The sequence below is a fragment of the uncultured Phascolarctobacterium sp. genome, assembly GCF_902463975.1.
In the GTDB taxonomy this organism is placed as follows: Bacteria; Bacillota; Negativicutes; order Acidaminococcales; family Acidaminococcaceae; genus Phascolarctobacterium_A.
The window spans coordinates 1-47,986 of sequence record NZ_CABQHJ010000021.1; the positions used below are offsets into that span (position 1 = coordinate 1).

The 47,986-nt window shown below is 47.8% G+C and carries 46 protein-coding genes and 1 riboswitch; of the genes, 28 read left to right on the forward strand and 18 right to left on the reverse strand.

Going from position 1 to position 47,986, the window contains the following annotated elements; translation table 11 throughout:
* Positions 1 to 256: 256 nt before the first annotated feature.
* On the forward strand, positions 257 to 1,138 hold the full coding sequence (locus RDW05_RS07145) for a LysR family transcriptional regulator (protein WP_021720402.1): 882 nt from the start codon (positions 257 to 259) through the stop codon (positions 1,136 to 1,138).
* Positions 1,139 to 1,185: 47 nt separating this feature from the next.
* On the opposite strand, the gene RDW05_RS07150 is transcribed toward RDW05_RS07145, so the two are convergent.
* The 3 genes from RDW05_RS07150 to RDW05_RS07160 form a co-directional block, all read right to left on the reverse strand.
* Positions 1,186 to 2,076, reverse strand: a complete 891-nt coding sequence (locus tag RDW05_RS07150) for a DMT family transporter (protein ID WP_307978427.1) — start codon at positions 2,074 to 2,076, stop codon at positions 1,186 to 1,188.
* A 127-nt stretch (positions 2,077 to 2,203) separates the two neighbouring features.
* Positions 2,204 to 3,661, reverse strand: coding sequence for a monomeric [FeFe] hydrogenase (locus RDW05_RS07155; RefSeq protein ID WP_304223945.1), 1,458 nt, complete (start codon positions 3,659 to 3,661; stop codon positions 2,204 to 2,206).
* A 143-nt stretch (positions 3,662 to 3,804) separates the two neighbouring features.
* Positions 3,805 to 5,016, reverse strand: coding sequence for an ATP-binding protein (locus RDW05_RS07160; RefSeq protein ID WP_307978428.1), 1,212 nt, complete (start codon positions 5,014 to 5,016; stop codon positions 3,805 to 3,807).
* A gap of 511 nt (positions 5,017 to 5,527) precedes the next feature.
* Here RDW05_RS07160 and RDW05_RS07165 point away from each other — a divergent pair.
* From RDW05_RS07165 to RDW05_RS07200, 7 genes are all read left to right on the forward strand, one after another.
* A complete protein-coding gene (locus tag RDW05_RS07165) occupies positions 5,528 to 7,615 on the forward strand; it encodes a glutamine synthetase III (RefSeq protein WP_307978429.1) in 2,088 nt (695 codons plus the stop codon).
* A 180-nt stretch (positions 7,616 to 7,795) separates the two neighbouring features.
* Positions 7,796 to 9,472, forward strand: a complete 1,677-nt coding sequence (locus RDW05_RS07170; protein ID WP_368487334.1) for an ammonium transporter — start codon at positions 7,796 to 7,798, stop codon at positions 9,470 to 9,472.
* Positions 9,473 to 9,669: 197 nt separating this feature from the next.
* Positions 9,670 to 10,167, forward strand: a complete 498-nt coding sequence (locus RDW05_RS07180) for an HD domain-containing protein (RefSeq protein WP_210685371.1) — start codon at positions 9,670 to 9,672, stop codon at positions 10,165 to 10,167.
* Positions 10,168 to 10,268: 101 nt separating this feature from the next.
* Complete coding sequence (locus RDW05_RS07185) at positions 10,269 to 10,697, forward strand: C-GCAxxG-C-C family (seleno)protein (RefSeq protein ID WP_210685372.1); 429 nt, start codon at positions 10,269 to 10,271, stop codon at positions 10,695 to 10,697.
* Between the two features lie 30 nt (positions 10,698 to 10,727).
* Positions 10,728 to 11,744 (forward strand): asparaginase, encoded by a 1,017-nt coding sequence (locus RDW05_RS07190; protein WP_307978457.1) that lies wholly within the window; start codon positions 10,728 to 10,730, stop codon positions 11,742 to 11,744.
* Between the two features lie 218 nt (positions 11,745 to 11,962).
* Entirely contained in the window at positions 11,963 to 12,694 is a 732-nt protein-coding gene (locus RDW05_RS07195) for a gamma-glutamyl-gamma-aminobutyrate hydrolase family protein (protein ID WP_307978431.1), read from the forward strand.
* Positions 12,695 to 12,718: 24 nt separating this feature from the next.
* Positions 12,719 to 13,996: an APC family permease gene (locus RDW05_RS07200; RefSeq protein WP_210685375.1), complete on the forward strand. Its 1,278-nt coding sequence runs from the start codon at positions 12,719 to 12,721 to the stop codon at positions 13,994 to 13,996.
* Positions 13,997 to 14,054: 58 nt separating this feature from the next.
* Here the strand turns inward: RDW05_RS07200 and RDW05_RS07205 are convergent, their stop codons facing one another.
* The 13 genes from RDW05_RS07205 to RDW05_RS07265 form a co-directional block, all read right to left on the reverse strand.
* A complete protein-coding gene (locus RDW05_RS07205; RefSeq protein WP_210685376.1) occupies positions 14,055 to 14,705 on the reverse strand; it encodes an exonuclease domain-containing protein in 651 nt (216 codons plus the stop codon).
* 34 nt (positions 14,706 to 14,739) lie between these two features.
* On the reverse strand, positions 14,740 to 15,870 hold the full coding sequence (locus RDW05_RS07210) for an SEC-C metal-binding domain-containing protein (RefSeq protein WP_307978434.1): 1,131 nt from the start codon (positions 15,868 to 15,870) through the stop codon (positions 14,740 to 14,742).
* 121 nt (positions 15,871 to 15,991) lie between these two features.
* Positions 15,992 to 17,182, reverse strand: a complete 1,191-nt coding sequence (locus RDW05_RS07215) for an MFS transporter (protein WP_307978435.1) — start codon at positions 17,180 to 17,182, stop codon at positions 15,992 to 15,994.
* Between the two features lie 210 nt (positions 17,183 to 17,392).
* Positions 17,393 to 18,637, reverse strand: a complete 1,245-nt coding sequence (locus RDW05_RS07220; protein ID WP_307978436.1) for a 2-hydroxyacyl-CoA dehydratase — start codon at positions 18,635 to 18,637, stop codon at positions 17,393 to 17,395.
* A 13-nt stretch (positions 18,638 to 18,650) separates the two neighbouring features.
* Positions 18,651 to 21,590: an acyl-CoA dehydratase activase-related protein gene (locus tag RDW05_RS07225; RefSeq protein ID WP_307978438.1), complete on the reverse strand. Its 2,940-nt coding sequence runs from the start codon at positions 21,588 to 21,590 to the stop codon at positions 18,651 to 18,653.
* Positions 21,591 to 22,226: 636 nt separating this feature from the next.
* Positions 22,227 to 23,834, reverse strand: coding sequence for a Na/Pi cotransporter family protein (locus tag RDW05_RS07230; RefSeq protein WP_307978439.1), 1,608 nt, complete (start codon positions 23,832 to 23,834; stop codon positions 22,227 to 22,229).
* 220 nt (positions 23,835 to 24,054) lie between these two features.
* On the reverse strand, positions 24,055 to 24,294 hold the full coding sequence (locus RDW05_RS07235) for a thioredoxin family protein (protein WP_009146386.1): 240 nt from the start codon (positions 24,292 to 24,294) through the stop codon (positions 24,055 to 24,057).
* 123 nt (positions 24,295 to 24,417) lie between these two features.
* A complete protein-coding gene (locus tag RDW05_RS07240) occupies positions 24,418 to 25,179 on the reverse strand; it encodes an amino acid ABC transporter ATP-binding protein (protein WP_021719155.1) in 762 nt (253 codons plus the stop codon).
* A 14-nt stretch (positions 25,180 to 25,193) separates the two neighbouring features.
* On the reverse strand, positions 25,194 to 25,838 hold the full coding sequence (locus tag RDW05_RS07245; protein WP_009146388.1) for an amino acid ABC transporter permease: 645 nt from the start codon (positions 25,836 to 25,838) through the stop codon (positions 25,194 to 25,196).
* Positions 25,839 to 25,908: 70 nt separating this feature from the next.
* Entirely contained in the window at positions 25,909 to 26,685 is a 777-nt protein-coding gene (locus RDW05_RS07250) for an amino acid ABC transporter substrate-binding protein (protein ID WP_293813333.1), read from the reverse strand.
* Positions 26,686 to 26,848: 163 nt separating this feature from the next.
* The gene (locus RDW05_RS07255; RefSeq protein ID WP_293389844.1) at positions 26,849 to 27,679 is read right to left on the reverse strand and encodes a MetQ/NlpA family ABC transporter substrate-binding protein; all 831 of its coding nucleotides are present in this window, start codon (positions 27,677 to 27,679) and stop codon (positions 26,849 to 26,851) included.
* 113 nt (positions 27,680 to 27,792) lie between these two features.
* Positions 27,793 to 28,452: a methionine ABC transporter permease gene (locus RDW05_RS07260; RefSeq protein ID WP_009146391.1), complete on the reverse strand. Its 660-nt coding sequence runs from the start codon at positions 28,450 to 28,452 to the stop codon at positions 27,793 to 27,795.
* Positions 28,442 to 29,479 carry a methionine ABC transporter ATP-binding protein gene (locus RDW05_RS07265; RefSeq protein ID WP_293823441.1) on the reverse strand — a complete coding sequence of 346 codons (1,038 nt, stop codon included), beginning with the start codon at positions 29,477 to 29,479 and terminating at the stop codon, positions 28,442 to 28,444. Before RDW05_RS07265 ends, RDW05_RS07260 begins: the two co-directional genes overlap by 11 nt.
* Positions 29,480 to 29,670: 191 nt before the next feature.
* A riboswitch (SAM riboswitch) is annotated at positions 29,671 to 29,770 on the reverse strand.
* A 310-nt stretch (positions 29,771 to 30,080) separates the two neighbouring features.
* On the opposite strand from RDW05_RS07265, the gene RDW05_RS07270 reads away from it, so the two are divergent.
* The 16 genes from RDW05_RS07270 (at position 30,081) to RDW05_RS07345 (ending at position 42,099) form a co-directional block, all read left to right on the forward strand.
* On the forward strand, positions 30,081 to 30,386 hold the full coding sequence (locus RDW05_RS07270; RefSeq protein ID WP_307978440.1) for a YerC/YecD family TrpR-related protein: 306 nt from the start codon (positions 30,081 to 30,083) through the stop codon (positions 30,384 to 30,386).
* Positions 30,379 to 31,548: an ATP phosphoribosyltransferase regulatory subunit gene (hisZ, locus tag RDW05_RS07275; RefSeq protein WP_307978441.1), complete on the forward strand. Its 1,170-nt coding sequence runs from the start codon at positions 30,379 to 30,381 to the stop codon at positions 31,546 to 31,548. The genes RDW05_RS07270 and hisZ overlap by 8 nt, the downstream gene beginning before the upstream one ends.
* 61 nt (positions 31,549 to 31,609) lie before the next feature.
* A complete protein-coding gene (hisG, locus tag RDW05_RS07280; protein ID WP_009146395.1) occupies positions 31,610 to 32,260 on the forward strand; it encodes an ATP phosphoribosyltransferase in 651 nt (216 codons plus the stop codon).
* A 1-nt stretch (position 32,261) separates the two neighbouring features.
* Positions 32,262 to 33,605: a histidinol dehydrogenase gene (gene hisD, locus RDW05_RS07285; RefSeq protein WP_307978443.1), complete on the forward strand. Its 1,344-nt coding sequence runs from the start codon at positions 32,262 to 32,264 to the stop codon at positions 33,603 to 33,605.
* Between the two features lie 11 nt (positions 33,606 to 33,616).
* Positions 33,617 to 34,813, forward strand: a complete 1,197-nt coding sequence (locus tag RDW05_RS07290) for a histidinol-phosphate transaminase (protein WP_304161063.1) — start codon at positions 33,617 to 33,619, stop codon at positions 34,811 to 34,813.
* Complete coding sequence (gene hisB / locus RDW05_RS07295; RefSeq protein ID WP_304242425.1) at positions 34,810 to 35,394, forward strand: imidazoleglycerol-phosphate dehydratase HisB; 585 nt, start codon at positions 34,810 to 34,812, stop codon at positions 35,392 to 35,394. Before RDW05_RS07290 ends, hisB begins: the two co-directional genes overlap by 4 nt.
* Before the next feature lie 60 nt (positions 35,395 to 35,454).
* Entirely contained in the window at positions 35,455 to 36,060 is a 606-nt protein-coding gene (hisH, locus tag RDW05_RS07300; RefSeq protein WP_307978445.1) for an imidazole glycerol phosphate synthase subunit HisH, read from the forward strand.
* A gap of 10 nt (positions 36,061 to 36,070) precedes the next feature.
* Entirely contained in the window at positions 36,071 to 36,805 is a 735-nt protein-coding gene (gene hisA / locus RDW05_RS07305; protein ID WP_307978446.1) for a 1-(5-phosphoribosyl)-5-[(5-phosphoribosylamino)methylideneamino]imidazole-4-carboxamide isomerase, read from the forward strand.
* 1 nt (position 36,806) lies between these two features.
* Positions 36,807 to 37,565, forward strand: coding sequence for an imidazole glycerol phosphate synthase subunit HisF (gene hisF, locus RDW05_RS07310; RefSeq protein ID WP_307978448.1), 759 nt, complete (start codon positions 36,807 to 36,809; stop codon positions 37,563 to 37,565).
* Positions 37,565 to 38,197: a bifunctional phosphoribosyl-AMP cyclohydrolase/phosphoribosyl-ATP diphosphatase HisIE gene (hisIE, locus tag RDW05_RS07315; protein WP_021719141.1), complete on the forward strand. Its 633-nt coding sequence runs from the start codon at positions 37,565 to 37,567 to the stop codon at positions 38,195 to 38,197. The genes hisF and hisIE overlap by 1 nt, the downstream gene beginning before the upstream one ends.
* 179 nt (positions 38,198 to 38,376) lie before the next feature.
* Positions 38,377 to 38,619 (forward strand): type II toxin-antitoxin system HicA family toxin, encoded by a 243-nt coding sequence (locus tag RDW05_RS07320; RefSeq protein ID WP_293807376.1) that lies wholly within the window; start codon positions 38,377 to 38,379, stop codon positions 38,617 to 38,619.
* Positions 38,616 to 38,978, forward strand: a complete 363-nt coding sequence (locus RDW05_RS07325) for a type II toxin-antitoxin system HicB family antitoxin (RefSeq protein WP_307978450.1) — start codon at positions 38,616 to 38,618, stop codon at positions 38,976 to 38,978. Before RDW05_RS07320 ends, RDW05_RS07325 begins: the two co-directional genes overlap by 4 nt.
* A 205-nt stretch (positions 38,979 to 39,183) precedes the next feature.
* Entirely contained in the window at positions 39,184 to 39,759 is a 576-nt protein-coding gene (locus RDW05_RS07330) for a tryptophan transporter (protein WP_021719140.1), read from the forward strand.
* A complete protein-coding gene (locus RDW05_RS07335; RefSeq protein WP_304079690.1) occupies positions 39,759 to 40,628 on the forward strand; it encodes an energy-coupling factor ABC transporter ATP-binding protein in 870 nt (289 codons plus the stop codon). The genes RDW05_RS07330 and RDW05_RS07335 overlap by 1 nt, the downstream gene beginning before the upstream one ends.
* The gene (locus tag RDW05_RS07340; protein WP_210685395.1) at positions 40,628 to 41,434 is read left to right on the forward strand and encodes an energy-coupling factor ABC transporter ATP-binding protein; all 807 of its coding nucleotides are present in this window, start codon (positions 40,628 to 40,630) and stop codon (positions 41,432 to 41,434) included. Before RDW05_RS07335 ends, RDW05_RS07340 begins: the two co-directional genes overlap by 1 nt.
* Positions 41,431 to 42,099 (forward strand): energy-coupling factor transporter transmembrane component T, encoded by a 669-nt coding sequence (locus tag RDW05_RS07345; protein WP_303712507.1) that lies wholly within the window; start codon positions 41,431 to 41,433, stop codon positions 42,097 to 42,099. Before RDW05_RS07340 ends, RDW05_RS07345 begins: the two co-directional genes overlap by 4 nt.
* A gap of 83 nt (positions 42,100 to 42,182) precedes the next feature.
* Here the strand turns inward: RDW05_RS07345 and RDW05_RS07350 are convergent, their stop codons facing one another.
* Complete coding sequence (locus tag RDW05_RS07350) at positions 42,183 to 42,770, reverse strand: TetR/AcrR family transcriptional regulator (protein ID WP_304075367.1); 588 nt, start codon at positions 42,768 to 42,770, stop codon at positions 42,183 to 42,185.
* Positions 42,771 to 43,187: 417 nt separating this feature from the next.
* Complete coding sequence (locus RDW05_RS07355) at positions 43,188 to 43,766, reverse strand: hypothetical protein (RefSeq protein WP_307978451.1); 579 nt, start codon at positions 43,764 to 43,766, stop codon at positions 43,188 to 43,190.
* A gap of 228 nt (positions 43,767 to 43,994) precedes the next feature.
* On the opposite strand from RDW05_RS07355, the gene RDW05_RS07360 reads away from it, so the two are divergent.
* The 4 genes from RDW05_RS07360 to murI all read left to right on the forward strand — a co-directional run bounded on the left by RDW05_RS07360 (position 43,995) and on the right by murI (position 47,944).
* The gene (locus RDW05_RS07360) at positions 43,995 to 44,693 is read left to right on the forward strand and encodes a response regulator transcription factor (protein ID WP_293807365.1); all 699 of its coding nucleotides are present in this window, start codon (positions 43,995 to 43,997) and stop codon (positions 44,691 to 44,693) included.
* Positions 44,686 to 46,248: an ATP-binding protein gene (locus RDW05_RS07365; RefSeq protein WP_307978453.1), complete on the forward strand. Its 1,563-nt coding sequence runs from the start codon at positions 44,686 to 44,688 to the stop codon at positions 46,246 to 46,248. The genes RDW05_RS07360 and RDW05_RS07365 overlap by 8 nt, the downstream gene beginning before the upstream one ends.
* Positions 46,241 to 47,020 carry an SDR family oxidoreductase gene (locus tag RDW05_RS07370; protein WP_307978454.1) on the forward strand — a complete coding sequence of 260 codons (780 nt, stop codon included), beginning with the start codon at positions 46,241 to 46,243 and terminating at the stop codon, positions 47,018 to 47,020. Before RDW05_RS07365 ends, RDW05_RS07370 begins: the two co-directional genes overlap by 8 nt.
* Before the next feature lie 120 nt (positions 47,021 to 47,140).
* Positions 47,141 to 47,944 carry a glutamate racemase gene (murI, locus tag RDW05_RS07375; RefSeq protein ID WP_307978455.1) on the forward strand — a complete coding sequence of 268 codons (804 nt, stop codon included), beginning with the start codon at positions 47,141 to 47,143 and terminating at the stop codon, positions 47,942 to 47,944.
* Positions 47,945 to 47,986: the final 42 nt, after the last annotated feature.

Here is a 47,986-nt window from a genome sequence, read left to right on the forward strand (position 1 = left end):
AAATACATATACGTTAACTCGTTCTTTGATGCGGGAACAGGATAATTCATGGTATATAGTTTTCTGTTTTTAGAAAAAACGAAAAACTTATGCGTTTATTCCTAATCACTTATAAAAATAATCTATTGGAGTTATATGCGTTTTGCATATGCTGTTATTGGTTTTATGAAAAATTTAATTTTAAAAACTAAAAATGTACTCAGAAATATTGCTGTATAGTATAATAAAGGCAGAGAGAAGTAAAGGAGAACTATATATGGACATAGAATATTACCGCAATTTTATTGCCATAGTTGAGGCCGGCAGTATTTCTGCCGCAGCTAAGCAGATAGCGATTGCCCAGCCGGCGCTGAGTAATCAGCTTAAGGTGCTGCAGAAGCGTTTTGGTACGCAGCTGCTGCATGTGCGCCGTGGCGGTCACAGCATTGAGCTTACGGATGCAGGCTGTATTTTATATAACAAGGCTAAGTATATCTGCTCGGCAGAAAACAGCGCTCTGAAGGAGATAGTTGACTGTCAGGCAGGCTTTAGCGGTACGCTGCGCATCAGTCTGTCACCTTCGATGTCAATAAACTTTATTAAAAACTTTTTGAGTGATTTTTACAGAGAGTTTCCGCATATTAATTATGAACTGTATGAGGTGCCGATTGACGAACAAACCCAGCAGCTTTTGGATGGGAAAACGGAAATAGGCATTGCCAATGCACCCCTAAAGCAGTCTAAACGCTTTGAAACGCTGTTCAGCCGTAAAGAGCGTCTGGTTGCGCTTTTTCATAAGGATAGCCCGTATCTGAAAAATGATAAGCCTAATATCCTGCTGGATGATTTGGAGGACATTCCGTTATGTCTTTCGCGTGGCTGTTCTGAGCTGTTTTTTTCTGTGTGCTCGGATTCACACATTTTCCCGCAGGTTATGAGTATTAATACTACTAAGCTTTCGGCCATAGCCTGGGCAGAAAAAAATACCGGTGTGGCAATTGTACCGGCACCGGCTGTAGAATTGTTCCCAGCGAATCTGGTCCGCAAGGAAATCAAGGATGAGCGCTTGTTTCTGGAGATGACGCTGTCTATAGTTAAGGGCAGAGAGCTGTCGCAGGTTGCGCAGACCTTTATTAATTATTATATGCAGAATAAATAAAAATACGCCTTAGGCTGTTGATGCCTAGGGCGTATTTGTTTGCCTACTTACTGTATTTTTTTCTTCGGCCTGTATTCCGAAATAAACAGGCCGCTCATCGTCAGGATGGTGCCGAGTGCTACCAGCAGGGTGATTTTTTCCTGCAGGACAATCGCCGAGGTAATGACGGTGATGACGGGAACCATATAAATATAAACGCTGGCCTTTACTGCACCCAACTCCTTTACTGCCAGATTCCAGGTGACAAAGCAGAGGGCGGAAGCGCCCAGTCCCAGAAAGACAATGTTGAAAAGATAGGTAGTATTGGCGAAGCGCGCCAGGTTCAGTTCAAAATCCAGAAAGCCCAGCGCCGGTAGCATAAAGAGAATGCCGTAGAAAAAGGTTCTGCGTGTAGCGAGGATAACAGGATAGCCGTAGCTGCTGATTTTTTTCGTCAGCAGGGCATAAAACGACCACACGACAGCGGCGGAAATCGCCAGCAAATCACCCAGCGGATTGAGCTGCATGGCTGCACCGTTGAAGCTGATGCAGGCGATGCCGCTCATCACGATAAAAAAGCCGATGATGAACTGCTTGCTTAAGCTGCCGGCAGAACGCATAAAATAATGCGCCAGCAGCGCAGTAAAGAAAGGCGCTGTGCTGCCGATTACGCTAACGTTGGAGGCCTGTGTATAGGTCAGGGCGATGTTTTCCAAAAGGTAGTAGAGGCAGATGCCGCAGAGGCCTGCTGCCATAAAAACAGGCTCCTGCTTTTTATCTGTTTTCAGCATTTTAGGATAAGCAAACCAAAGGGCGAAAAAGGCCATAATAAAGCGGAAAAAAAGGATTTCCAGCGGCTGAAAGCCGGTAAGTAAAACCTTGGTAGAAATAAAGGTCGTGCCCCAGGTAGCAATTGTAATGAGGGCAGCAATGTGACCGATGTAGCGAGTGTTTTGCATTTGCTTGGGAATCTCCGTTCTTTTTAGTGCGCAGTAAAACGCACTCTATGATTTTAGCAGACTAAAATCCTGCTATGAACAAACTATCCCCTCTGCCAATGCGGCAGAAGGGATAGTTTGTAAAATTTTATTTTGTGTGCTTATCTTCGGCAGCCTGCTTATTTGGCGCCGCAGCAGCATATTTTGTCAGGGCGACCTTCGTAATGTGGAAGTCGCCTACGGTAGCAGGACCGTCGATACAGCCGTTGGAGCAGGCCATACCTTCGATGTAGCTGCAGTCGAGCTTGCCTGCGGCAGCAGCCTTGACGATGTCGCGGCATTTGTCCAGTCCGGAGCAGTATTGCGCGTTACGCACCTCACCGCCCATAGCGGCAACCGTATCCTGCACGGCAGCGCTTACGCCGGCCGTCAGCGGGAAGCTCAGGCCAAGCTTGGAGGCATCGCGTTCATAAGCGGTATCACCGCTCATTTCCGCAAATTTGATATCCTTGCCCTCCAGCATGCACATAATCTCTTCAAAGGTCAGCACATAGTTTATGGTTTCGCGGTGCTCGCGTGCTTCCACCTTTTTGGCGATGCAGGGACCGATGAACACAGTAACTGCATAAGGATATTTTTGCTTAATCAGCTCAGCGCAGGTGAGCATGGGAGAAGGTGTATCCGAAATCTTGTCGGCTGCCTCCGGTACCTGTGTTTTAATCAGCTTAACAAAGGCAGGACAGCAGGAGCTGGTCATAAAGCCCTGCTTAGCAGGAACCTTCTCCAGATATTCCTCTGCTTCCTTAACGCTGGTGATATCGGCGCCGATGCCAACCTCTACAACTTCAGCGAAGCCTGCTTTTTGCAGTGCCTCGTAAATTTGCGCCATGGTAATCTTCAAACCGTATTGGCCTACGATAGACGGTGCCACAAGGGCGATAACCTGCTTGCCCTGTTGGATTTCGCGGATAACGCGGATGATGTTGCTGCGCTCGTCGATAGCGCCGAAGGGGCAGGCGTTGCGGCAGGCACCGCAGGAAACACATTTTTCGTGGTCAATGACAGCCTTGCGGTTTTCACCGATGCTGATGGCACCGATGGCGCAGGCGCGCACGCAGGGACGATGGATTTCGATAATCGCACCGTAGGGGCACATCTGCTTGCAGCGACCGCATTCAATGCATTTGGTCTTATCGATAAAGGCGCGGTCCTGAATAATGCTGATAGCCTTTTTCGGGCAGTTATTCATGCATTTGTGGGTGATGCAGTGACGGCACATATCGGTAACGTAATAAGCATCAATCGGGCATTGGTCGCAGGCTGCGGGGAGCACGTCGATAATCGGTAAATCGGTGCGCTCAGGCTCGTTCAGCGTCAGCTTGGCAGCCTCGATGATATTGCTGGAGCACTCCTGCCCCAGCGCCATATCAATACGGTTTTTCAGTACGGCTCTTTCTTTATAAACACAGCAGCGGTAGCGCGGAGTGTCCTCGCGTACCTCCTGCAGAATATCGTAGACGTGGTCAGGCAACTCGTTATTCCAGGTGTAGCGGGATAAATGCTCCAGCACCATGCGGCGCAGCTGCGCAACAGCGGTTAATTCCATAAGGGTTCCTCCTTGGCAATTAGTTATATTGCGGTTTGTATTGCATACTCTATACTGTACAATTCTTTACAGAACGCAAAAATCCTGCTGAGGAGCATGCGTAATGGTTTTAATAATGTTAAATTTGGTATTTTTCTAAACAGTTATATAGATGAATCTGTCAAAAAATCTCTGATATTTTTATGGATAATACCATTACGGCTCATATCGAATTCGTCGAGTGAAAGCACATATTTCGGATAATTATCGGTAATTTCATAGTAAACACCGAACTCACGTTGAATAGTTTCTTCTGCAGCCAATAAGTACGTAACTTGAATATAAATTTTTTTATCCTGTTTTTCACAGATAAAATCAATTTCTTTGGTATCTACCTTGCCGATGCTCACCTTATAACCACGGCGTAAAAGCTCCAGATAAACAATATTTTCCAGAATGAGATTGATATCCTTCATGTTGCCGCCGAAGACTGCTTCGCGGATGCCATGGTCAGCCACATAATATTTTTCGTTGATAGCAAGCAGCTTTTTACCTTGTATATCCTGACGTTTTACCTGATAAAACAGAAAAGCATCGGTGCAGGCTTTAACGTAGTTGATAATGGTTTCTGTTGCCATACTGCGTCCTTCGCTTTTCAAATATTTAGAAAGCACATTGGCAGAAAAAATGGTACCGATATTTGCAGTTATGTAGGTAAGTATGCGTTCAAGCATGTCAACATCACGTATATTGTTGCGGCGTACAATATCTTTTAGTTCTACTGATGTATATACATCCTGTAAATATTGTTTGCAGGCAGCTTCGTTATATTGCAGGGCTGCCAAATATGGCATTCCTCCGAAGTGCAGGTATTTCTTGAAGCAGTCTGCTTCACTTGTATTAGGCTGTATAGTATTATATAGCTCAATAAATTCAGAAAATGAAAAAGGATAAATAACAAATTCTACATAGCGTCCTGCTAAATAAGTGGCTAATTCACCGGATAGGAGCTTGGCATTGGAACCGGTGATATAAATATCACAATTAAGCTCTATACGTAAGGAATTAATACATTTTTCCCAATCTTTTACCTCTTGGATTTCATCAAAGAAAAGATAAATTTTTCCTGTTAAAGCTTGGGTTTGGCTTATTATTTCATCATGAAGAGCCTGGGCATTGCAAAGCCTGGCAAAGCTCATATTTTCAAAATTATAGGAAATAAGCTGTTGGGGAGTAACTCCTTGTTGTAACAGCTCTTGTTTTATAAGATCTAACATAACAGATTTACCGCAACGTCGGATACCTGTAAGTACTTTTACTAAATCACTGTTAATGAATGGGCGGATTTTTTTCATGTAAGATTCTCTTTTGATCATGTAAATCACCTCACTATCTATATAATATATCAGTTATATCTTAAATTCAAGACGAAAATCGAATTTCTATCAGATATAACTGAAACTTTTCGTGATTTTAGATTTTTATCAGTTATATCTGATAAAAATCCCGCTGTTGTAGTCAAAAAAAGCATACTTTTTTAGTATACGCAGAAAAAAATTAAAATTTTTTCCTCTTACCCCCTTTACAAATTGAAAACCTAGTATTATAATAAGCGCATAAAGCAACAACGTGGTTGGTGGGTCGAAAGGTCCAAACTTCGTGGTTGCTTTTTCTGTTATATCAGCGGTGAGAATTATAATTTATATCTTACCCATGATAAGTGCAACGAAGCACCGTAGCAGCGCAAGGCGCAGCTGACGGTGCTTTCTTATTTACAGAGCCAGAGAGAAGAAAATCTGTAAAGCACAAAAAACTGTATTTCAAATGAGGGATTTACACTTCGTAAACCCAAGGAAATTCTCAGAGAGAAATTAGGGAGGTTTTACAATGAATGATGTACCGAAACTGTTTGGCAGCTTAGTTTTTAACGAAAGTGTTATGAAGGACCGTCTGCCGACTGCAACCTATAAGGCATATAAGGCAGCAGTGCTGGCAGGCACTCCGCTGAATCTGGAAATTGCTAATATCATCGCCAATGCTATGAAGGACTGGGCTCTGGAGCATGGCTGCACTCATTTCACCCATTGGTTCCAACCGATGACCGGCATCACCGCTGAAAAGCATGAAAGCTTCATTTCTCCTACTGCTGAAGGCCGTGTAATCATGGACTTCTCCGGCAAAGAGCTGATTCAGGGCGAGCCTGATGCTTCCAGCTTCCCGTCCGGCGGCTTGCGTGCAACCTTCGAAGCCCGCGGCTATACAGCATGGGACCCGACCTCCTATGCATTTATCAAAGATAACTGCCTGTGCATTCCTACAGCCTTCTGCTCCTACACCGGCGAAGTGCTGGATAAAAAGACTCCGCTGCTGCGTTCCATGAATGCAGCCAGCAAAGCAGCCTGCAAGCTGCTGAAGCTGTTCGGCATTGATACAATCCGCGTCAACAGTACTGTTGGCCCGGAACAGGAATATTTCCTCGTAGATAAAAAAATGTGGGAAAAACGTAAAGACCTGGTTTACACCGGCCGTACCCTGTTCGGTGCGAAATCTCCGCGTGGCCAGGAACTGGATGACCACTACTTCGGAATTATCAAACAAAGAGTACTTTCCTTCATGAAGGATTTGGACGATGAGCTGTGGAAACTGGGCGTACTTGCCAAGACCGAGCATAACGAGGTTGCTCCGGCACAGCACGAGCTGGCACCAATCTTTACCACTACTAACGTAGCATCTGACCATAACCAACTGATGATGGAGTTCATGAAACGTGTTGCTCTGCGCCATGGTCTTGTTTGCCTGCTGCATGAAAAACCTTTTGATGGTGTAAACGGCAGCGGTAAGCATAACAACTGGTCCTTATCTACGGAAGAAGGCCTGAACCTGCTGGATCCCGGCAAGGAGCCGTACAAAAACCTGCGCTTCCTGACCTTCCTGGCAGCAATTATCAAGGCTGTTGATGAATATCAGGATCTGCTGCGTGTATCTGTTGCCAGCGCCGGCAATGACCATCGTCTGGGCGCTAACGAAGCTCCTCCGGCTATCGTATCCATGTTCCTTGGCACTGAGCTGACTGCAGTTCTCGAAGCTATTGCAGCTGACAAGGTTTACAACGGCAACCCGGAAAGCTACATTAAAGTAAGCGACGATACCATTCCTGCTCTTGTTAAGGATAACACCGACAGAAACAGAACCTCTCCCTTCGCCTTCACCGGCAATAAATTTGAATTCCGTATGCTGGGCAGTATGTTCTCCATCGCCGGCCCAAACATCGTACTGAACACCATCGTTGCCGAAGAGCTGGATGAATTTGCTGATAAGCTGGCAGATGCTCCTGATCTGGAAGCAGCAGTATATGATTTGGTTAAAGAAACCTATAAAGCTCATAAACGCATTGTCTTCAATGGCAACGGTTATACCGATGCATGGGTTGAGGAAGCTGCCAAACGCGGTCTGCTGAACCTTAAATCTACTCCGGAGGCTCTGCCGTATCTGGGACATGCCAAGAACATCGAGCTGTTCGAAAAGCATAATATCTTCACAAAAGCCGAGGTTGAATCCCGTGTAGAAATCCTGCTGGAGAACTACAGCACCACGATTTCTATCGAAGCAGCAACCATGCTGGATATGTTCCATAAGGATATCCTCCCGGCAGTTACCGCATATACCGGAGATCTGACCAAAGCAGTACTGGATAAAAAGGCTGCCGGTGTCAGCGCAGGCTTTGAAGGCGCACTTGCCGATAAGCTGAGCAAGCTGGGCGGAGAAATGTATGCATCCTCCCTGAAGCTGGAAGAAGGCTTGAAGGAAGCAGCAGAAATCAGCGACAGCGAGAAACAGGCTCTGTACTATCACGATACCGTTCTTGAAGAAATGGGCAAGCTGAGAAGTGCTGTTGATGCTGCCGAAGCTCTGACCGGTGGTAAGTATCTTGACTATCCGACTTATGGTGAGTTGTTGTTTGGTGTAAATGAGTAAGCTGCAGTTGTCTTCTCGACAGCCTTGAGTAAGGTGTGTTAAGATAAAATAATATATATAAACTCATACACAATGGGGTGTATCCGAAAAATCGGGTACGCCCCTCTTTCTTTAGCTAATGCCATGTGAGCGCTGCTCAATGACGCGTTAAAAAATATATAATTTGAGGGGTGTTTACAAATGGACAAATATGTATCTGCCGATACTATATGGGTGCTGATAGGTGCCTTCCTGGTATTCTCTATGCAGCCTGGCTTCGCAATGGTTGAAACAGGCTTTACCAGAGCAAAAAATGCCGGCAACATCGTTATGAAAAACGTCATGGATATGTGCCTCGGCTCCATCGTTTTTTGGGTTCTGGGCTTTGGCCTGATGTTTGGTACCGATATCGGCGGCTTTATCGGCGCGCCGGACTTCTTCGTTAAGGGTGATTACGGTGCCAGCTATCCAAGCACAGCCTACTTTATCTTCCAAACCATGTTCTGTGCTACCGCAGCAACCATTGTTTCCGGTGCTATGGCAGAACGTACCAACTTCCTGGTTTATTGCATTTACAGCGTATTAATCAGCGCTATTATTTACCCGATTAGCGGTCACTGGATTTGGGGCGGCGGCTGGCTCGCACAGATGGGCTTCCATGATTTCGCCGGTTCAACTGCCGTTCATATGGTAGGCGGCGTTGCTTCTCTCGTCGGTGCCAAGATGATTGGCGCGCGTATCGGCAAATACAATGCCGACGGTACGGTAAACGCTATTCCCGGTCACAGCATTCCGCTTGGTGCCTTGGGCGTTTTCCTTCTCTGGTTCGGTTGGTTTGGCTTCAACGGTGCTTCCACCGTCTGCGCAACCGGTGATGACGCCTTGGTTTCCATGGGTGCTATCTTCATTACCACTAACATGGCTGCAGCAGCTGCTGCTACCGCAACTATGATTTACACCTGGATTCGCTACGGCAAGCCTGATGTTTCCATGACACTGAACGGCGTGCTTGCAGGTCTGGTAGCAATTACCGCCGGCTGCGACATGGTAAGCCCGGCCGGCGCTTTAATCATCGGCCTGATTGCCGGTGTGCTGGTAGTCGCTGCAGTTGAATTCTTCGACCAGAAGCTGAAGATTGATGATCCTGTCGGTGCAATTTCCGTTCACGGTGTCTGCGGTGCCTTCGGTACTCTCGCAACCGGTCTCTTCGCTCTTGACGGCGGCCTCTTCTATGGCGGCGGTACTGATTTCCTGGTAAAACAAATCCTCGGCGTTGTAGTTGTAGCAATCTATGTTGCGATTACGATGACGATTATCTTTAAAGTTCTTGATAAGCTCTTCGGTCTGCGTGTTAAGGAATCCGAAGAAATCAAAGGCCTGGATATGGAAGAGCATGGCCTGCTCAGCAGCTATGCCGACTTTATGCAAACTCCGTTGGAGGCACAGACCTCTGTTACTACTACTTATGTTACTCCGGTCAAGGAAACTGCAGCTAAGCCTGCAGGCGCAGTAAAGATGAGCAAGGTTGTTATTATCACCTCGCAAAATCGTTTCGAAGCATTGAAGAATGCTTTGGATAAGCTGGGAATTACCGGCATGACTGTTACCAAGGTTCTGGGCTACGGCATCCAGAAGGGCTCCACGGAAATGTATCGTGGTGCTGAGGTTGCTGCACACCTGCTGCCGAAGGTAAAGGTTGAAATGATTGTTTCCGCAATTCCTGTTGCAGCAGTAGTCAATGTTGCTAAGCAGGTTCTGTATACCGGCAAATACGGCGATGGCAAAATCTTCATCTATGATGTTGAGGATGTTGTTAAGATTCGTACCGGTGAAACAGGCTATGATGCTCTGCAGGATTATCCTATTGAGGAAAAATAATTTGCTTCTCCCTAATCAAACTCCCTAATAAAACAGGAAGGCGCTCGATGTCTTGCGTAATGCAGGCTAAGAGCGCTTTTCTGTGTGTTGGAGGAGAATGCTTTTATAATCTTATTATCGCGAAAAAACTTGCAAAACTGCATTGTTTAGGCCAAAATAAGATTGAATCGTATTTTAGTCGGATTGGAGTGAATGCTATGAATAAAAACGTTGCTTTATATAATGAGATGATAGATTTTTTTGCCGGAGATGCACGCCGCTGTCAGCATTTTATTAAGGTTGCCAGCCTGGCTAAGCAGCTGGCTGAGAGCGAGGGTGCGGATGCAGAGCTGACAGAGCTTGTGGAGGCGGCCGGTCTTGTGCATGACTGCGGTATTAAACCCGGCGAGGCCAAGTATGGTGCCGGTCACTGCACAGGCAAAATTCAGGAGCAGGAAGGACCTGCGGTAGCACGCAAACTTTTGCAAAAGTTTGGGTATGCCCCTGAAAAAATTGAACGCATCTGCTATCTTGTCGGTCATCACCATACGTATAATATCATTGACGGTCTTGATTATCAGCTGCTTGTGGAAGCTGATTTTATAGTAAACTTTTATGAGGATGGTACGCCGAAGGAGAATATTGCCAAAGCTGTGGAGCGGATTTTTAAAACAGAGAGCGGAACAAAGTTGGCTAAGACTATGTTCGGACTTTGATATACAATGCTGTGGCTTGCTGGTCACAGCATTTTTCTTGCTATTTTGTTCTATGCTTGCTAAAATAAACAGGATTAGGTTATTTTTTGGAGGCATAGAATATGAAGGAAATTTATGATTTAGCAGAACAATATCATAACGAGGGCAATAACTGCGTAGAATCCGTAGTTAAGGCGTGCAATGACGGCTTAAAGCTGGGCCTGCCGGATGTGGCAATCCGCATGGTGTCTGGCATGGGTGGCGGTATCGGCCGCAGCGGCTGCGTGTGCGGTGCGCTGAGCGGCTCCTGCCTGGTTATCAGCTCTATCGTGGGCAGATTGGACCCGTCTGAAAAACATCAGACAGAGGTCTATAAATATACGCATGAGTTTTATGAGCGTTTTACGAAGCATTTCGGTGCTTCCTGCTGCAGAGCGCTGAACCGCCTGAGCTTCGGCACACCGGAATACAGAACTAAATGTATTAAGATTACTGCCGAAGCGGCAGACATGGTATCCGATTATCTGCAGGAAAAGGGCCTGGTAAAATAAGCATTGGCTGCGAAGCTGAAAGAAGGACTGATGGAGGTCAGGCTGATGGAAAAAACTGAGTTGAAGAACATTGTAATTTTAGCAACCGGCGGCACTATTGCCGGCAAGGCTGCTTCCGGTACCCAGATGACTGGCTATACTGCTGGTGCCTACAGCGTTGCCGATTTGCTGGCAGGTGTGCCTGAACTGGGCGAGCTGGCGCATATCAGCGGCGAGCAGCTGTGCAATATCGACAGCAGCAGTATTACCGATGCGTTGCTGCTGCGCTTGGCGCAGCGCTGCAATGAGCTGCTGGCGCAGGATGTTGTCGACGGCGTTGTTATTACCCATGGTACCGATACTATGGAAGAAACGGCCTTCTTCCTGAACCTGACGGTAAAGAGTGCTAAGCCGGTGGTACTCGTGGGCGCAATGCGTCCTGCCACCGCAGTCAGTGCCGACGGACCTTTGAATATCATCAACGCTGTTAAGGTGGCTGTGGATGCTGCAAGCGCCGGACAGGGCGTGCTGGTGATAATGAACGATGAAATCTACAGCGGGCGTGACGTGACCAAGACAAACACGGCGAATGTGGCAACCTTCAAGGCAACGAACGGTGGTCCTTTAGGCTTTATTGTTGGCGGTGAGATACATTACTATTATCGCAGCGTGCGTCCGCACACACTGCAGAGCGAATTTGACGTAACTGGTGTTACTGCTTTGCCGCGCGTGGATATCATCTACACGCATATCGGTGAGGACCGCGTATTTGTGGATGCGGCACTGGCAGCAGGTGCACATGGCCTTATCTACGCCGGCAGCGGTATGGGTAGCATTCATGAGGCTGTGGAGGAGGCGCTGGCGGAGGCTGTCAGCCGTGGCGTTGCCGTAGTGCGTTCGAGCCGCACCGGCAGCGGCATTGTTGCCGCCGGCTTGGAACGTTGGCAGGAGCAAGGCTTTTTGTATGCGGATAACCTTAATCCGCAAAAGGCACGCCTTTTGCTGCAGTTGGCACTTTTGCGGACGCAGGAGCGCAACGAGGTGCAGAGTGTTTTCTTAAAGTACTAAAATACATACAAAAAGACGGTAAGGTTAAGGCTTTGCCGTCTTTTTTTATGTATTTGTTACAAAGTTAACGCTTTACGCGTTATCTTAATTTAGATATTTCTGTCATATTGCCAAAAATAAACTGGAAGCGTATAATACAAAACTGTTCGTGCCTAGGTGCGGAAAACATTTAGGTGCGATTTTTATCGTGTAAGTAATTTTAGTTTTTGGAGGTTAGTATGTCTAAATTACGTATTGCTATTACTGCTGACACTTATCCGTTTGCCAGCGATATTACGAATCTTGTGCGTGCTCCCTTTACGGCGCGCGGTCTTGTAGATGTTATCAATGAGCTTGGTGCTCTGCCTATAGTTTTGCCTGATGTTCCCGATGCTAAAGGAGAAGATTATGCAGAAATGTTTGATGCGCTGATTATTCCCGGCGGGCCGGATGTAGACCCCACTTTCTTTGGTGAAGAACCGCATTGGAAGATTGGCAGCACCAATTATAAACGAGATGTATTTGAAGAAGAAATTTTTGCGGCATTCTATAAAGCAGGCAAGCCTATTTTAGGTATCTGCCGTGGCTGCCAGCTGATTAATATTCTTATGGGCGGCAGCGTTTATCAGGATCTGCCTTCAGAAAATCCTGCTGCTTATATCCGTCATTCCCAAGGTGCCAACGGCTCTTATCCGACACATAATATCAGCATTGAAGAAGGCAGCGAGCTGTATAAATCCTTAGGTGCGAAGGCTTATGTGAATTCCCGCCATCATCAGGGAATTAAAGATGTCGGCAACGGATTGAAGGTTACTGCCACGGCTCCCGATGGTGTAGTAGAATGTATTGAATCGACCAAAGATAATCAGATTGTTGCCGTACAGTGGCATCCGGAAAATATGTGGCAGGAACATCCTGAAATGCGCCGCCTATTTGCAGATTTTATGGCGCGTGTAGAAGCTGCTAAATAAATTATTCAGAAGAAGGTCGGAAGTATGGAATCACAAAAGTTAGGCTTTTGGAGTATTGTATTATTAGGTATCAATGGTATTATCGGTTCGGGTATTTTCCTTTTGCCGAATAAAGCGATGGCAATTATCGGACCGGCCAGCCTTTTGGTTATGCTGTTTGATATGCTGCTGGTACTGGCGATTACCTTTTGCTTTGCCGAAGCCGGCGGCTTGTTTAAGGAAAACGGTGGCGCATATATTTATGCTAAGGAAGCTTTTGGCGACTTTGTCGGCTATGAAGTAGGCTTTTTGTCCTGGGCAACGCGTATCATTGCCTTTGCAACAATGGCAGTTGGGTTTGCTACAGCTTTAGGCGGTATTATTCCCGCACTCAGCTCTGATATGATGAAGAATGTCATTGTCAGTGTTATTTTCCTGATACTGGCAGTTATTAACCTGTTGGGTATCAAACTGTACGAAGTTATTCAGAACGTAGCAACTATTGCTAAGCTGCTGCCGTTTGTTTTGTTTATTGGCATAGGTATTTTTTATATCGAGCCTGCTAATTTTACACCGCTGTTTCCTCATGGCGTTTATACACCGGGAAGCTTTGGCACTGCGGCCGTAATGCTGTTTTTTGCTTTTACCGGCTTTGAATCCTTGGGTGTTGCAGCTGCCGAGATGGAAAACCCGCAAAAAAATCTGCCGAAGGCAACTCTGATTACAATTTTTACCGTATCTGCCATTTATATTCTGCTGTTGGCCTGTGCTATCGGTATCATGGGCTATGAGCTTGCAGATACAACAGCTCCGGTACAGGCGGCCTTTACTCGTATTGCCGGTGCCTTTGGTACAACGGTTGTTGCTGCCGGTACGTTGATTTCCATTGGCGCGCTTTGTATTGCTGCTTCCTTTGTTACACCGCATTGCGGACTGGCTTTGGCGGAGCAGCATATGCTGCCTGCTTTTATGGCAGAGCGTAACCGTTTTGGTGCACCTTACTGGTGCATTATTATATCGACAGTGGTTGCGATGCTGATAGGTTATTCCGGTGGTTTCGCATTTTTAGCTTCCATCAGCGTAGTTTCACGTTTTTCGCAATATATTCCGACGTGTCTTTCTATCATGGTATTCCGCAAAAAAATGCCGGATGCACCGCGTGCGTTTAAGATTCCGTTCGGACCGGTTATTCCTGTTATTGCTTTAATTGTAAGCCTGTGGCTTTTGGCGCAGGCTAAACCGCAGCAGCTTATGATCGGCTTTGGCGCAGCGGTTATCGCATTACCGTTTTATTTCTTGATGCATAAGAAAAAACAGGCGTAAATAAAAAATGCAGGTTATCGTGCAAAGATAACTTGCATTTTTTATGCGCTTTAAAATTTTACCATCTTCTGTAACCGTTATGGTGCTTGGCACGTTCTGCCTGACGGGCAGCGCGCTCCGCTTCGTAAACCTCGCGGGCAGCGAAGAAATCCTCCAGCTTCCAGCCACGGTTAAACATTTCAATCAGCAGCTTGCCGGTGTTGTTGGCATCGTCAAAGGCGGTGTGCCACAGGCCTGCGGTGTTGACCTCCTGCTCTTCGGTGGCCTTTTTCAGACCGGTGGTGTAGTCATCACCCTTCCACAGGCGGTAGGCCAGCGCTAAATCAAGATAGTCCTCGTATTTTACGGGGTTTTCGATTTTATGGCGCTCGCAGCCTGTCTGCAGCACCTTGTAATCTTCGGTGCCCCAAGCTACAAAATAGGTCTCGCCGCTTTCGTACAGCGCTGCCAGCTCCTGCACCATAGCAGGAAATTCAATGGCCTGCTGCATATCCTTAGCGGTAATCATGCAAAAATCCATAGAATCCTTGGCTTGCTTAGGATAAAAATGCGGTTTGACAAAGCTTTGGATGCGTCCGCAGTCGGTGAGCGGTTCGCCGTCCAGCTTTACCGCACCGATTTCGATAATCTCGGAAAAGAAGCCGCGCGGACGGCCGACAGGGCGCTCGTAGGTTGTAAATTCAAAATCAACGACTAAAAATTTCTTCATGTCATTTCCTTCTTAACTAAAGCAAAGCCTGCGCTCAGTGCTTTTTACCGCAGCATTTTTTATATTTTTTGCCGTTGCCGCAGGGACAGGGGTCGTTAGGATAAACCTTTTTCGCCTTGGCACCTACACGGGTGTTTTGCTGGGCTGCCTGCTGTGCGTCACGCAGCAGCTTGATAGTTTCGTTAGGAGTGTGGCCGCCTAGGCAGAACATACGGGTAGCATTGTTGCGGGCGTTCTGCAGTAGTACGGAAAGTCTGCCGAGATGGCTGTAATTGTTCCAGGCAGGAATATTAGCCTGTAGCTTCTGAATCAGCTCAGAGGTATTACCGTCGGTGTTGGAGTTTTCGAATTCATAGATGTACTGACACCAGTAATGTGCATCCAGTGCCGCAACATTCAGCTCCTGAGTGAAGAAGTCATGCAAATCCTGATATGCGGTAGTAGATTGCATATAACCGTAGTGGGAAAGCATGGTGATTTCCTTTACGGTAGGCAGGTACAGGCCGAAGGGCTTTCTACCTTGCTCCAGTCTGGTGTAGAAATCATCGCTGTCATTTTTCTTGAGCAGAATGCGGCCATCTTTAATTGCGCAGGGGTTAAAGTTGCTCGGAACCTCGGCCAGCAGCTGCGGCAGAGTTTCCGGAGTAAGCTCAAAGCCTGCTTTTTGATTATACATTTCGCAGAAAAATTCCACCGGCAGGATAAGGTGCAGGCTGGACATAGCGGTGATGCAGTCCAAAAGCCATGCCAGCTGTTGGCGGTGAGCCTGGAAATCTGCGGTGTTGATTTTTTTGTAGACAGTGCGTGCTTCCTTTACTGCTTCGAAGCAGTCATCGGGATAGGAAACAATGTAGCCCATAGAAATAAAGGGCAACAGCAATGCATATTCGCTGTAGGTAGGATGGAAGCATTTTTTCTCCAAGGCTGCTTCGAAGGCCTGAATATTTTCGTCCGGCATAATAGCAAAACGTTTTGCTGCAATTTCCGGCTTTTGCATTTCTGTGCAGATTTTTTCTGCCAGCTCGTCCTTTTTGAGCTTGCTGTAGGTGATGCAGAGCTGACGCGCTGCAAAAATTAATTTATCCTTAGTGAAGGCTTTTAAGTAATCCAGCAATACAGGTTTACGGGATGGTTGATTCTTGGTTTTGGTTGTACTTGCAGACATATTGATAGAAAATCTCCTTCTTTGTAATCTTACGTATCTCTTAATTATAAATAAAAACAGGAAATATAGCAAGTGAGGAAATTTAATATACAGTTTATTATACGCTTTTCGTCGCTTAAATTTATTTTTCAGCCTCTACTTGCTGGCGACGCATAGCGGGAATAAGGAAAAAGGCACAGTAAATAAAGGAAAGCAGCACGATTGCGCCGCCGCCGAGACCGATATAAGCGATGGAAGCATGCGTACAGATAAGTCCGCCAAGATAGCTGCCGCTGCCGATACCAAGATTATAAATGCCGGAGTAAATCGACATAGCCACAGCGGAGGTACTCATAGTAGTTGTGCGCAAAAGCTCTGCCTGGCCTACAACGTTGAAGGCCGTAACGAAGATGCCCCAGATTGCACAGAGCAGCACCAGCAGATAATGATTGAAGCTTACGGGGTAGAGCAGCAGCAAAACAACTGCAACGCCAAGTACGGTGATGCGGAAGAAGTGATAGCGGCATTTATCGTACCATTTGGAAAAGGCTGCGCTGCCCAAAAGTCCGGCAGCACCGAAAATAACCAAGGTGATGGTTATCCAGGCATCATCCATCAGAGCAATCTGCTTCAGGTAAGGCTCGATATAGCTGTAGGCGGTGTAATAGCCGGTGGGGAGTAAAAAGGACATCATATAGAGGCCGATGAGCACAGGATTTTTCAGCATTACCGGCAACTGCGAAAGCGTAAACGGTTCGCTTTTTTCCAGCTTGGGGAAGACGAAGAACATATAGGCTAATACGATGAAGGCCAAAACGGCGATGCACATAAAGGCCATGCGCCAGCCTACGTAAAGGCCGATGATACGTCCTAAAGGCAGGCCGACGATAATGGCGATGGCAGTGCCGGTGACTATCATGCTCATAGCTAGTGCCTTAAAGGGACCGCTTACAAGACGCACGGCAATCGGCGAGGCGACCGACCAGAAAATCGAGTGGGCAAAGGCTACGCCGATACGCGAAAGCAGCAGCGTCCAAAAGCCGGTGGCGAAGGCGGAGGCTACATGCGATATGGCGAACAGGCTGATGGTGGCCAGCAAAAGCTTGCGCAGCGGATAGCGGGAAGCGGCAATCATCAGCGGCAGGCTCATGAGCATTACAACATAGGCGTAAATGGTAATCAGCATACCGGCCTGCGCTTCCGTCATGCGGAAATCTGCGGCGATATCGGACAAAAGGCCTATGGGCATAAATTCCGATGTGTTAAAAATAAAGGCGGAAACGGTCATGCCGATTAACGGCAGCCATTCGCGCGTTGTGATTTTGTTTTCCATATATATAAAGCACCTTACTTTCATTCTATAAAATTGCGCTGAATATTATAGCACAGCATATTTGTGTGCTACAAGCAAAAAGATTGTAAATTATTTGTTGCGGGATAGTGCGGAGGTTTTCTTTGAAAAGGACTGTCGTTAAGGAGCAAAAACAGTAAAGGCGTTCTACTTAAGTATGGTAGAACGCCTTTAAATCTTTTTATGCTTCTTTTACTTTGCTGTCGCCAGCATCAGCTTAATACGGTTTTCCTGATTAACGCGGGCAGCACTGGCATCGTAGTCCAACGCCAAAATATTAGCCTCTTCGGCAATCTCCTTGATTTTGTTAATCATACCGCGGCCTGCGATGTGGTTAGGCAGGCAGCCGAAGGGCTGAGCACAGATGATATTGGTGTAGCCGCTGTGTACCAGCTCCAGCATTTCGGCAGTAAGCAGCCAGCCTTCGCCCATATTGTTGCCGTAGCCGATAACGCCCTTAGCCATAGCCTTGGTTTCCTCATAGGTGGCGGGGGCGCTGAAGGGAGCGATACTGAGAGCCTGATGCAGGATGCCTTCCATATATTTTAAATACCACATAGCGCCCTTGTTGACACTATATTTAAGCAGACTGCCACCGTAAAGCTTATAGTCAGTAAGATAAGTATCAACACAGTACATAATGAAATTCATCAGACCGGGCAGCATATATTCGCAGTTCTGACGCTGCAGGAAGGCTTCCAGATTGTTGTTGCCCAAAGCGGCATATTTGATGTAGATTTCACCGACAATACCGACCTTGATTTTTTCCTTGTTGGTGATAGGCAAATCCGCAAATTCGTGCGCAATAGCCTTAGTAAGCTGCTTGATGGTACCTAAAGCCTGCGCTTTGCCACTCTTGAAGGCTTCGCTTAAGCGTGCCAGCCATTTTTGCGCCAGTCTGTCGGCAGCGCCGTGTACAACTTCGTAGGGACGTGTTTTATTCGTCAGGTACATCAGGGTATCGCCGTAAACAACGGCAGCCAAGAACTTATGCACCATGGATGCGTCCAGATGGAAGCCTGGCTGCTGCTCCAGACCGTTGACGTTGAGGCTGATGACAGGGATGTGCGTAAGGTCGGCTTTTTCCAAAGCCTTGCGCAGCAGATAGATATAGTTGGAGGCACGGCAGCCGCCACCGGTTTGGGTGATAATCAGCGCAGTGTGCTCCAAATCATATTTGCCGCTTTCCAGAGCGTTTATCAGCTGGCCGATAACCAGCAGTGCCGGATAGCAGATATCATTATTGACGTATTTCAGACCGGTTTCGATTACCTCGCGGCCGGTATTGTGCAGAACCTCGGCTTTGTAGCCGCAGCTTACGAGTGCTGCCTGCAGCAGTGAAAAATGCATAGGCAGCATGCCGGGTATAAGTATAGTATGCGTTTTTTTCATATCCTCCGTGAAGGGGGTAAACTTAACGTTAGCTGCTGGTAGCATATGCAAATCTCCTTTAATTATTATCTATATCGAAAAGCTGGGCTGCGGAGAACAGACTGCGGATGCGGATTTTGGCAGCACCAAGGTTGTCGATATCGTCTATTTTTATTTGTGTATAGATGCGTCCGCGTTCTTCGAGGAGGCGGCGGCATTCATCGGCCGTAATCGCATCGCAGCCGCAGCCGAAGCTTACAAGCTGAATCAGATGCATATCAGGATTTTGGGCAACATATTCGGCTGCCGCATACAGGCGGCCGTGATAGGTCCACTGGTTGAGCACCTGCAGGTCGCGGTTGAGTTCCTTGGTCTTAATATGACTGCTTACGGCATCCTCACTGACGAGGGCAGCACCCATGTTGGTAATCAGGCGGTCGATACTGTGGTTGACCTTGGGGTCGATGTGATAGGGACGGCCTGCCAGTACAACGATAGGCTTATGCTCTTCGCGTGCCTTACTGATGATTTGCTGTCCTTTAGCCTTTACCTGTGCTTCATAGTCATAAAAGGCAGTGAAGGCAGCATCAACTGCCTTGCGGATTTCATCCTTAGTGATATCCGGATAAGCCTTGGCAAACATTTCCTGCAGCTTTTTGACCAGCTTCTTTTTATGGAGCAGGCCAAGATAATCATAGAAGAAATGTATCTCGGGCTTATTCAGATCACGGATATTGGCGTGCAGCACTTCGGGATAATAGGCTACGACAGGGCAATTATAGCAGTTTTCAGTGCCCTGTTCATCTATATTATAGGTCATGCAGGGATAGAAGATGTTCGTGATTCCCTGCTGCAGGAGCCATTTGATATGTCCGTGCATCAGCTTAGCCGGATAGCAGACGGTGTCGCTGGGGATGGTTCCCTGACCAAGACGGTAAATAGTTTTGTTTTCAATCGGACTATGGACAACCTTGAAGCCCAGGCTGGAGAGTAAGGCATTCCAGAAGGGGAGCAGCTCATACATATTCAGGCCCATAGGTATACCCATAATGCCGCGTTTAGGAGTTTCGTTAACAGGCAATTCCTTGAGCAGCTGCAGCTTTTGACGGTACAGGTTCAGCTCATCCTTGGGTGCCATGTGGGTGATGGGACGCTCGCAGCGGTTGCCGCTGATAAAGCGTTTGCCGCCAGCAAAGGTGTTGACTGTGAGGTGGCAATGATTATTGCACAGGCCGCAGGTCATACCCTTGACGGTATGAACGAATTCACCCAGCTGCTGCAGGTTGAGCAGCGTTGTCTGATGCGGTGCGTCCTTGTAGCGGCGTTGTGCGTACAGGGCAGCGCCGTAAGCTCCCATAAGGCCGGCAATATTGGGACGGATAACATTCAAATCCATTTCCTGCTCAAAGGCGCGCAGTACGCAGTCATTGAGGAAGGTGCCTCCCTGAACTACGATGTGCTTGCCGATGGCCTCCTTGCTGGCCGGACGGATAACCTTATATAAAGCGTTTTTGACAATACTGATGGACAGTCCGGCGCTGATGTTGGCAACGGAGGCACCGTCCTTCTGTGCCTGCTTAACGCTGCTGTTCATAAACACGGTGCAGCGGCTGCCTAAATCTACCGGCATATCTGCTTTAAGACCGATTTGCGCGAACTGCTCGGCTGTGTAGCCCAGAATTTCGGCAAAGGTCTGCAAAAAGCTGCCGCAGCCGCTGGAGCAGGCTTCGTTCAGAAAGATATTATCGATGGCACCGTTATGGATTTTCAGGCACTTCATATCCTGTCCGCCGATGTCCAGAATGAAATCTACCTCTGGCTCCAGATATTGGGCAGCATAAAAGTGCGCCATTGTTTCTACGATACCATAGTCAACACCGAAGCCGTGGCGAATCAGCTCCTCGCCGTAACCGGTGACTGCACCTGCCAACAGGTGGCAATTCGGATATTTTGTATAGAAATCGGTAAGATAATTGCGGACGGCAACAACAGGATTACCCTTGTTGCTTTGATAGAAGGAGTCAAGCAGCTTGCCGTCTGGACTCATAACAGCGATTTTAATAGTCGTGCTGCCGGAATCAATACCGATAAAGGCTTCGCTGGCCTCCGCAGGGGTGCCGATAGCGACACTTTCCTTAGAGTGACGCTTCTTAAAAACAGTATATTCGCCTTCGTTTTTAAACAGCGGCGGCAGATGTTCAAAGCTGTGCTGTGCTGCTGCTGCCTGCAGTTTGGCGGGCAGAGTGGTAAGGTCCACCTCGTGCTCGGCACAGAAGGCTGCACCCATTGCTACATAAAGCAGGCTGTTTTCCGGGCAGACACCTTTGATATTCAGAACACTGTCAAAGGCATCGCGCAGACAGCTCATAAAGGTGAGCGGTCCGCCCAGGTAGAGAACGTTGCCGCTGATGGGACGGCCTTTGGCAAGACCTGTGATGGCCTGGCTGGCTACAGCGTGAAAGATGCTGGCTGCTAGGTCGCTTTTTTCTGCTCCCTGGTTGAGCAGCGGCTGGATATCGCTCTTGGCGAAAACGCCGCAGCGGCTGGCAATGGTGTAGGTGTTATGTGCCTGCTGTGCCAGCTCGTTCATCTGGGGTGTTTCTACATTCAGCAGGGAAGCCATCTGATCTATGAAGGCGCCAGTGCCGCCGGCGCAGCTGTCGTTCATGCGCGCATCAAAATGGCGGCCTAAAAAGAGAATTTTGGCGTCCTCGCCACCAAGCTCAATGATGGAGTCGGTTCCGGGATTGAGCTTTTCAGCGCAGATTTTTTCCGCAAAAACCTCCTGCACGAATTGCAGTCCGCAGCTGTCCGCTACACCGATACCGCCGCTGCCGCTGATGGCTAGACGTGCGCTATGCAAGGTAGGGAATTTAGTCATCAATTCTTTATGTAAGGCCAGAATTTTTTCTGCTATCTGGCTGTAATGTCTTTCGTATTTATGGAATAGCAGATTGCCCGCATCGTCGAGTACGGCGATTTTAATGGTAGTACTGCCAACATCTAATCCTATCTGCATAGTAACCTCCTGCGAATATGACTTTCAGACTGGTGCCTGATGCCTGTTCACATTCTTTTTTATAATCTAGGCTGAAAATTCCTCAGTCTATATTGTAATACTTTAGCTGTAATTAGTAAAAGGTGCCAACAATATTTAAAGTAAAAAAAGTGTGAAACCTTGTGGTTTACTTTTATTGTGTTCAATATGTAGCATATATTTGCTAAGCATGTACATGATAAAAAACTTTTTAGTAATAAATATAATAAAAAACCGTAAAGCCATATGTGGCTCTACGCATAACAAAAGGACTGCGCTAAGACTGTAGCAGTCGGAAGCGCAGTCCTTGCTTATCTAAATTATAGCAAAGATTTTGTGAAAAAGTTGTGATTTTATAAGTGTATTAATATAGGCTTGTAATGATAAGGCTGTTGTAATTATATTATTGTTTTAGGCGAGCAGGGGTTGCAGTACTTCGAGTAAATTTACTCAAGTACGATTTACTAAAGTATACTTGAGTAAATTCATAAGCGCATATGAGAAAGTGCGGATTAATTATGTACGTACTCTGTTAGCTTAGCAATGCTTTTACGCAAAAGAAAAGCATACAGACTATGTTGAGCAGTAGTCTGTATGCTTGCTGTTGCTTTATAAGCTTTAGAATGTTCCCTGCACCAGCTGGGCAATGTTCTTGGAATGATCGGATACACGCTTCATATTAATCAGCAGCTCCATCATAACAAAGCCTGCAGTAGGATTGCAGATATGTTCGTTAAGGCGCGTGATATGATTCTTACGGATTTCCTTCTGGTATTGCTTAACCTCACGGCACAGACGCACAGCGTCCTCCGCAATAACCTTATCATTTTTCTCCAGCGCTTCCAGCGCACGTCCGGAGGCACGCAGTACCATTTCGCTGAGCTGCAGCAGCTCGGCCTTAGCCTCGTCAGAGAAAACCACGTCCTCCTCAACAAGCTTGCGTGCGCGTTTAGCCAATGTTTCACCATGGTCACCGATACGTTCGATATCCGTGCAGGCGTGCAAAAGACCGGTGTGGCGTGTCGTCAGGCTTTCGCTCATTTCAGAGGAGCTCATCTGCGTCAGATAGTCGGTAATATCTCGCTCCAACGCATCGACAACAGGCTCGTGCTCCAAAACGTATTTTACCTTGTCGGCATCAAAGCTTTGAATAGCCTCCATGCCAAGACGCACGTCCTTACGTGCCAGCTCGCCCATACGCACAACCTCTTTGACAGCAAGGCTGATAGCGATAGAGGGAGTGTTCAGCATGTTTTTGTCAAGATAAACAGGGCGCATGGAGATGATTTCTGCCTTGCCGGGCACAATCTTTTCTACCAGCTTGATGAAAGGGTTAACAAAGGGCATAAAGAGCAGCGTGTTCAAAATGTTGAACGCCGAGTGCGCATTCGCAATCTGGCGTGCGATATCATTGGCAGGTGAAACGATTAATACGAACTTGATGAAGAACGGCATCAAGATTACGAAAATTATACTGCCGATAACGTTGAACATTACATGGGCTGCAGCTACACGCTTAGCCGTAAGGTTAGCACGCAGCGAAGCGAGTACGGCAGTAATACAGGTACCGATATTGTCGCCGAGCAGTACAGGAATCGCACCCTCCAGCGGAATAAGTCCCTGACCGGCCATGGCGATAAGAATACCGATGGTAGCACTGCTGGACTGAATCAGCACAGTCATAATCATACCGATGCCGATGCCCAGCAACGGATTGCTGGAGAAAACCTCGATGAAATGCACAAAGCCGGGATAGTTACGCAGAGGCATAACCGCCTTGCCCATCATATCCATGCCCAGCATCAGAATACCGAAGCCCAGCATAACCTGACCAAGATATTTTGTGCGGCTTTTTCTCGCCAGCAGCTGCATCAAAAAGCCGATGAAGATTAAAATCGTGATATAATCGGAAAGCTTGAAGGCGATGAGCTGTGCCGTCATAGTAGTACCGATGTTGGCACCCATGATAATGCCGAAGCCCTGCTTCAGTGTGAGCAGGCCCGCATTTACCAGGCCTACGGTCATAACGGTGGTAGCACCGCTGGCCTGCAGCACTGCAGTAACAACTGCGCCCAACAGAATGCCCATAGCGAGCACGCCTGTCATGGCTTCCAAAATCTTTTGCAGCTTAGCGCCGGCAGCCTTTTGCAGACCGTCACCCATTAGCTGCATACCATACATAAACAAGGCGATACCGCCTAAAAATGCCAAGAAATAAGCAAGCATAAAAAATAAGTCCCCTTTTTTAATTTGTATGCATCCATGATTGCTGAAAAACAGCTCATATCTATACTTATTATACTAGAAATTTTATGAGGTTAAAAGTGCGTAAAGAACTTTACATAAATTTTACATTAATCAAAATGCTTTCAAAGCAAAAAAATACACCGCACATTTCGCACGGTGCGGTGTATTTTAAGGAGAGGTGTATGATGAAAAGATATGTTTAGGAGAGTTGCTTTATAAGAGTCATGGCTTCATCTACCGAAAGCGTGCTGCCGACAGCAACTAATTTTTCGTCGATGACTAAAGCGGGGAAGGCCATCACTCCATAGGCCACTACCTTTTGGAATTCGGAAACTTTTTCAAACTCAGCCTTAACCTTGAGCTTCTTTAAAGCAATAGCAGTATTCTGCAGCAGCAGCTCTGCCTGCTTAGTCATGGGGCCAAGAATTTTAACGTGCATTGAAATCACCTTTCTTTGCTTGCCTTGTTCAATAGGTTCCTTTCATCCTCGAGTATTATTGTAACAAACATATATGACAAAGGTAGGTGTAATCTGTGAATTAATTTAGAAACCTTTATCTGATTACTTTAAAATTACTTTTAAGAAGGATTTCAGACGTTCGTTTTTGGGGTTAACGAAAATTTCCTCCGGACTGCCTTGCTCCTGCACATGGCCGTCAGCCATGAAAACAACCTTGGTGGCAACTTCACGGGCAAAGCCCATTTCATGCGTTACGACTACCATGGTCATTTTTTCGTCTGCCAGCTCGCGCATAGTGCGCAAAACCTCACCGGTCAGCTCCGGGTCCAGAGAAGAGGTAGGCTCGTCAAAAAGCATAATGGCGGGCTTCATGGCTAAAGCACGGGCGATAGCTACACGCTGCTGCTGGCCGCCGCTGAGCTTGCGCGGATAAACATCACGCTTTTCGGAAAGGCCGACCTTTGCCAGCAGAACCTCTGCTTCCTTGATAACTTCTGCTTTATCGCGCTTTTGTACGTTGACAGGCGCTTCAATCAGATTTTCCAGAACAGTCATATGCGGAAAAAGGTTGAACTGCTGGAATACCATGCCCATTTTGCAGGCGATGCGGCGGACATCATTGTTCTTGACATATTCCGTACCACCGGAGGTTTCACGGCACAGCTCTTCGCCGTCGATGGTGATACTGCCTTTATCGATTGTTTCCAGCTTGTTGAGGCAGCGCAGCAAGGTGCTCTTGCCACCGCCGGAAGGGCCGATTACGGCAACAACCTCGCCCTCATTTACTTCAAGGTCAATGCCCTTTAGTACTTCCAGGTTATTGAATTTTTTCCAGATATTGGTTGCTTTGATTTTAGTTGTCATGGTGGTTACTCCTCCTATTGGTCGTATCTGGAGAAGCGTTTTTCCAGACGTTCAAAAACAAGGGTTAAAATCAGAGTTGCCAGCAGGTAGAAGACAGCTGCAACGATGAAGGGGGTAATAGAAAAGTCGCGCTGTACCAGATTACGTGCGGTACGCATCAGATCGTTCATCGCCAGAACGTATACCAGGGAGGTATCCTTTACCAGAGTAATGGTTTCGTTGCTGATAGGCGGCAGGATGATGCGGATAACCTGCGGCAGGATAATGCGGCGCATGGTCTGCACATAGTTCATGCCCAGAGTGTGCGCTGCTTCGTATTGGCCTGCAGGAATTGCCTGGATGCCGGCGCGGAAGATTTCGCAGAAGTAGGCAGCGTAGTTTAATACAAAGGCTACGATGGCTGATTCAAAGTCCGGCAGGCGAATGCCTACGGACGGCAGTACGAAGTAAACGAAGAAAATCTGCAGCATCAGCGGGGAACCGCGCAGAATCCAAACGTAGCCGCCGATGAGGGCCTGCAGGGGTTTAATGCCGGAAACACGGCCGAGGCTGAGCAAAATGCCCAACGGAATGCTCAGTACGATGGTGATAATAAAAACTTGAAATGATACCAGGCAGCCATCCATCATCTGAGGGATGATATTTAAAACGTAATCCATAAATTATTTCTCTCCATATAATTATAATATGGGCTGCCGCTAAATGCGACAGCCCTCAAGTGATAACAAATTAATATTTTGTGATATCTGCGCCCATCCATTTTTCGGAAATCTTTTTGCAGGTACCGTCTTTTTTCATTTCATCCATAGCTTTGTCGATGCGGTCTTTGAAGTCTTTGTCGTCCTTACGGAAGGCAATTGCTACAACCTCATCACCCATGTTCTGCTCAAGAATTCTGTAGGCACCGGGTTTCTTTTTGTCATAATAGCCGCGAGCAAGAACTGCGTCTACGATAGCAGCATCAACACGTTTGTTGTCTATTTCCATGTAAATAGCTGCGAAGTCGGGATATTTGCGAACTTCCTTCATGGAAGCTGCCAGTTCTTTGTGTGCAGGCTGTTCCAGCAGGTAGGAGCCTGTGCTGTCATCCTGTACCGCTACGATTTTACCCTTTAAATCTTCGAGGGTTTTAATCGGAGAATCCTTAGGAACAACAACCAGCTGAGAGTTGTTGATGTAAGGCTTGGACATGCCATATACCTTTTCACGCTCCGGGTTAACGGTGAAGCAGTTCCAGATAGCGTCAATGCGTTTGGATTTGAGCTCTGCTTCTTTTGCACCCCAGTCGATTGGTTTAAATTCTACTTCCATGCCGGCACGTTTGCAGGCTTCGCGTGCAAGGTCGATATCCATGCCGACGATTTCATTCTTTTCATTGCGGTAACCCATAGGAGCGAAGTTATCGTCCAGACCGATTACCATTTTTTTCGGGCCGTCGCTGCCGCAGCCGGCAACCATCATGAGCATCATCATCAGGCCCATTACTAAAGCAACTATTTTTTTCATTTTTCACACCTCATTTGTTAATTAGCATTTAACTATGTACCCATTATACTTTAGTATGCTAAATTTGTAAAGTGCTAAACGCGAAATTTTTTTAGAAATTCTATTAGTGTAAGAAAAGCTCCCACAGAAGTCTGCGGGAGCTTTTGTGCTATGCTTTGATAAATCAGAATGCCGGAGTAATGGAACCTTTGAAGTGATCCTCGATGAATTTTTTGTTTTCAGCGGAGGTGTAAATCTTCTTCAGCTGTTCCATACGCGGATCCTTTTCGTTAGCCTTGGTGGTTACGAAGATGTTAACAAACGGGTTGTCGGCACGTTCAACCAGCAGGCTGTCTTTGGACGGGTTCAGTTTGGCAACCAGTGCATAGTTGGCATTGATTACGGCAATATCAAGGTCGCCCATTGCTTTAGGAATAGAAGCGGCGTCCAACTCTTGGATTTTATAGTTTTTCGGATTTTTGGTGATGCTTGCTACAGAGGTGGAAACATCGTTTTTATCCTTAACTTCGATGAAGCCTTTGTCAGCCAGAACCAAAAGTGCGCGAGCACCGTTGGACGGATCGTTAGGAATGCCGATGGTTGCACCTGCCGGGATATCCTCAACCTTTTTGTATTTGGTGGAATAGATAGCCATCGGGAAGTTTACGGTTTTGAAAGCTTCAACCAGCTCGAATTTAGGCTCTTTTTTCAGAGTTGCTGCCAGATACGGAGCATGCTGCATGGAGTTGGCAAACAGCTCGCCCTGTGCCAGGGATACGTTCGGGGTTACATAGTCGGAGAATTCGACAACTTCGATTTTCAGGCCTTGTTTTTCAGCCAGCTTTTTAACGTTGTCCATGATTTCAGCGTGCGGACCTGCGGTTACGCCGATTTTAATAGGTGCGTTCGGGTCAGCCTTTTTGTCGGCTGCCTTGTTGTCACCGCCGCAGCCTGCGGCGATGATGGTCAGTGCGCAGAGCGCAACGGTGAGTAAAAGTTTGGTAATTTTCTTCATAAGTTGTTCCTCCCTAAAATAATGGTGGTCTGCTGTCAGACAGCAGCGGCTTTTTTCTTTATTACGTCGATGAAACTCGCTTCATCGTTGTAAACCCTCATTTGGCCTGTAGATTACAGTTTGTTTTTGTTAAGCTTTTTGGATGCGTAGTCGCCTAAGGACTGCATTGCCTGTACCATGACGATGAGCACGACAACGGTGGCAATCATAACATCCATCTGGAAGCGCTGATAGCCGTAGCGGATTGCCAGGTCACCAAGACCGCCGCCGCCTAAGGTGCCGGCCATTGCGGAATAGCCGATTAAGCTGATGATGGCAAGCGTTACACCAAGTACGATAGAATGCATTGCTTCTGGAAGCAGTACCTTAGTGATAATCTGCATCGGGCTTGCACCCATAGCCTGTGCTGCTTCGATAATGCCGGGGTTGATTTCCAGCAGAGAAGATTCAATGATACGTGCAATGAACGGTGCTGCGGAAATAGTCAGCGGCACGATTGCTGCGGTAGTACCGATGGAAGAGCCGACAATCATACGTGTCAGCGGAATAATTGCTACCATTAATATAATGAAAGGAGTGGAACGTGTTGCGTTGACAATCGCGCCCAGAATAGTGTTAAGCGGTTGGTTCGGCAGAATGTGGTCCTTACGGGTTACGGTAAGGATTACGCCCAGCGGAATGCCGATTAAAGTGGAAAGTGCGGTAGAAGCGAAAACCATGTAGCAGGTTTCCCAAAAGGATTTTATTAAAAGGTCAATCATATCAGGACTCATAGCCAATTACCTCCGTTTTCAGATGCTGCTGATGCAGATATTCCAATGCATTTTTAATGCGCTCGCGGTTACCGGAAATCTCAATCAGCAGGGTGCCGAAGAGGACATCCTTCAGCTGGTCGGTATTACCGGAAATAATGCTTACGTCAACATCAAAATGTTTTACCATGCCGGAAATAATAGGCTCGCTGGCACTGTCACCGATGAAGGAGATACGAACAAGCAGCTTGCTGCCTTCTGTATAGGTGTCGCTTAATTTCATTTGTTTAACAATATCAGGCAGCTCGGCGTTGATAACGCTCTTGGTAAATTCCTTGGTAGTGGGGTGCTGCGGATTGGTGAAAACGTCAATCATCGGGCCTTCTTCAATGATGTCGCCGCTTTCGATAACAGCAACGCGGTCACAGATAGTTTTTACAACCTCCATCTGGTGTGTAATCAGCACGATGGTAAGATTCATCTTTTTGTTGATGTCCTGCAGCAGATGCAGAATAGATTTGGTAGTCTGCGGGTCGAGGGCGCTGGTTGCTTCGTCGCACAGAAGTACCTTAGGATTGCTTGCCAAGGCGCGGGCAATGCCTACACGCTGTTTCTGGCCGCCGGACAACTGGCTGGGATAGTAGTTGGCACGGCTTTCCAGCTGTACCAGCTCCAGCAGAGGACGTACGCGCTTGTCGATTTCGCTCTTGCTCAGACCTTGGATTTCCAGCGGAAAAGCGATGTTATCGTAAACAGTACGGCTTGCCAGCAGGTTGAAGTGCTGGAAAATCATGCCGATGCTTTGACGTGCTTTACGCAGCTGTGCTTCGCTCATGGCGGTCAGCTCCTGGCCGTCAACGAATACCTTGCCTGCAGTCGGTTTTTCCAGCATGTTGATGCAGCGCACCAATGTGGATTTGCCGGCACCGGAAAGACCGATGATACCGAAAATTTCGCCAGCCTTGATGCTCAGGCTTGTTTTGTGCAGAGCATGTATGTCGCCGGCTTTGCTGTAGTAGGTTTTTTCTACATTAACTAGTTCTATCATTCTTGTGTTCCTTTCTAATGTGACCGCAAGTTTCAGCAGTCCTTATTTTAGTGTGAGAGATTATTTTCCAATAGAAGTCAGCGGATGCTTCTTATGAGTCGCATTCTTTAGTGTACGTCCGCTGTCGGAATCGACGGCCGACGTAAAAAAAATCCTTCACCGGCACGGCGAAGGATACTTTGCATCTGTAATCTTCATCTGCCGGAATTATCCGTTGGAATTGGCACCGTTCACTGATGTGTGGTTGCCGTAGCTTCATCGGGCCAGTCCCTCAGCTACTCTTGATGAAATCTCTGTTAAGTTTGAATGAAATAATCATACATCTATTTTAGGATATTGTCAACAGTTTTGCGTAAAATTTACTAAAAAACTGTAAAGCTGTAAAGCTGCGTCCAATGGATTTCAGGAATTGCTCAAATTATATCAAAATACTAGGTAATTGTAAAGGGAAATGCGAAATTTTTTACAAAACCTGCGGAAAAAAGATTTTTTTGTAAATTTTTCTTGACTTTCGCAAGATAAAGTATTAAAGTATTTTTACGAGTTAGTGAGTTAAAGTACTATCGTTATATGCATGTAACGCACAGGAGGAAACTAAAAAATGGCAGCAAATATTCATGATTATTTAACAGACCAGTTATTCAAAGCTATTCTCAGCTTAAAGGATGAGGAGCAATGCTATAAATTTTTTGAGGATATCTGTACTATCAGCGAGTTGAAGGCCATGGCACAGCGCCTGGAGGTGGCGCGCATGCTGGATGAGGGCTGTATTTACGAAACTATCGTAGAGAAAACCGGTGCTAGCACCGCAACCATTTCACGTGTTAAGCGTTGTCTTGTTTACGGCGCGGATGGTTATAATTCTGTTATGCAAGTTATAAAAGAGGGGAAGAAAGAAGATGACTAATAAGGTATACCAGGTTCCCTACGGAACCAAGGATATTCTGCCGGGAGAGATGAAGACACGCCGCGGAATTGAAAATGCGATTATCAACGTTTTTGACAAATGGGGCTATGATGAGGTAAAAACACCCGATTTTGAATATGTTGATACCTTTGGTGCTGCCGGTACCAAAGGGGACTTCCGTTTTTTTGACCGCAGCAATAATCTGCTGGCTTTGCGCAATGATATGACGGCGCCGATTGCCCGCCTGACAGCGACGCGCCTGCAGGGCGGCGAAAAGATCAAACGTCTTTGCTATCTGGCAAATCTTTACCGTTATGAAGAAATTCAGGCAGGACGGCAATGCGAATTTGAGCAGGCCGGTGTAGAAATGCTGGGTGCCAGCGGCGCTGCTGCCGATGCCGAGGTTATCGTGCTGGCAGCCGAAGCATTGCAGGCTGCAGGCTTGCAGAAGTTCGCTATCAGCCTGGGCCACGTTGATTTTATCAACGGCCTGGCGGAGGAAGCAGGCTTTGATGCTGCTCAGCTGCAGCAACTGAAGGATTGCCTGCGCCGTCATGATGCTGTGGGTATGCAGCAGATGGCAGATGCGATGGAAAATATCCGTCCGGAAATCAAGCAGCTTTTTGCCGATTTCCTCTTCCTGCAGGGTGGCATAGAGCTTTTGGACAAGGTTGCTGCAATAGTAACTAACGCTAAATGCCAAGGCGCGCTGAATGATTTACGCAAAATCTACAAGCTGGTGGATGCTTACGGTGCAGCAGGTTATTTGAGCTTTGATCTTGGCTTATATCGTTCGCTTGACTATTACACGGGCATGCTTTTTGAAGTGTATCTGCCGGAAATGGGTTATCCGGTGGCAGGCGGCGGACGCTACGATAAGATGATGCAGCGCTTCGGGCTGGAATGCCCGGCAACAGGCTTTGCCGTCGGCGTGGACCGCGTACTGCTGGCTTTGGAACGCAACGGCGTTATTACCAATAACCGCACCTGGGATGTACTGGTAGCTTGGAGCGAAGGCAAGCTGCCGGAGGCAATTGCCAAAGCGACAGCATTGCGCCGTGAAGGCCGCAGCGTGAAGCTGCTGACCGAGGCTGCGGACCTGCAGGGAGCAGCGCTCGCAGTGAAGGAATATGGCTGTAAATCGTTAGTATATGTAGAATAAGCTTAAAGAAAAAAATTATACGCATTAAGCTTATGGCTGGAAAATATAGAGGGGTATTTTTATGGACGAATACATTACTATAGCATTGCCGAAGGGCAAACTGTTCGATAAGTCTGTACGCCTGCTGGCGAAGGTAGGCTACAGCGCCGAAAACGTTACCGAGGATTCACGCAAGCTGGTAATCAGCAACGAGGAAACCAAGGTGCGCTTCATTATTGCCAAGACTGTTGATGTGCCGACGTACGTGGAATACGGTGCGGCAGATATCGGCATCATCGGCAAGGATGTGCTGCTGGAGCAGGATAAGGACGTGGTGGAGCTTCTGGATTTGGGCTTTGGCCGCTGCCGCCTGATGATGGCAGTGCCTGAGGCCAAGCGACGCGCTAAGCTGACGGATTACGCTCACCTGCGGGTAGCAACGAAGTATCCTAACTGCGCCAAGGCTTATTTCAATAAACTGGGCATTCAGACAGAAATCGTGAAGCTCAACGGCTCGATTGAGCTGGGACCTATAGTGGGCCTGAGCGAAATGATTGTAGATATAGTAGAAACAGGGCGAACCCTGAAAGAAAATAAACTGGCGGAGGTTGATTCTATTTTCACCGCTACTGCCAGACTGATCGCCAACCGCGCCAGCTTCAAGCTGAAATTTGCGCGCTTGCACAAGCTGGTTGAGGATTTACGTATTGTTTTAAATGAGGAGGATAAATAAAATGCAGGTTACAGACGCAAGAAAGATGAGCGCAGCAGAGATTGCTGCTTTAATGAAAAAGAAGGCTTTTGACGAGGTGGAATTATCTCCGCGTATTCAGGCAGGTACGGACGCTATGTTCGGCAGACACATGACGGCAGCACAGGTTGTTGAGCAGATTGTTGCTGATGTGCGCAAGAACGGTGACGCAAGCCTTTTTTACTACACCAAGCTGATTGACCGCGTAGAGCTGACGCCGGAAAATATCCGCGTAACCGAGGAAGAATTTGCGGAAGCGGAAGCTATTGTCAAACCGGAGGTGAAGGCTGCTTTGGAGCGTGCCATCGCCAATGTTATGAAGTTCCATGAGGAGCAGATGCCGAAAACCTGGCTTACGAACCGTCCTTACGGTTCACTGCTGGGCCAAAAGGTTACCCCGGTTGATTCCGTCGGTATTTATGTTCCCGGCGGCACTGCTGCTTATCCTTCGTCTGTAATGATGAATGCCTGCCCGGCAAAGGTAGCAGGCGTTCCCCGCATTGTGATGGCCGTACCGCCCGGAAAGGACGGCAAGGTTAATCCGAACGTACTGGTAACGGCAAAATTAATCGGCGTTACCGAAATTTATAAAATGGGCGGCGCACAGGCGATTGCTGCGCTGGCCTTTGGCACTGCAACCGTACCGAAGGTAGAAAAAATTACCGGCCCCGGCAATATCTTCGTAACTTTGGCTAAAAAAGCCGTTATCGGTCACGTTGATATTGATATGCTTGCCGGCCCGAGCGAAATCTTGATTGTAGCAGATGACAGCGCTAACCCGACCTATCTGGCAGCAGACCTTCTGAGCCAGGCAGAGCATGATCCGCTGGCCTGCGCTATCCTGATTACCGACAGCGAGCGTGTAGCTAATGCTGTGGGCGAGGAAATCGAAGTACAGCTGGCACAGCTGCCGCGTAAGGAAATCGCCGGTACCTCACTGCAGCAGGCAGGCAAGATTATCCTTGCCAAGGATATGCCTACCGTTATCGAAATGGCTAACCTTTCTGCACCTGAGCACTTGGAAATCATGACTAAGGCACCGTTTGAAATTATGCCGTATATCCGTAATGCCGGTGCTATGTTCCTGGGTGCTTATTCACCGGAACCGCTGGGCGATTACTATGCAGGACCGAACCACGTTCTGCCGACAGGCGGTACGGCGAAGTTCTATTCCGTACTGAACGTAGAAACCTTTATGAAGAAAACAAGCATCATTGCCTACACTGCTCCGGCATTGATGGCTGCTGCTGACGATATTATTACCTTGGCTGAAGCAGAGGGCCTGCAGGCTCATGCCAACGCTATCCGTAAACGTGTGGGTAAATAAGGAGGCAGAAGATGAGTAGCTTTACTGTTCGCCAAAGTATTGAGGCGATGGAGGAATATGCCGTAGAAAGCGTGGCGGCGGATATTATTGTTAACGCCAACGAAAGTAATTATCCGTTGCCGCAGGAGATTGCGGAAAAAATTACCCAACGCACCGCACGCTTTCCTTTTAACCGTTATCCGCCGATTAAATCGGAAAACCTGTGCGAAGTGATTGCCAAAGAGCTGGATGTGGATATTGACTGTGTAAAAATCGGCAACGGCTCCAGTGAGCTGTTGGAAAAGGCCTGCTATGTTTTTGGCGGGCCGGGCAAAAAGATTGCCGTACCTTGGCCGTCATTTTCCATGTACGGCGAGTACGCTGCCCTTTCCGACAGCGAGGAGGTGCGCTATCCGCTGACAGCCGAAGGCTTTGTTGATGCTGACAGCGTTATCAGCTTTTGTAAGGAGCAGCAGCCTTCGCTGTTGATTGTCTGCAATCCGAACAACCCGACAGGCAACTATAACAGCCTGGCAGCTATGGAAAAAATTCTCGCTAATGTAGATTGCCCTGTTATTATGGACGAGGCCTATATGGAATTTGCCGATGGCAAGGAGCTGGCACCGAATGATTTGCGTCCGATGCACAAGCTGTGGCTGGTAGCAGGCTCTACTTTGAGCTTGGTCGGACGCTATAGCAATCTGATGGTTTTCCGCACCTTTTCCAAGGCCTATGGGCTGGCAGGTCTGCGTTGCGGTTACGCAGTGGGTGCGCTGGGGCTGGTGCGTCAGCTGGGCAAGGCTTTGCTGCCGTATCATGTAAATGCCTTTACGCTGATGGCAGCCAAAACTGTTTACGAAAACAAGGAACTGTATAAGGAGCGCATCAAAACAATCCGTGAGGAACGCGATAAATTTGCGGACTGCCTGAAAGCCTTAGGCTTTAAGGTATGGCCGACGGCAACTAATTTTGTTACCTTCCGTGCGGAGGGAGAACTGATGCAGCAGCTTGCCAAGGCTTATGCGGCGAAATTTAGCGAAAGACTGCCGGAGCAGGCTGCCGGAGGTAAGCTGATCTTTAAATATCTTTTGGCCAACAGTATTCTGGTGCGTGATTTCAGCACGCATCCGGTGCTGCAGGGCTGCCTGCGTATCACCATCGGCTTACCTGAAGAAAACAAGCAGATTATTGCTAAAATCACCGAGCTGTGTGCGGAGGTAAAAGCATGAGAAGCGGTAATGTAGAAAGAAAAACACTGGAAACAGGCATCAGCGCCGAATGGTGTCTTGATGGCAGCGGCAGCTGTGAAATTAATACAGGCATCGGCTTTTTTGACCATATGCTGACGCTTTTGGCTAAGCACAGCTTCAGCGACCTGGTGATGCATGCTGTTGGTGATCTGGATGTTGACAGCCATCATACGGTGGAGGACTGCGGTATTGTACTTGGTCAGGCACTGAAGGAGGCTGTGGGCGATAAAGCAGGCATTCACCGTTACGGCAACTGCTTTTTGCCGATGGATGAGGCGCTGGTGCAGGTGTGCCTTGATTTCAGCGGCCGTCCGTATCTTGTTTTTGATGCGGATATTCCTAAGGTACAGCTTGGCATTTACGATGCCGAAATGACGGAGGAATTCTTCCGTGCTTTGGCAATGCAGGCAGGCCTCACGCTGCACATCCGCGTGCTTTACGGCAAGAATACGCATCACATCATCGAAGCGATTTTCAAGGGCTTTGCTAGAGCGTTGTCCGAGGCAGTAGCCTTTGACAGCCGTGTGCATGGTGTTATGAGCAGCAAGGGGACACTTTAATGCGTGTTATAAAGCACCGGCTGCATCACACGTGTGTTGAGTTAGCATGAGGGAAAATATATGAGTAAAAAAATAACGATTATAGATTATGGCATGGGCAATCTTTACAGCGTGCAGAATGCACTGCGCTCTATCGGCGCAGAGCCTGTGGTGACAAGCGATGCTGCTGCGATTGCGCAGGCTGAAAAAATTCTGCTTCCGGGTGTAGGTGCCTTTGGCGATTGCATGGCAAACCTGGAAAAGTCAGGCCTGATTCCCGTGATTATGGACAGCCTGCATAGCGGCAAGCCTTTTCTCGGCATCTGCCTGGGCATGCAGCTTTTATTTGAGGGCAGTGACGAAGCGCCGGGAGTTAAGGGCCTGGGATTTTTCAAAGGTCAGGTGCGCTTGCTGCATACCGAGCTGAAGATTCCGCATATGGGCTGGAATAAGCTGGAGTTGCGTAGTCCGTCCCCGCTCTTAGAGGGTGCGGAGGGTGAATACGTTTACTTTGTGCACAGCTTTCATGCGGAGCCGGAGGACAGAAGCATTATTACCTCGGTCTGTGACTATGGCATGGAGGTTACTGCTTCCGTAGGACGCGGTAAGGTACAGGCCTTCCAGTTCCATCCGGAAAAGTCGAGCAGAGTCGGCATGCGCCTGCTGAAAAATTTTGTTAAATTATGAGGGGAAAATTATGATTATATATCCTGCAATAGATATCCGCGGCGGACGCTGTGTGCGTCTGACGGAGGGACGCTTTGATGCGGAAACTGTTTTTGCCGATGACCCGGCGGAGATGGCTGCCAAGTGGGCGGCCTGCGGTGCTGAATGGCTGCATCTTGTTGATCTTGACGGTGCGCTTGCCGGCGAGGGTAAAAACCTGCCTGTGATTGAGCGCATTCTTAAAACTGTAAAAATTCCTGTCGAGCTTGGCGGCGGTATCCGCAATCTGCAGGCAGTGGAAAGACTGCTGGAGCTGGGCGTGGAGCGTTTGATTTTAGGCAGCGCTGCCGTAAAGAATCCTGAGCTTGTCAAAGAGGCCTGCACCAAATATCCCGGACATATCGCTGTAGGCATTGATGCGAAGAATGGTGATGTAGCTATCGAAGGCTGGGGCGAGGGCAGCGGCGTTGCCGCAACCGAGCTGGCAAAGCGCATGGCGGATTACGGCGTGGCCACGATTATCTTTACCGATATCAGCCGTGACGGCATGCTCAGCGGTGTAAACGCCGAAGCGACAGCGGCGCTGGCGCGTGCCTGCGGCGTACCGATTATCGCCAGCGGCGGTGTAGCTTCACTGGACGATATCCGCAACGTAAAAAAATACGAAAAGGATGGCGTAGCAGGCTGCATTATCGGTAAGGCAATTTATACCGGTGCCGTTAATCTGCCGGACGCTTTAAAAATTGCTGCGGCAAAGGAGGAATAAGATGCTTACGAAGAGAATTATTCCTTGTCTTGATGTTAAGGAAGGACGTGTTGTTAAGGGAACGAACTTTGTCGGCCTGCGTGATGCCGGTGACCCGGTGGAGCTTGCGGCGGCTTATGATGCCGAGGGTGCCGATGAGCTTGTTTTCCTTGATATTACTGCGACCTTTGAGGAGCGCAAGGCGATGCTGGATGTTATCAGCAGAACTGCGGCCAAGGTTTTTATGCCGCTGACAGTAGGCGGCGGCATCAGCAGTGTGGAGGATATTAAAAATGCTCTGCGTGCCGGTGCCGATAAAACCTCGCTTAATTCTGCTGCCGTAAAAAATCCGCAGCTGATTGCCGACGGTGCCAAGCTGTTTGGCAACCAGTGCATTGTTCTCGCAATTGATGCACGTAAATGCGGTGAGAACAAGTGGGAGGTTTATGTGCAGGGCGGGCGTAAGCCGACGGGCCTTGATGCCGTAGAATGGGCAAAAAAAGGCGTAGCGCTCGGTGCCGGAGAAATCCTGCTGACAAGTATGGATGCCGACGGCACGAAAAACGGCTATGACATTGCTCTGACGAAGGCCGTGAGTAGTGCCGTAAATGTGCCTGTTATCGCCAGCGGCGGTGCAGGTAAGCTGGAGAATTTCTATGATGTGCTGACAGAAGGTGGCGCTGACGCTGTGTTGGCGGCCTCTGTTTTTCACTATAAAACCTTCACTATTAAGCAGGTGAAGGAGTATCTGCGTTCTCGAGGTATAGAGGTGAGGTTATAATGCAGATCGATATTTCTAAAATCAAATTTGACAGCAGAGGTCTTGTGCCTGCTGTTGTTGTAGATGTACGCACGAACGATGTTGTTATGCTGGCGTACATGAATGAGGAGTCATTGCTCAAAACATTAGAAACAGGTTATACCTGGTTCTGGAGCCGCAGCCGTCAGGAGCTGTGGAACAAGGGTGCGACTAGCGGCAATCTGCAGAAGGTTGTGGAGCTGTTCTACGACTGCGACGGTGACGCGCTGCTCGTAAAGGTAGAGCAGCAGGGAGTAGCTTGCCATACAGGTGAATATTCCTGCTTCCATAATCCGCTGTGGCATACGTCCAATCTGCCGGTGCCTGAGGTAGAAGGCCTGCCGAAGGTTATCAGCGAACTGTACCGCATGATTTTGTACAAGCGTCAGGCTGATGATGCGGAGATGAAATTCCTCATGAGCGGCAGTCAGGATAAGCTGTTGCAAAAGCTGGGCAACGAAATTACGGAAACGATTATAGCGTCCAAAAACGGCGAAAAGGATAAGGTGCTGCACGAAATGGCAGATTTATGGTATCACTGCCTGGTGCTTCTGGCTTATCACAACATTACGCCGGAGGAGCTGCTGCGTGAGCTTGGGGGCAAGAGGGCGTAAAGAAAATTTTACAATATAAAATATATATGTTAGACTATAAGCAGTTGCATGATTATCTTCGTTTAGCGAAAATGTCGTGCCTGACTGTGTGAGTCAGTGGCATCTGTCGAGCTTTCGGCAGATGCCTTTTTTGTTGACACCACATATGACACCAAGTATAATGGAGGTAGAAAGAAGCTATGTCACAATGGGAAAAACTAATGTACAAGCTGAAGAAATTATCGCCTGATATGCGGTTTGAGGAATTGCAGAAAATACTTGAAAGCTACGGCTATGAAATGCAATCTCCGCGAAGTGGCAGCAGCCATTTTTCGTTTCGCAAAAAAGGCAAAGCTGTTATTACCATTCCCAAGCATAAGCCGGTAAAAAAGGTTTATATTAAGTTGGTGAAAAATATTGTGGAAAGCGAGGAAGAAAAATGAAAACTTTAGAAGAATACATGAAGCTGAATTATCGTCTTGAGTTTGAGCCTGATGAAGATGAAGGCGGTTATGTTGCTTATTTTCCTGAGCTTCCCGGTTGTATTACTATGGGTGATACTATTGAAGAGGCTGCCGCAAATGCAGTAGATGCTAAGCGTACATGGCTGGAAGCCGCTCTGGAAAATGAAATGGAAATTCCTCTGCCGGAGAAAAAGGACAAATATTCCGGTCAGTTTAAATTACGTGTTCCCAAGGCTTTGCACAAGCTGTTGAGTCAGCATGCCAAGCAGGAAGGCATCAGTATGAATCAGTATTGTGTGTATCTGCTTACGCACAATGATGCGTTGAATGCCAAATAAATATATCGGCGCGTAATCCGTCATAAAACATAAAATCTGCTATGTGCAAGCGTAGCAGATTTTTTTATTACCTTTGTAACAATTTTCTTCTCCTGCTATAACGCAGGATACTTTTTTTCACTAAAGCATTACAAAAGCATTTAAATATAGTATAATGATAACATATTATTTTCTGGCACTATTTTAGGGAGAGGTGTAATTACTCATGGATGAAAGAAATAATAAGCCCGTGCCGCAGCTGATAGAGGTTGAGCCAATGCAGGATGGCTACCGCTGGGTCGCAATTACGGCGATGCTGCTGGCAATCGGTATTATTCTGCACACTGTAAGTCCTAACGTCGGCGGTGTAACGCCTAACTGGACAATTGCTATGTATTCTATTGTTATCAATCTGACGCGTCCCAAGCTGTCGCAGGCTATCGGTATCGGTTTTATCGCCGGTCTGACGCTGGTTCCGTCCTCCAAATCGGCTTTCCCGCTGGGCAACGTTGCCAGTGAGCTGGCTGGTGCGACTGTCTGCTGCCTTTTGGTTGAGGCTATGTTCAAAGCAGGTATCAGCGAATGGAAGCTGCGTCCTTTTATTACCGGCTTTGTTGCTACGATGACCAGCGGCGGTCTGTTTACTTTTATTCTGAAGCTTATTTTGGGCTTGCCGCTGCACGTATGGATTTACGCTATGCTGCCGGTTGTTGCGATTGTAGGCCTGCTCAATGGTCTGATAACCTTCTTCCTGTACGCTCCCGTGCGGAAGCTGTTTTACTTTCAGGAGGATGAAAAATAATGGAAAGCGTAATCAACGTAGAGAATTTTTACTTTGCCTATAAAAAATCGGATCTGGTGCTGCGTGATATCAACTTTGAAATCAAAAAGGGCAGCTTCACTGTTATCACCGGACCGAGCGGTGCCGGCAAGACAACGCTGTGCAAGGCTATGACCGGTATCGTCCCCTATTACATGGGCGGACGCTACAGCGGCGATGTTAAAATTAACGGCGAAAGCACTAAGGGCAAGCGCGTCAGTGATATTGCTATGCGCGTGGGCTTTATTATGGAAGACTACGAAAGCCAGCTTGTTTCCTTAACTGCCGGCGAGGAAATTGCTTTCAGCCTGCTGAACCACGGCTTCGCACCGCAGGAGGTTGAAGAGCGCACCAGACAGGCGCTCGAGGATGTAGGTCTGCCGGGGCGTGAAAGCTATCAGCTCGACGAGCTCAGCGGTGGTCAGCGTCAGCGTCTGCTTTTGGCTGCAACGCTTGCCGTGCATCCGGAGATTATCGTGCTGGATGAGCCTGTATCTGCAATGGACCCGGACGGCGCACGTTCCCTGTATAAGCTGGTAGACAAAATCCATAAGCAGTATGGTACAACGATTATTGCCGTTGAACATCGCGTGGATTATGTGCTGCCTTACGTAACGGATATGATTGTACTGAACGAGGGCGAGCTGGTGGCGGCTGATGCCTTTGAGGCTGCTGCTCCTAAAATGTACGAAAATCCCGCATTGCGTCCGCTGCTGCCGTCACTGTGGCAGATTAAGCTGGGCTTGGAGGAAAAGCTTGGCGTGGATTTGGGCGACTGGCGCAGCGAAGAGGATGCGCTGGCTGATTTTCGCACCTATGGGATTGTTGCGGCAGAAGGGAGAGCTGACTGATGTTAGAAGCAAAGGATGTCAATTTCGCTTATATGCGCGGACAGCCTGTAATCAAGGATATGGATTGCAAGATAGAGGACGGAGAGTTTGTGGCGCTGTTGGGACATAACGGCAGCGGTAAAACAACCTTGAGCCGTCTGTTTATGGCACTGTGCCATCCGCGCAGCGGTCAGGTTTTTGTTGACGGTGAGGATATCGTTAAGCGTGAGCCGGCAGATTTGGCCGACAAAATCGGTTACGTGTTCCAAAATCCGGATCTGCAGATTTTAGAGGATACTGTATTTGATGAGGTTGCTTACGGCCCGCGTGCCAAAAAGCTGACGGAAGCAACCATAGAGCGTCAGGTAAACGAAGCGCTGGAGGCTATGGGCCTGACAGAGCTGAAGGACGAGTACCCGCGACTGCTGTCCTTCGGCCAGAAGCGCCGCCTTGGCGTAGCAGCGGCTTTGGCGCTTAATCCGCGTACACTGATTCTGGACGAAATTACCAATGGACAGGATGCGCTGGAAAAGGAAGCTATGATGAGCTACCTGCAGGCAATCAACGAAAAGCGCGGTATTACGATTGTGCTGATTTCGCATGATATGGATATTGTACGCCGTTATGCTAAGCGTGCGATTGTACTGCATTACGGCAAGCTGGTTTACGACGGTACGCCGGCGAAGCTGTTTGACGGCAGCCAGCCTGTAGAGCGCTGGGGCTTGTGCCGTCCTACGGTAGCAGCCTTAGCTGCGTCCCTGGGCATTGAGGCCGCAACTGCCGAAGAATTTTGCAAGCAAGTTATTTGTAAGGAGGGAAGCAGATGAAGCTGACAGCCTTTACACAGATTATAGTTACTCTGGCGGTTACCGCCTGGGTATTCATCCTGCCGGTAGAAGCAGTAGCCACGATTCTTGTTTTGGAGCTGGCGCTGCTGTTATACATTAAGCATGACAAAATGACGATGGCTGCTATCGGCGGCCTGGCAGTTTTCACCGGTATGATGATTTTACTGCAGCTGCTTTTCGGCTCACCGCTCGATGTATCGCTTATCGGCGGCCTGCGTATGCTGGTTATGACGATGGCGTTTTTGTGCCTGTTGGCAGCGAGCCGAATTCAGGACATTGCCAAGGCTTTGGTAGACCGTTTCCATATGCCCTGCGAATATGCCTTCATGCTGACTACGGCACTGCGCTTTGTGCCTAATTTTCTTACCGATAGTGGAATTACGTTGGATGCGCAAAGCTGTCGCGGTTATTCCAACCGCGGTAATATGTTCAAGCGCTTCTTTGCTTATCTTGTTGTTATCCGCCCGTTGGTTATGCGTGCGGTAGCTAAATCGGAAACACTGGCGCTTTCTATGGAGCTGAAGGGCTTTGGCGGCAACACCTATAAGAATATGCCGCCGGCACCGCTACGTTTTGCAGATATTTTCGTACTCCTTTTGGTAGTAGTGCTGAGTACTTATCCGCTGTGGACTAAATACCTTTAAAAAAATAAAGAACTGCGAAAGCTCTGTGCAGTGTATTGCTGTACAAAGCTTTAGCAGTTCTTTTTTTGTTGCGTAAACGATTTTTATTCTCCCTTGGTCTGGAATTCGGCAATGGCAGGATTAATCAATGCCATATAATAACCGGCGACAACCTCGGGACCAGGATTCATTTTGTTTTTGAGCCACCAGCGTATCATGCCGACAAAGCTGCTGGTGAGGCTGTTTATTAAGAAGTCCTCCGGCACTCTTTGTGAGTATTCGTCGTAGGAACCGCTCATCTTGATGCTGACGTTCTGCAGCATGTAATCGCGGAAGAAGCCTAAGAACAAAGTGCATTCATCATAATTGATAATACCGAGATAGTATTCGCGTTTGTCGCGCAGGTGATAGAGAATATGCGTAATACGTGTTTCCGTGTTTTGCGGCATATCGGAAAAATTATGCGTGGAGCAGGATGGAATGTTGGGGCTGAAGATATGGTCGAAAAGATCAAAGCAGATTTGGCGTGCGAGGTCATCTTTTGTTTCAAAATGGCTGTAAAAGGTGCTGCGTCCGACGTCAGCTGCATCAATAATATCCTTAACGCTGACTTTTTCATAGCTTGTTTTGGTAAGCAATTTGACAAAGGCATCGATAATTGCCTGTCTGGTCTTTTTTTGTCTTCTGTCCATAGTATGCCTTGCTCCTCTCCCGATAATGTACAATTTATGAAAAGTGTTCATTAAAGTACGAATCTCAATTTTTGTAGATAGCTTTTTCATCCAATTTAGATTATCATATACATAGAGTTTAGTCAAGAACTTGACTTCGCTTCATGATATACTCATACTCATCAAAAAACGTAAAAGGCGTCCGGCGGCAAACGGACGCTTTTTGCGTTGTGCGCAAAAATACAAAACCCCGCGGCCTTACAGACTGCGGGGGTTTTGTATTTGATGAGTATTGAGTAGAAAAAAGGGTTGAGCTGCAGCTTGTGTTGCCGCACAGGCTGCAGAGTATATAGCAAAAAGCTGTAAGGGGATGATGCTTTATTGCTGTTATATTGAAGGGAAAGATGATTAATTAATTTTTACTATTTTTGCCTTGTGTTAATCCTGAGGCGGTTGTGGGAATTCGCCGTTGTGATGTCTGTAGCCGTGGAAGTCGCCACGGTTATGCTTGTAGCCGCGGAATTCACCCTTGTGGTGTCTTTGCGGCAGCGGTCTGTTGGCTCTTACAGCCTCGCGCTGCTCGGGAGTCATATGCTGCAAACGCTCATGGCGTGCCTTGCGCTGCGCCATATCGTCCTTAATGAACTGCTGTACTTCCGCTTTCTGACCGGGAGTGAGCTTAGCCATGGTTTCCTTGGCGTACTTTTCGTGAGCTTCCTTGCGCTCCTTGCGCATTTTTTCTACAGCCTTTTCACGCTGCTCGGGTGTCATGCTTTTCCATTCCTCGCGCATTTTTTGGCGCTCGGCACGCTGTTCAGGTGTAAGCTTGGGACCTTGGCGATGCATTCTGTGAGCCGGCGGTGGGCAGGGACGGTCTGCGTCATTTTCGTGCAGAATAGCATTTACGCGCTCGCTCATAGAAGGCTGCGGCTGAGAATCTGCAGAGGCAGCAAAAGAGCTGCTGCAGAAGGCTGTCAGAACTGTACCGGTAACGAGAATCTTTTTCATGTTCAACATTAGAATCACTCCTTATATTTTTATTGCTTAGTAATCTTATACAGCAGTTAAGGAATTGCTTTTGGTTGTTCCTTAACTTTGTTTACATTGTACAGGCATATTATGACTTTTTTATGTTTTTTGACTTAATTTAAGCTGAAAAATATCTTTTTTTGCGTCATACTTTTAACACACATAGACGTTAAAATGTAATATAATGAAAGAAAGGTGACATAAGGAGGCTTTGCGATGAAAAAGATACTTATCGCTGATGATAATAAACAGATTACGACAATTTTATCCGGCTATGCAAAAAAGGAAGGCTTTGAGCCTGTTATTGCGTTGGACGGAGCAGAGGCACTGGATAAATATCTGCAGTATGAAAATGAAATTGCTGTCGTGCTGCTGGATGTGATGATGCCGGAGATAGATGGCTTTGAGGTTTGCCGCCGTCTGCGCAAGGAATCCATGGTGCCAATTATTATGATAACGGCGCGTGGTGAGGATTATGATAAGATTATGGGTTTGGATATCGGTGCGGATGATTATGTGATTAAGCCGTTCAGCGCACCGGAGGTGATGGCCCGCGTGCGTGCGGTACTGCGTCGCCTGGGTGCGCAGGAGCCGGCGAATGCTCAGACTCTTTCTTACGCAAATCTGTACATTAATCTGGAAAAGTATGCAGTGCAGATTAACGGCGAAGAGGTACCGTTGACAAAAAAGGAAATCGAGCTTTTGTGGACGCTGGCCAAAAATTCCACGAAGGTTTTTAGCCGTGATAATCTGCTGGACAGCATTTGGGGTTATGATTATTTCGGTGACAGCCGTACTGTCGATTCGCATATCAAGCGCCTGCGCGCTAAGCTGGATAAGTATGAGCATCCTTTGTGGGAAATCAAAACTATCTGGGGCGTAGGCTATCGCTTTGAGGGACACAAGGATGAATAACAAAATCGCTTTAAAGCTGACGCTGTATTTTTCGGCGGTACTCCTTGTTTTTGCGTTGATTATCGGCGGTGTCTTTTACCAGTTCTTTAAGCAGCAGACGGTTGAAATCAAGGAAAAGGAAATGCGTCTGCGGGCGGAAAAGATTGCCGAAGTATTGAGTGATAATATGGCGCGTATGGAAAGTCGTCACGGTGACGGTATTGCCAACAGTAAATTTATCAGCTATCTGGATAATGTGACGCAGGAAATTGTCTGGGTGGTAGACAGCAACCGTCAGCTGAGCATCAATAAGGACAGGGTGCAGCGTCAGCGGCGTGAGGTGCAGAAGCATCATGAGCATAGTGGTTTTGGCCTTTTCAAACGTCAGATGCCGCCGATTGCCTGGAAGGAACCGCCTAAGACTCCTAGGGAGGCCTACGAAAGACTGCCGGTTCAGGTCAAGGAAAAGGTTGAGGATGGCTTTAACGGCAAAGAGTTTATTATCGAGGAATATAATCCTATGCTTGACGGCATAATGCTGACAGTAGGCAGACCAATTTATGACAGCCAAGGGCAGGTAAAGGCTGTGCTTTTGCTGCATTCTCCGGTAGCAGGCCTGCGTGACGCTATTTGGTCGGGCTTGCGCATTTTGCTTATCAGTTTGCTTGTAGCGATGGCTTTGGGCATGCTGCTTTCGGTAGTGCTCAGCTGGCGTTTTACCGGAACGATTGAGAAGATGAAAAATATTGCCGAGCGCCTGGCGGAACGTGATTACACCGCCCGCACCGACATTAAGCAGAATGACGAAATCGGCGAGCTGGCGCGTACGCTGGATATTCTGGCGGAACGTCTGGAGCTGGCAGATGCCGAAAGCCAAAAGCTGGAAAAGCTGCGCCGCGAGTTTATTGCCAACATTTCGCACGAGCTGCGTACGCCTGTGACGGTTATCCGCGGCAGCTTGGAGGCCTTGCGTGACGGTGTGGTTACGGAAAAGGCCGATGTTGAGGAATTTCATGAGCAGATGTATAAGGAAAGCCTGTTTTTGCAACGTCTGATAAATGACCTGCTGGATTTGTCGCGTTTGCAGAATACAGATTTTCCTATTGAAAAGGCTCCATTGAACTTTGTCGATGTTATGCATGACGCAGTGCGCAGCGGCAGGCAGCTTGGCGCGGAAAAGCAGCTGCGGATTACAGGCAACGCGGATAAGGATATTTACATGCTGAACGGTGATTACGGACGCTTGCGTCAGATGCTGATGATCTTTTTGCATAACAGCATCAAGTTTTCGCCCGCAGGCAGCGAAATCAAGCTGGAACTGGCAGGCAACAAGCTCAAGCTCACAGATCATGGCTGCGGTATTAAGGAAGAGGATATTCCGCATGCTTTCGACCGTTTTTATAAGGCACGCAACGAGCATAATAAGAGCGGCAGCGGTTTGGGACTGGCAATTGCCAAGCAGATTACACAGCGTCATGATATGCAGCTTCAGCTGCAGAGCAAGCTGGGCGAGGGTACAACAATTATTATTACTCTGCCGCCTGAGCTGAAGGAAAAGGAGTATGCTGATGAATAAGATGAATTACGGCTGTGAGGGATTATGCGTTGTTATCAGCGGCGGTACGTCAGGTATCGGTCTGGCGGCGGCACAGCGTTTTTTGGCAGACGGTGCGCGTGTATATATTTTGGGACGTTCCGAGGAGCGTGGTGCGCAGGCATTGCATTATCTGGAGGAGCAGACAGGGCAGCAGGCAGTGTATATTTCCTGTGATGTAACGAGGCAGGCAGAGTGCAAGGCTGCGGTGGCAAGGGTTGCCGAGCAGGAAGGAAGGCCTGACTGGCAGCTGGATATTTTGGTCAACAGCGCCGGCTTTTACCGCGAGCAGCGCTTGGAGCAGCTTACAGAAGCGGATTTTGATGCGATGATGAACGTCAATGTCAAGGGAATGATGTTCTTGACGCAGGCCACACTGCCTTATCTGCGCAGTAAAAGCAGCGTGGTGAATATTGCCTCCGATGCTGCCGTCAGCGGCAATTACGGCTGTGCGCTTTATTGTGCTACCAAGGGTGCGGTGGTGGCGTTCACCAGAGCCTTGTCGCTGGATTTGGCACCATCGGTGCGCGTGAACTGCGTTTGCCCGGCAGATGTGGATACGCCGCTATTGGCGCAGCAGCTTGCTGACGCGAACGGCGGCTATACATTGGCGGATGTGGCTGCAGCCTATCCGCTGCAGCGGATTGCCGCAGCGGGTGAGATTGCTCATGTAATCTGCAGCCTGGCGGCTCCTGCCAACAGCTTTATGACCGGCAGCGTTGTGACTGTCGACGGCGGCCTGACAGCCGGATAAATAATATATAGCAGTAAAACAGGTAAAGAAAGTTTTCTTTGCCTGTTTTTTATATACGCAAACGTATATAAGTGATATAATTAATGTATTAAAGTATAAAAAATACGGGAGGGTATTTTTATGGATAAAATGCAGCCAATCGGCGTACTTGATTCGGGAGTCGGCGGTCTGTCGGTTTTGAAATGCCTGCATCAGATGCTGCCGCACGAGGATTTTATTTATGTGGGTGATACTGCACGTACGCCTTACGGCACACGCAGTGAACAAGAAATCCGTGGTTTTGTAGGCGAAATAATCGATTGGCTGGCAGCCAAAAACGTTAAGCAGATAGTCATAGCCTGCAATACGCTGACGATGCTTGGTGTAGACAGTCTGCGGGGGATGCATCCGTTCAGGGTTGTCGGTATGTCTAAGGGGGCGCAGCAGCTGCTGGCGGCCAGTCCTCATAAAAAAATTGGCGTGCTGGCAACGCAGTTTACTATTGCCAGCGGACTGCACAAAAAGGCTATTCTTGCTGCTGACCCGCAAGCGCAGGTTTATCCTGTGGCCTGCCCCAAGTTTGTGCCGTTGATTGAAGGTGAGCGCTTTGACAGCCCGGAGCTGCAGCAGGCTATCGCCGAATATACCGAGCCACTGAAAAAAGCGGGCGTTGAGGCAGTAATTTTATCCTGCACGCATTATCCTTTTATCAAAGAACAAATAGAAGCAGATTTAGGACCGAAGGTAAAGGTGCTTGACCCGGCGGCTGCTACCAGTGCCGACGCTATAGCGGCACTTAAGGAGGAAGGACTGCTGCGTACGGAAGGCAAGGGACATCTGCAGGTTTGCTGCACGGCTGATCTGGCAAGAGTTGAGCGCTTGGCCGGCAGAATGTTGCCTGTAGACGATTGCGATTTTTCTTTAATCGATTTAAAGAAGAATTGATTGCATAACTTTTATTCCTTTCAAAAAAGAAGCAGGAATTTT

Excerpts from the sequence above, each read along its gene's own strand:
- RDW05_RS07225 (WP_307978438.1), bottom strand. The coding sequence starts at position 21,590 with ATGCAGATAGGATTAGATGTTGGCAGTACTACCATTAAAATCGCCGTA.
- RDW05_RS07195 (WP_307978431.1), top strand. The coding sequence starts at position 11,963 with ATGTCTAAATTACGTATTGCTATTACTGCTGACACTTATCCGTTTGCC.
- RDW05_RS07230 (WP_307978439.1), bottom strand. The coding sequence starts at position 23,834 with ATGCTTGCTTATTTCTTGGCATTTTTAGGCGGTATCGCCTTGTTTATG.
- murI (WP_307978455.1), top strand. The coding sequence starts at position 47,141 with ATGGATAAAATGCAGCCAATCGGCGTACTTGATTCGGGAGTCGGCGGT.
- hisIE (WP_021719141.1), top strand. The coding sequence starts at position 37,565 with ATGCAGATCGATATTTCTAAAATCAAATTTGACAGCAGAGGTCTTGTG.
- RDW05_RS07180 (WP_210685371.1), top strand. The coding sequence starts at position 9,670 with ATGAATAAAAACGTTGCTTTATATAATGAGATGATAGATTTTTTTGCC.
- hisA (WP_307978446.1), top strand. The coding sequence starts at position 36,071 with ATGATTATATATCCTGCAATAGATATCCGCGGCGGACGCTGTGTGCGT.
- RDW05_RS07200 (WP_210685375.1), top strand. The coding sequence starts at position 12,719 with ATGGAATCACAAAAGTTAGGCTTTTGGAGTATTGTATTATTAGGTATC.
- RDW05_RS07335 (WP_304079690.1), top strand. The coding sequence starts at position 39,759 with ATGGAAAGCGTAATCAACGTAGAGAATTTTTACTTTGCCTATAAAAAA.
- RDW05_RS07155 (WP_304223945.1), bottom strand. The coding sequence starts at position 3,661 with ATGGAATTAACCGCTGTTGCGCAGCTGCGCCGCATGGTGCTGGAGCAT.
- RDW05_RS07370 (WP_307978454.1), top strand. The coding sequence starts at position 46,241 with ATGAATAAGATGAATTACGGCTGTGAGGGATTATGCGTTGTTATCAGC.
- RDW05_RS07250 (WP_293813333.1), bottom strand. The coding sequence starts at position 26,685 with ATGAAAAAAATAGTTGCTTTAGTAATGGGCCTGATGATGATGCTCATG.
- RDW05_RS07345 (WP_303712507.1), top strand. The coding sequence starts at position 41,431 with ATGAAGCTGACAGCCTTTACACAGATTATAGTTACTCTGGCGGTTACC.
- RDW05_RS07365 (WP_307978453.1), top strand. The coding sequence starts at position 44,686 with ATGAATAACAAAATCGCTTTAAAGCTGACGCTGTATTTTTCGGCGGTA.
- hisD (WP_307978443.1), top strand. The coding sequence starts at position 32,262 with ATGCAGGTTACAGACGCAAGAAAGATGAGCGCAGCAGAGATTGCTGCT.
- RDW05_RS07145 (WP_021720402.1), top strand. The coding sequence starts at position 257 with ATGGACATAGAATATTACCGCAATTTTATTGCCATAGTTGAGGCCGGC.
- RDW05_RS07235 (WP_009146386.1), bottom strand. The coding sequence starts at position 24,294 with ATGCACGTTAAAATTCTTGGCCCCATGACTAAGCAGGCAGAGCTGCTG.
- hisZ (WP_307978441.1), top strand. The coding sequence starts at position 30,379 with ATGACTAATAAGGTATACCAGGTTCCCTACGGAACCAAGGATATTCTG.
- RDW05_RS07320 (WP_293807376.1), top strand. The coding sequence starts at position 38,377 with ATGTCACAATGGGAAAAACTAATGTACAAGCTGAAGAAATTATCGCCT.
- RDW05_RS07360 (WP_293807365.1), top strand. The coding sequence starts at position 43,995 with ATGAAAAAGATACTTATCGCTGATGATAATAAACAGATTACGACAATT.
- RDW05_RS07210 (WP_307978434.1), bottom strand. The coding sequence starts at position 15,870 with ATGTCTGCAAGTACAACCAAAACCAAGAATCAACCATCCCGTAAACCT.
- RDW05_RS07290 (WP_304161063.1), top strand. The coding sequence starts at position 33,617 with ATGAGTAGCTTTACTGTTCGCCAAAGTATTGAGGCGATGGAGGAATAT.
- RDW05_RS07350 (WP_304075367.1), bottom strand. The coding sequence starts at position 42,770 with ATGGACAGAAGACAAAAAAAGACCAGACAGGCAATTATCGATGCCTTT.
- RDW05_RS07170 (WP_368487334.1), top strand. The coding sequence starts at position 7,796 with ATGGACAAATATGTATCTGCCGATACTATATGGGTGCTGATAGGTGCC.
- RDW05_RS07220 (WP_307978436.1), bottom strand. The coding sequence starts at position 18,637 with ATGCTACCAGCAGCTAACGTTAAGTTTACCCCCTTCACGGAGGATATG.
- RDW05_RS07325 (WP_307978450.1), top strand. The coding sequence starts at position 38,616 with ATGAAAACTTTAGAAGAATACATGAAGCTGAATTATCGTCTTGAGTTT.
- RDW05_RS07215 (WP_307978435.1), bottom strand. The coding sequence starts at position 17,182 with ATGGAAAACAAAATCACAACGCGCGAATGGCTGCCGTTAATCGGCATG.
- RDW05_RS07190 (WP_307978457.1), top strand. The coding sequence starts at position 10,728 with ATGGAGGTCAGGCTGATGGAAAAAACTGAGTTGAAGAACATTGTAATT.
- hisB (WP_304242425.1), top strand. The coding sequence starts at position 34,810 with ATGAGAAGCGGTAATGTAGAAAGAAAAACACTGGAAACAGGCATCAGC.
- RDW05_RS07355 (WP_307978451.1), bottom strand. The coding sequence starts at position 43,766 with ATGTTGAACATGAAAAAGATTCTCGTTACCGGTACAGTTCTGACAGCC.
- RDW05_RS07330 (WP_021719140.1), top strand. The coding sequence starts at position 39,184 with ATGGATGAAAGAAATAATAAGCCCGTGCCGCAGCTGATAGAGGTTGAG.
- RDW05_RS07340 (WP_210685395.1), top strand. The coding sequence starts at position 40,628 with ATGTTAGAAGCAAAGGATGTCAATTTCGCTTATATGCGCGGACAGCCT.
- RDW05_RS07265 (WP_293823441.1), bottom strand. The coding sequence starts at position 29,479 with ATGATAGAACTAGTTAATGTAGAAAAAACCTACTACAGCAAAGCCGGC.
- hisH (WP_307978445.1), top strand. The coding sequence starts at position 35,455 with ATGAGTAAAAAAATAACGATTATAGATTATGGCATGGGCAATCTTTAC.
- RDW05_RS07260 (WP_009146391.1), bottom strand. The coding sequence starts at position 28,452 with ATGAGTCCTGATATGATTGACCTTTTAATAAAATCCTTTTGGGAAACC.
- RDW05_RS07165 (WP_307978429.1), top strand. The coding sequence starts at position 5,528 with ATGAATGATGTACCGAAACTGTTTGGCAGCTTAGTTTTTAACGAAAGT.
- RDW05_RS07270 (WP_307978440.1), top strand. The coding sequence starts at position 30,081 with ATGGCAGCAAATATTCATGATTATTTAACAGACCAGTTATTCAAAGCT.
- RDW05_RS07160 (WP_307978428.1), bottom strand. The coding sequence starts at position 5,016 with ATGATCAAAAGAGAATCTTACATGAAAAAAATCCGCCCATTCATTAAC.
- RDW05_RS07205 (WP_210685376.1), bottom strand. The coding sequence starts at position 14,705 with ATGAAGAAATTTTTAGTCGTTGATTTTGAATTTACAACCTACGAGCGC.
- RDW05_RS07185 (WP_210685372.1), top strand. The coding sequence starts at position 10,269 with ATGAAGGAAATTTATGATTTAGCAGAACAATATCATAACGAGGGCAAT.
- RDW05_RS07240 (WP_021719155.1), bottom strand. The coding sequence starts at position 25,179 with ATGACAACTAAAATCAAAGCAACCAATATCTGGAAAAAATTCAATAAC.
- RDW05_RS07150 (WP_307978427.1), bottom strand. The coding sequence starts at position 2,076 with ATGCAAAACACTCGCTACATCGGTCACATTGCTGCCCTCATTACAATT.
- hisF (WP_307978448.1), top strand. The coding sequence starts at position 36,807 with ATGCTTACGAAGAGAATTATTCCTTGTCTTGATGTTAAGGAAGGACGT.
- RDW05_RS07245 (WP_009146388.1), bottom strand. The coding sequence starts at position 25,838 with ATGGATTACGTTTTAAATATCATCCCTCAGATGATGGATGGCTGCCTG.
- hisG (WP_009146395.1), top strand. The coding sequence starts at position 31,610 with ATGGACGAATACATTACTATAGCATTGCCGAAGGGCAAACTGTTCGAT.
- RDW05_RS07255 (WP_293389844.1), bottom strand. The coding sequence starts at position 27,679 with ATGAAGAAAATTACCAAACTTTTACTCACCGTTGCGCTCTGCGCACTG.